At 34.1% G+C, this 57,671-nt stretch carries 48 protein-coding genes and 12 pseudogenes (2 of these 60 running past the window's edge); 46 read left to right on the top strand and 14 right to left on the bottom strand.

Annotation, left to right across the window (positions count from 1 at the left end; genetic code table 11):
- The 7 genes and pseudogenes from AAHF52_RS01285 to tnpA (AAHF52_RS01255) all read left to right on the top strand — a co-directional run.
- Positions 1-720: pseudogene (locus tag AAHF52_RS01285) on the top strand (IS630 family transposase); it begins 109 nt to the left of the window's first position.
- A gap of 41 nt (positions 721-761) precedes the next feature.
- A pseudogene (tnpC, locus tag AAHF52_RS01280) lies at positions 762-1,563 on the top strand (IS66 family transposase); the annotation flags it as partial.
- Positions 1,564-2,056: 493 nt separating this feature from the next.
- Entirely contained in the window at positions 2,057-3,487 is a 1,431-nt protein-coding gene (locus AAHF52_RS01275; protein ID WP_052264913.1) for an AAA family ATPase, read from the top strand.
- A gap of 57 nt (positions 3,488-3,544) precedes the next feature.
- Positions 3,545-4,396 carry a Bro-N domain-containing protein gene (locus AAHF52_RS01270; protein WP_007302946.1) on the top strand — a complete coding sequence of 284 codons (852 nt, stop codon included), beginning with the start codon at positions 3,545-3,547 and terminating at the stop codon, positions 4,394-4,396.
- A gap of 81 nt (positions 4,397-4,477) precedes the next feature.
- Positions 4,478-5,708 (top strand): annotated as a pseudogene (locus AAHF52_RS01265) (IS256 family transposase).
- A gap of 28 nt (positions 5,709-5,736) precedes the next feature.
- Positions 5,737-6,132 (top strand): annotated as a pseudogene (locus tag AAHF52_RS01260) (integrase core domain-containing protein); the annotation flags it as partial.
- A 464-nt stretch (positions 6,133-6,596) separates the two neighbouring features.
- Positions 6,597-7,015 (top strand): annotated as a pseudogene (gene tnpA / locus AAHF52_RS01255) (IS200/IS605 family transposase).
- A 16-nt stretch (positions 7,016-7,031) separates the two neighbouring features.
- On the opposite strand, the gene AAHF52_RS01250 reads toward tnpA (AAHF52_RS01255), so the two are convergent.
- Entirely contained in the window at positions 7,032-7,178 is a 147-nt protein-coding gene (locus AAHF52_RS01250; protein ID WP_007302910.1) for a hypothetical protein, read from the bottom strand.
- A gap of 225 nt (positions 7,179-7,403) precedes the next feature.
- On the opposite strand from AAHF52_RS01250, the gene secA reads away from it, so the two are divergent.
- The 4 genes and pseudogenes from secA to AAHF52_RS01230 all read left to right on the top strand — a co-directional run.
- Positions 7,404-10,055: a preprotein translocase subunit SecA gene (secA, locus tag AAHF52_RS01245; protein ID WP_264376958.1), complete on the top strand. Its 2,652-nt coding sequence runs from the start codon at positions 7,404-7,406 to the stop codon at positions 10,053-10,055.
- Positions 10,056-10,275: 220 nt separating this feature from the next.
- Positions 10,276-10,803 carry a transposase DNA-binding-containing protein gene (locus AAHF52_RS01240; RefSeq protein ID WP_264686237.1) on the top strand — a complete coding sequence of 176 codons (528 nt, stop codon included), beginning with the start codon at positions 10,276-10,278 and terminating at the stop codon, positions 10,801-10,803.
- 362 nt (positions 10,804-11,165) lie between these two features.
- Positions 11,166-11,732: an IS4 family transposase gene (locus tag AAHF52_RS01235; protein WP_230609092.1), complete on the top strand. Its 567-nt coding sequence runs from the start codon at positions 11,166-11,168 to the stop codon at positions 11,730-11,732.
- Between the two features lie 135 nt (positions 11,733-11,867).
- Positions 11,868-12,248: pseudogene (locus tag AAHF52_RS01230) on the top strand (transposase); the annotation flags it as partial.
- 8 nt (positions 12,249-12,256) lie between these two features.
- On the opposite strand, the pseudogene AAHF52_RS01225 reads toward AAHF52_RS01230, so the two are convergent.
- Both AAHF52_RS01225 and AAHF52_RS01220 read right to left on the bottom strand, forming a co-directional pair.
- Positions 12,257-12,877: pseudogene (locus AAHF52_RS01225) on the bottom strand (IS4 family transposase); the annotation flags it as partial.
- Positions 12,878-12,906: 29 nt separating this feature from the next.
- A pseudogene (locus AAHF52_RS01220) lies at positions 12,907-13,735 on the bottom strand (IS630 family transposase).
- Between the two features lie 62 nt (positions 13,736-13,797).
- Between AAHF52_RS01220 and AAHF52_RS01215 the strand changes: the two are divergent.
- The 25 genes and pseudogenes from AAHF52_RS01215 to AAHF52_RS01095 form a co-directional block, all read left to right on the top strand.
- Positions 13,798-14,253: pseudogene (locus AAHF52_RS01215) on the top strand (ankyrin repeat domain-containing protein); the annotation flags it as partial.
- A gap of 81 nt (positions 14,254-14,334) precedes the next feature.
- Positions 14,335-14,753: pseudogene (tnpA, locus tag AAHF52_RS01210) on the top strand (IS200/IS605 family transposase).
- Between the two features lie 84 nt (positions 14,754-14,837).
- Positions 14,838-15,149: a hypothetical protein gene (locus AAHF52_RS01205; protein WP_230609094.1), complete on the top strand. Its 312-nt coding sequence runs from the start codon at positions 14,838-14,840 to the stop codon at positions 15,147-15,149.
- Positions 15,146-16,978, top strand: a complete 1,833-nt coding sequence (locus AAHF52_RS01200) for a phage terminase large subunit family protein (protein ID WP_264376957.1) — start codon at positions 15,146-15,148, stop codon at positions 16,976-16,978. The genes AAHF52_RS01205 and AAHF52_RS01200 overlap by 4 nt, the downstream gene beginning before the upstream one ends.
- Positions 16,971-17,195 (top strand): gpW family protein, encoded by a 225-nt coding sequence (locus AAHF52_RS01195; RefSeq protein ID WP_264376401.1) that lies wholly within the window; start codon positions 16,971-16,973, stop codon positions 17,193-17,195. Before AAHF52_RS01200 ends, AAHF52_RS01195 begins: the two co-directional genes overlap by 8 nt.
- Positions 17,196-17,221: 26 nt before the next feature.
- Positions 17,222-18,253, top strand: coding sequence for a YhcG family protein (locus tag AAHF52_RS01190; protein ID WP_214303338.1), 1,032 nt, complete (start codon positions 17,222-17,224; stop codon positions 18,251-18,253).
- The gene (locus AAHF52_RS01185) at positions 18,253-19,659 is read left to right on the top strand and encodes a phage portal protein (RefSeq protein WP_342068437.1); all 1,407 of its coding nucleotides are present in this window, start codon (positions 18,253-18,255) and stop codon (positions 19,657-19,659) included. Before AAHF52_RS01190 ends, AAHF52_RS01185 begins: the two co-directional genes overlap by 1 nt.
- Positions 19,660-19,682: 23 nt before the next feature.
- Positions 19,683-20,723 carry a S49 family peptidase gene (locus AAHF52_RS01180; protein WP_264376954.1) on the top strand — a complete coding sequence of 347 codons (1,041 nt, stop codon included), beginning with the start codon at positions 19,683-19,685 and terminating at the stop codon, positions 20,721-20,723.
- Between the two features lie 76 nt (positions 20,724-20,799).
- Positions 20,800-21,171, top strand: coding sequence for a head decoration protein (locus AAHF52_RS01175; protein WP_208571546.1), 372 nt, complete (start codon positions 20,800-20,802; stop codon positions 21,169-21,171).
- A 38-nt stretch (positions 21,172-21,209) separates the two neighbouring features.
- Entirely contained in the window at positions 21,210-22,214 is a 1,005-nt protein-coding gene (locus AAHF52_RS01170; protein WP_264376953.1) for a major capsid protein, read from the top strand.
- A gap of 96 nt (positions 22,215-22,310) precedes the next feature.
- Positions 22,311-22,628, top strand: a complete 318-nt coding sequence (locus AAHF52_RS01165) for a hypothetical protein (protein WP_264336637.1) — start codon at positions 22,311-22,313, stop codon at positions 22,626-22,628.
- A gap of 19 nt (positions 22,629-22,647) precedes the next feature.
- Complete coding sequence (locus tag AAHF52_RS01160) at positions 22,648-23,139, top strand: phage tail protein (protein WP_405054864.1); 492 nt, start codon at positions 22,648-22,650, stop codon at positions 23,137-23,139.
- Positions 23,136-23,618, top strand: coding sequence for a hypothetical protein (locus AAHF52_RS01155; RefSeq protein WP_264376408.1), 483 nt, complete (start codon positions 23,136-23,138; stop codon positions 23,616-23,618). Before AAHF52_RS01160 ends, AAHF52_RS01155 begins: the two co-directional genes overlap by 4 nt.
- Entirely contained in the window at positions 23,605-24,069 is a 465-nt protein-coding gene (locus AAHF52_RS01150) for a phage baseplate assembly protein V (RefSeq protein ID WP_264376409.1), read from the top strand. The genes AAHF52_RS01155 and AAHF52_RS01150 overlap by 14 nt, the downstream gene beginning before the upstream one ends.
- Complete coding sequence (locus AAHF52_RS01145) at positions 24,066-24,320, top strand: PAAR domain-containing protein (protein WP_264376410.1); 255 nt, start codon at positions 24,066-24,068, stop codon at positions 24,318-24,320. The genes AAHF52_RS01150 and AAHF52_RS01145 overlap by 4 nt, the downstream gene beginning before the upstream one ends.
- A gap of 2 nt (positions 24,321-24,322) precedes the next feature.
- Entirely contained in the window at positions 24,323-24,658 is a 336-nt protein-coding gene (locus AAHF52_RS01140; RefSeq protein ID WP_264376951.1) for a GPW/gp25 family protein, read from the top strand.
- Positions 24,659-24,660: 2 nt separating this feature from the next.
- Entirely contained in the window at positions 24,661-25,443 is a 783-nt protein-coding gene (locus AAHF52_RS01135) for a baseplate J/gp47 family protein (RefSeq protein WP_264376412.1), read from the top strand.
- A 24-nt stretch (positions 25,444-25,467) separates the two neighbouring features.
- Positions 25,468-26,172: a DNA alkylation repair protein gene (locus tag AAHF52_RS01130; protein ID WP_264376413.1), complete on the top strand. Its 705-nt coding sequence runs from the start codon at positions 25,468-25,470 to the stop codon at positions 26,170-26,172.
- A gap of 7 nt (positions 26,173-26,179) precedes the next feature.
- On the top strand, positions 26,180-27,334 hold the full coding sequence (locus AAHF52_RS01125) for a phage tail protein (protein WP_264376967.1): 1,155 nt from the start codon (positions 26,180-26,182) through the stop codon (positions 27,332-27,334).
- 167 nt (positions 27,335-27,501) lie between these two features.
- Positions 27,502-28,215 (top strand): ankyrin repeat domain-containing protein, encoded by a 714-nt coding sequence (locus tag AAHF52_RS01120; RefSeq protein WP_264376414.1) that lies wholly within the window; start codon positions 27,502-27,504, stop codon positions 28,213-28,215.
- A 38-nt stretch (positions 28,216-28,253) separates the two neighbouring features.
- The gene (locus AAHF52_RS01115) at positions 28,254-28,706 is read left to right on the top strand and encodes an ankyrin repeat domain-containing protein (RefSeq protein WP_264376415.1); all 453 of its coding nucleotides are present in this window, start codon (positions 28,254-28,256) and stop codon (positions 28,704-28,706) included.
- Between the two features lie 4 nt (positions 28,707-28,710).
- Positions 28,711-29,142 (top strand): DUF2924 domain-containing protein, encoded by a 432-nt coding sequence (locus AAHF52_RS01110; protein ID WP_264376416.1) that lies wholly within the window; start codon positions 28,711-28,713, stop codon positions 29,140-29,142.
- A 2-nt stretch (positions 29,143-29,144) separates the two neighbouring features.
- Positions 29,145-30,296 (top strand): annotated as a pseudogene (locus AAHF52_RS01105) (recombinase family protein); the annotation flags it as partial.
- A gap of 58 nt (positions 30,297-30,354) precedes the next feature.
- Positions 30,355-31,311: an IS5 family transposase gene (locus tag AAHF52_RS01100; RefSeq protein ID WP_213863789.1), complete on the top strand. Its 957-nt coding sequence runs from the start codon at positions 30,355-30,357 to the stop codon at positions 31,309-31,311.
- Between the two features lie 41 nt (positions 31,312-31,352).
- Positions 31,353-31,733, top strand: a pseudogene (locus tag AAHF52_RS01095) (recombinase family protein); the annotation flags it as partial.
- 591 nt (positions 31,734-32,324) lie between these two features.
- On the opposite strand, the gene AAHF52_RS01090 reads toward AAHF52_RS01095, so the two are convergent.
- The 6 genes from AAHF52_RS01090 to AAHF52_RS01065 all read right to left on the bottom strand — a co-directional run bounded on the left by AAHF52_RS01090 (position 32,325) and on the right by AAHF52_RS01065 (position 39,624).
- Positions 32,325-32,750, bottom strand: coding sequence for a hypothetical protein (locus tag AAHF52_RS01090; protein ID WP_319606776.1), 426 nt, complete (start codon positions 32,748-32,750; stop codon positions 32,325-32,327).
- Between the two features lie 111 nt (positions 32,751-32,861).
- Entirely contained in the window at positions 32,862-33,149 is a 288-nt protein-coding gene (locus tag AAHF52_RS01085; RefSeq protein ID WP_319606775.1) for a hypothetical protein, read from the bottom strand.
- 321 nt (positions 33,150-33,470) lie between these two features.
- Positions 33,471-35,420 carry an ankyrin repeat domain-containing protein gene (locus tag AAHF52_RS01080; RefSeq protein ID WP_264376950.1) on the bottom strand — a complete coding sequence of 650 codons (1,950 nt, stop codon included), beginning with the start codon at positions 35,418-35,420 and terminating at the stop codon, positions 33,471-33,473.
- Positions 35,421-36,077: 657 nt separating this feature from the next.
- Entirely contained in the window at positions 36,078-36,419 is a 342-nt protein-coding gene (locus tag AAHF52_RS01075; RefSeq protein WP_264376949.1) for a hypothetical protein, read from the bottom strand.
- Positions 36,361-38,277, bottom strand: a complete 1,917-nt coding sequence (locus AAHF52_RS01070; RefSeq protein WP_264686240.1) for a hypothetical protein — start codon at positions 38,275-38,277, stop codon at positions 36,361-36,363. Before AAHF52_RS01070 ends, AAHF52_RS01075 begins: the two co-directional genes overlap by 59 nt.
- Positions 38,278-38,286: 9 nt before the next feature.
- Complete coding sequence (locus AAHF52_RS01065) at positions 38,287-39,624, bottom strand: hypothetical protein (RefSeq protein WP_264376947.1); 1,338 nt, start codon at positions 39,622-39,624, stop codon at positions 38,287-38,289.
- Between the two features lie 580 nt (positions 39,625-40,204).
- Here AAHF52_RS01065 and AAHF52_RS01060 point away from each other — a divergent pair.
- Together AAHF52_RS01060 and AAHF52_RS01055 are read left to right on the top strand one after the other, a co-directional pair.
- Positions 40,205-40,354, top strand: coding sequence for an ankyrin repeat domain-containing protein (locus AAHF52_RS01060; protein WP_214303446.1), 150 nt, complete (start codon positions 40,205-40,207; stop codon positions 40,352-40,354).
- A 99-nt stretch (positions 40,355-40,453) separates the two neighbouring features.
- Positions 40,454-41,473, top strand: a complete 1,020-nt coding sequence (locus tag AAHF52_RS01055) for an IS110 family transposase (RefSeq protein WP_342068410.1) — start codon at positions 40,454-40,456, stop codon at positions 41,471-41,473.
- Positions 41,474-42,034: 561 nt separating this feature from the next.
- Here AAHF52_RS01055 and AAHF52_RS01050 read toward each other — a convergent pair.
- The gene (locus tag AAHF52_RS01050; RefSeq protein ID WP_214303303.1) at positions 42,035-42,982 is read right to left on the bottom strand and encodes an IS110 family transposase; all 948 of its coding nucleotides are present in this window, start codon (positions 42,980-42,982) and stop codon (positions 42,035-42,037) included.
- A 210-nt stretch (positions 42,983-43,192) separates the two neighbouring features.
- On the opposite strand from AAHF52_RS01050, the gene AAHF52_RS01045 reads away from it, so the two are divergent.
- The 8 genes from AAHF52_RS01045 to AAHF52_RS01010 all read left to right on the top strand — a co-directional run bounded on the left by AAHF52_RS01045 (position 43,193) and on the right by AAHF52_RS01010 (position 49,683).
- Complete coding sequence (locus AAHF52_RS01045) at positions 43,193-44,371, top strand: phage tail sheath subtilisin-like domain-containing protein (protein ID WP_264376862.1); 1,179 nt, start codon at positions 43,193-43,195, stop codon at positions 44,369-44,371.
- 13 nt (positions 44,372-44,384) lie between these two features.
- Positions 44,385-44,891 (top strand): phage major tail tube protein, encoded by a 507-nt coding sequence (locus tag AAHF52_RS01040; protein WP_264376861.1) that lies wholly within the window; start codon positions 44,385-44,387, stop codon positions 44,889-44,891.
- Between the two features lie 45 nt (positions 44,892-44,936).
- Positions 44,937-45,194, top strand: coding sequence for a phage tail assembly protein (locus tag AAHF52_RS01035; protein WP_264376465.1), 258 nt, complete (start codon positions 44,937-44,939; stop codon positions 45,192-45,194).
- Between the two features lie 109 nt (positions 45,195-45,303).
- On the top strand, positions 45,304-47,628 hold the full coding sequence (locus tag AAHF52_RS01030; protein WP_342068436.1) for a phage tail tape measure protein: 2,325 nt from the start codon (positions 45,304-45,306) through the stop codon (positions 47,626-47,628).
- A gap of 1 nt (position 47,629) precedes the next feature.
- Complete coding sequence (locus tag AAHF52_RS01025; protein WP_264376859.1) at positions 47,630-47,977, top strand: phage tail protein; 348 nt, start codon at positions 47,630-47,632, stop codon at positions 47,975-47,977.
- The gene (locus tag AAHF52_RS01020; protein ID WP_208571687.1) at positions 47,974-48,183 is read left to right on the top strand and encodes a tail protein X; all 210 of its coding nucleotides are present in this window, start codon (positions 47,974-47,976) and stop codon (positions 48,181-48,183) included. The genes AAHF52_RS01025 and AAHF52_RS01020 overlap by 4 nt, the downstream gene beginning before the upstream one ends.
- Positions 48,184-49,134 carry a contractile injection system protein, VgrG/Pvc8 family gene (locus tag AAHF52_RS01015; protein ID WP_264376858.1) on the top strand — a complete coding sequence of 317 codons (951 nt, stop codon included), beginning with the start codon at positions 48,184-48,186 and terminating at the stop codon, positions 49,132-49,134.
- A gap of 33 nt (positions 49,135-49,167) precedes the next feature.
- Complete coding sequence (locus AAHF52_RS01010; protein ID WP_244226858.1) at positions 49,168-49,683, top strand: ankyrin repeat domain-containing protein; 516 nt, start codon at positions 49,168-49,170, stop codon at positions 49,681-49,683.
- A gap of 195 nt (positions 49,684-49,878) precedes the next feature.
- Here the strand turns inward: AAHF52_RS01010 and AAHF52_RS01005 are convergent, their stop codons facing one another.
- The 4 genes from AAHF52_RS01005 to AAHF52_RS00990 form a co-directional block, all read right to left on the bottom strand.
- Entirely contained in the window at positions 49,879-51,792 is a 1,914-nt protein-coding gene (locus AAHF52_RS01005) for a hypothetical protein (protein ID WP_342068435.1), read from the bottom strand.
- Positions 51,793-51,953: 161 nt separating this feature from the next.
- A complete protein-coding gene (locus tag AAHF52_RS01000) occupies positions 51,954-52,079 on the bottom strand; it encodes a hypothetical protein (RefSeq protein WP_342068434.1) in 126 nt (41 codons plus the stop codon).
- 82 nt (positions 52,080-52,161) lie between these two features.
- Positions 52,162-54,480, bottom strand: coding sequence for a hypothetical protein (locus AAHF52_RS00995; protein WP_342068433.1), 2,319 nt, complete (start codon positions 54,478-54,480; stop codon positions 52,162-52,164).
- 764 nt (positions 54,481-55,244) lie between these two features.
- Positions 55,245-57,671 carry the 3' portion of a hypothetical protein gene (locus AAHF52_RS00990; RefSeq protein ID WP_342068432.1) on the bottom strand. 330 nt of this gene lie beyond the right edge of the window, so 2,427 of the gene's 2,757 nt are visible here — the last part of the coding sequence; its start codon lies beyond the right edge, outside the window — the gene reads right to left on this strand; the stop codon is at positions 55,245-55,247.

Here is a 57,671-nt window from a genome sequence, read left to right as displayed (position 1 = left end):
TATATGAGTGGAAGAAAAGACGTGAGAAAACGGGAGATTTTCAATCAAAAAAGCTTGGAAGCGTGGCATAAAATTACCGACTGGAATGCATTTGCCGAATTTGCAAATGAGCAAGGTGGCAAAACTCAGTCAGAGATGCTGGGGCAATATTAGTAGACAAACAATTCATCGAGCACTTAAAAATATAGGATTCACAAGAAAAAAAAGACCTACGGATATAAAGAAAGAAATGAAGAAAAGCGAGCTCAATTTTCAAAGGTTATAGCAACAAAAGAACCTAAAGAATTAGTGTATATAGATGAGTCTGGCATTGATAACACTGAACCTATGGGTATTGCCAGAAAGGACAGCGGTTTTATGCCCTAAAATCTGGAAAGAAAACTCAACGAATTAGCATGGTTGCAGCCTTAAGTGGAAGAAAAATAATTGCTCCGTTAACCTTTAAAGGCCACTGCAATATGGATATCTTTAATAAATGGTTTGAGCAGTTTCTGACACCGATTTTGGAACCTGGACAAACTGTTATCCTTGATAATGCTACTTTTCATAAGTCTAATAAGATTTGCTAAAGGAGTTGGTGCAGAAATTTTATATCTTCCTCCATATTCTCCAGATTTCAACAAAATTGAGCATTATTGGTTTGCTATAAAAAACAGAGCCAGGAAAAACATTCCTCTATTCGAATCCTTTCGTCGTGCTGTTGATTCTGCCTTCCTATGACCTGTTCGGACTATTATGAGAAATGTTATAACCCCAGCATTAACATGAGTATAAGTGTTGGTAGTGTGTCCAACAGCGAAGCAAGGGTCTCATCAAAATGTAAAGAAGTCTATGAACAAATAGAGGAAGAAATGAAAGCAAGCGAAATTTTGCATATTGATGAAATCAGTCACTACAACAAAGGCAAGTTGGGATGGTGCTGGATGTTTGCCAACAATAACGCAAGTCTTATGAAGTTAGCAGATACAAGAGGAATGAGGTTTTTAAAGAATAGTGCATTTTGTGATTACAAAAATCGTGTAATTACCGACAGATATGCAGTTTACAACTACTTCAGTGATGAAAAACGACAAATTTGTTGGGCTCACTTGTTGAGAAATTTCGAGAGGTTATCTCATAGCTGGAATAGTGAAGTAATGAGACTTGGCAATTGTTTAAAAGATGCAGCTAATGGATTATTTGCATTAAAAAATGCTTTGTCAGAAAATGAAATTAGTATTTCAAAGTTCACTAAGCAATCTAAAGAGTTGCGAAGATTTATGCAGTACTGCATGATAAAAATATCTTATATACTTGAAGCAAAAGGAGCTTCACGAACGGTAAAGGGTATTATAAAATCCGAGCCAATGATGTGGACATTTTTGGATGACCCAAAGAATATTCCATTAACGAATAATCATGTTGAACGACAAATACGGCGTTATGTTGTCTATCGTAAGAATTCATATTTTGCACAGTCAGAGCGAGGGAATAGATTCCTTGAGCGGATAATTTCTCTGTATCTCACTTGGAGACAAAAAAAAGTTAAATCCATTTCAAAACCTTTTATCTATTGTCTCTTAAGCCGCACCTCTGAACGGATACCCGTAATTGGGTTTTAAAGCGATTCTACAACCTCAGGGTACAACTATACCACCAAGACCCAAGTTACTCACATAGGGTAGCTTAAAACTCGATTATGAGGTACTTCTAAATTATCTTTTACCTTAAACTTTCACTTACTAGAAAGAGCCCTGTTCAATTTTATTATGTTTTTTATTCCTTGTAAAATATTTTTTCAAAAAAGTGAACAGTTTTTGTAATTTCGGTGAAACAAGAGCTGGTTTTGGAGGTCTTATTGAAATATAACGACTTTTATCTAAAATTCTTAAGTTGAGTTTTTAGGTAATCTGTATAAATAATTTGTAGATGAAGCTAAAGGAAAAAAGTTTTGCCATAAACATAAGCTACAAAACCCTCTCAATAATTCAAGATGGAGACAAAGATCTAAATTTATTTATTTACGTCTCTAATTTTATCTCGTATAATGGAGACAAAGATTTATATTTTGTGTTTTATGTCTCCATTATTTATTGGTAGAAAAACTGAGTTAAAACAACTACTGGAGCTTACAGAAAAAAATACTGCATCTTTTGTAGTAGTCAAAGGAAGGCGTCGTATAGGAAAAAGTCGTTTAATTCAAGAGTTTGGTAAATACTTCGAGCAATATTACTCCTTTATAGGTTTGCCACCAGAAAAGCATACTACAATGTCCTACCAACTTAATGAATTTTCTAGACAAGTTGCTAGACAATTTAATACATCTTTTGCTAGGTATGATGACTGGAGCGATTTACTATGGGCAGTTGGTGAACGTCTACTATCAGGAAAAACATTATTGCTGTTTGATGAAATTTCTTGGATGGGCTCAAAAGATCCAACCTTTTTAGGCAAAATAAAAAATTTTTGGGATACGCAGCTAAAAAATAATAACAAGTTAATTTTCGTTGTTTGTGGATCAGCTTCATCCTGGATCGAGAAAAATATACTTAGCAGCACTGGTTTCGTAGGGAGAATATCGTTAACTTTAACACTCGGAGAATTATCACTTTCTGATTGCAATGAATTTTGGCCGAAAAATATTTCAGCATATGAAAAATTTAAGGTGCTTGCAGTAACTGGCGGAATTCCAAAGTATTTAGAGGAGGTAAATTTTAAACATAGCGCTGAAGAAAATATTAAAAGGCTTTGTTTTACAAAAGGTGGGTTTTTAGTTGAAGAATTTAATCAAATATTCTCAGATTTATTCATGCGAAAAACGGCTTTTTATAAGCAAATAGTCAGAGCTCTTTCTACTGGAGCTAAAGAACAAGAAGAAATTTGTGCTACTTTAAATATCGTAAGACATGGACGCATTTCTGAGTATCTATATGAACTTGAGCTTGCTGGTTTTATTGCAAAGGATCATACTTGGAGTATAAAAACTGGTACTGATTCACGACTCAGGAGGTACAGACTTCAAGATAATTATTTAAGGTTTTATCTAAAATATATCGAAAAAGATCTAGGAAAAATTAGTCGTGACACCTATTCTATAGGGTTCTTACCAGAGTGGTATACAATTATTGGGCTTCAATTTGAAAATTTGGTGCTGAACAATAGAAAGAGTATACATAATATCTTAGGAATTGATAGAATAATAAGCGAGAATCCATTTTTTCAGAAAAGAACACGTAATAGTGCAGGTTGTCAAATTGATTATATGATTCAAACGAAGTTTAACACTCTCTACATTTGCGAAATCAAATTTTCAAAAGATAAAATTGGTCATTCAATAATACAAGAGGTACAAAAGAAAATAGATGCACTAAATCGTCCAAAAGGCTTTTCATGTCGTCCAGTCCTTATCCACGTTAATGATGTAAGTGATGATGTTATAGATAGTGGTTACTTTTCACACATAATTGATTTTGGAAAATTATTAAATTGTAAGTCATGGTTTTTCTGACTTTAAAATAGTGTCTTTTTAGTTTTTATGTTTATTCTTAACTTATAGAGGTTGCTTATGACTGATACTTTAACTTTAAAAGAGGGAGATATTGAAACTACTGCTTTTGATAATAGCAATTTTACTAGAGTATTACACGATGGAGAATGGTGGTACGTAATAACAGAAGTAATAGCTTTTCTGACAGGTAGTAAGAACCCATCTGACTATCTAAAAAAGATAAAAAGCAGAGATATAGGGCTTTCTGAAGGATGGGGACAATTTGTCACCCCCCTTGAAATTAAAACAAAAGGTGGTAAACAGAATGTTAATTGTACAAATGTTGAGGGGTTGTTTCGTATTTTGCAGTCTATTCCTTCCAAAAGAGTTGAACAATTTAAACGTTGGCTTGCAAAAGTCGGGTATGAAAGGCTACAAGAATATGAAAATCCTGAGCTTGCACTCAAACGAATCTATGCCGATTATGCTGCAAAAGGGTACCCTCAGGAATGGATACAAAAGAGAATAGAATCGATAGCTGTCAGAAATCAACTAACAAAAGAATGGGGTAACAGAAATATATCTGACCACAATAATAAGTATATTGAAGGTAGGGAATACGCAATATTGACAGACGTAATTTCTGAGGGAACGTTTGGAGTAAAAACAAAGCATCATAAGGAAATAAAAGGCTTGAGGAAACAACCACTAAGAGACCATATGACACCAATTGAATTAATTTTTAACATGCTAGGAGAACAGGCTACCATTGATGAAATAAAAGATAAAGATGCACAGGGCTATAATAAAAATTTAGAAGCGGCAAAGGAAGGAGGTAAGAACGCAGGCACAGCAAGAGAGGCATTTGAAAAAGCTAGAGGTGTGAAAGTCGTTTCTTCAGATAACTTTTTAAAGAGGATTAAAGATTAAAGTTCTCACTGGGAATGTTCAAAAAAGTGTGTCAAATCGAAAAAAAGTAATAAATTGATATAAAAAAATGGAGGTTTGAAAATGAGTCAGAAAATAGTAAACAGAACTAACGGATTGGTAGATTATAAAGAGTTGGAAACAAATATCCTGTCGTCTATACGAGAAGGAAGACCGTTGACAGGAAAGGAGGGAGCATTAACGCCATTTATAAAAAGGCTGCTTGAAGCTAGTCTAGAGGGTGAAATAGAACATCATTTATCTGCTGGAAGTGAAGAAAACAATCGTAGAAACGGGAGGAATGGCAAGACTTTGAAGACAAGCGCAGGTTCATTTGAACTATTGACACCAAGAGACAGAGAAGGAAGTTTTGAACCACAAATAGTGAAAAAAAGGCAAACAAGCTTACATCCAGAGCTTGAAACGAAGATTTTGAGCACATTTGCCAGTGGTATGAGCTATAGAGATATAGCGTCACACGTTGAGGAAATTTATGACCACAAAATATCTGCAGCAGAAATATCCAATATCACCGACAAATTACTGCCGTTAATCAATGAATGGCGCAGTCGTCCACTGCAATCTGTATATCCAATAGTATTCATGGATGGCATGTTTTTCAAAGTCAAGGAGGACGGGCATTGCGTAAGTAAATGCATGTATAATATATTAGGCATAGATCAAAATGGCAGAAAAGAAGTACTAGGCTTTTATTTAGCCGAAAGTGAAGTTCTGGTTAGGAGTGTTAAATGACCTAAAAGAGAGAGGGGTAGAGGATATTCTGATTGCATGTGTTGATGGTCTAAAAAGTTTTCCTGCGGCTATAAATAGTGTATTTCCCAAAGCAGAAGTACAAATATGTATAGTGCATCAGATAAGAAATTCATTGAAATATGTATCCAGCAAAGATGTGAAAATTTTCATGAATGATTTGAAAAAAATATATCGTGCTTCAAGTAAAGAAATCGCTGAAAATTATTTGCTTGAGCTGGAAGAAAAATGGGGTGAAAAATATCCTTTGGTCATAAAATCGTGGCAAAACAATTGGGAAAATTTGTCTGGTTATTTTAAGTATTCTGGCCCTGTTAGAAGGCTAATTTATACCACCAATCCAATTGAGGGGTTGCATAGATGAATCAGGAAATTCATTAAAACCAAGGGCTCATTTACCAGTACAAATGCCTTGTATAAGTTGGTATATTGTGCTATAAAAAAAGTGGAGCAAAAGTGGATTATGGCTCTCCCTAATTGGGCTTTAACTATGTCTCAACTTGACATCTTCTTTCCCAACAGATTGAAAATTGAGTTGAACTAAAAATGCGGCTTGACACACTTTTTTGAACATTCCCGATCGTGGTACAGAGTATTGTGGCAAGCCAGGAAATCATGCGTACCAGTTATATTTGGGAGTAGAAAATATTGATCATTCTAGAACCAAAGCTTACTCTCCACAGACTAATGGTATATGTGAAAGGCTTCATAGAACTATGCAAGATGAATGTTATAATATTATTTTTAGGAAAAAGATTTATAGTACTTTGGAAGAACTCCAGTTAGATATCGATCATTGGTTGCATTCTTACAATAGAGCTAGACCTCATTCCGGTAAATATTGCTATGGTAAGACTCCTATGCAGACCTTTTTTGATAGTGTGCATATTGCTTACCAAAAAAATATTGATAACATTAAAACAGATTCTGATATCGGTTTTGACTTCGTCGATTCTTCTGTCAGTTAATTTATGCCTGTCAGATTAAGTCTAAACTATTACATAGTTTCACGCCACCTACCCAGTAAGCAAGTTCTTTGTAGATCTATCCCAGGAGAGATGGGAGCTCCTGGTTTTGACGTCGTTTCAGCCCTTTCGACACTTCATCAGTGGTTCATTTTCATTCGCCTCTCTATTTCGTACATGACACGTATTTGTGCCTTTATCCATAACTCTCACTACCTTGACTCTTTATCAAAGCAGCTTATGGTTGTTTAAAGCCTGCTCTTGCAAGCCGACTGTGAGGGACCTTTCCCTCATCTATTGTGCAGCTTAAGCACTTAGTTTGCTCATTTCTGATCTTTCTTTGTGTCTCTACGGCACACCCCATCCTTGGCAAACTAATTTTATTGTCCCAAATTTGGGAGAAAAACCCTGGACTTGAAGTCCATCCTTTTAAGAATATAATTTTAAGGTGAAAAATCTGAAAGAATGTGGAATATTATAGAAAAAGCAGTCACTCTGTATATATATCACATAGTGTGGATAACAAAATATCGATATCCAGTACTAGTTGGAGATATTGGAAAGAAAGCTAAAGAAGTTGTACAAGAAGTATGTGCAAATAATCAAGTAGAAATTATCAGAGGTAGAGTTGCGTCAAGTCATGTACACGTATACGTTTCTGTACCCCCATACTTAAGTATTAGTAAGTTAGTGCAGTTAATAAAAGGAAAAAGTTCCAGAAAAATCCAGCAAAACTTTCCAGAGCTAAAAAAGAGATACTGGGTTGTGGGCAGTAGGCTACTTTGTCAGGACTAGCGGAAATGTAACTGACGAAATGATAAAAAATTATATTGAAAATCACTCTAAAAAAGAAGATAAATTTGGTGACTTTCAAGTCGAAAGTTAGCATTCTATGCTCTCTCTCAATCTTTGGATTTTAATCCATAGTGGTTGAATGAAGAATCTTTAAACCCTTTTGTACCAAATTTTAATGAAGCAAAAAATTCTTCTAATTCTTCAAAAGGACAACTATTTTTCTCTAATTTTACTTTTATAATATTGCTTAACATTGTAACTCCACTAACCGTTTTATACATGTAGCTTAAGACTATTTTAATAATTTATCAAGAAAGTTTAATTATTAATTATAATATTTAATAAAATAAATAGACTCTTTTACATTTCATCTGCAAGAATCTTTTCCTTAGTTTGTAAATAAAGATTTTCTGAATCTAATTGCCGCAGGTTACGTTTAGTAATATAATCTCATATTAAATAAAACTTTACCTAAGTTTATGCCAGACTCTACGTTAGTTTTAACAACTATTCTTATATTCTTCATCTTTACGTTGTCACTTTTTTTTATAAAAAGGATATTTGGATCAACGAACAAGAAGATAATAAAATCCTTCAGAAAAATTGCTCAGCAGATTAATGCGCTAGAGCAAGAAATGCAGAGCTTATCTGATGAGGATCTTGCTAGTAAAACTGCGGAATTAAAACAAGAACTGAAAAATGGAAAAACACTAAATGACCTTCTCGTACCTGCATTTGCGGTTGTACGAGAAGCATCACGAAGATTCCTTAACATGAGGCATTTCGACGTTCAGCTAATTGGTGGCATGGTTCTCCATAATGGCATGATATCAGAAATGAAAACAGGAGAAGGAAAGACACTCGTCGCAACTTTAGCTGCATATCTAAATTCTTTAGAAGGAAAAGGTGTGCACATCGTAACTGTTAACGACTATCTTGCAAAACGAGATACAGAGTGGATGAGTAAATTATATAATTCTCTTGGAGTTTCTGTTGCATTTATTACAAATAATTTGACAGACGACGAGAGAAAAAAGGCTTATAGCGCAGATATCGTATACTCAACAAATAATGAACTTGCCTTTGATTATCTACGAGATAATATGAAATTTTCTCAAGAAGATATGGTTCAGAGAGGCTTCAATTACGCGATAGTAGACGAAGTAGACTCTATACTGATTGATGAAGCGCGTACTCCGCTCATTATTTCTGGCCCACTTGAGGAAAATAATCAGATATATAAGCATATCAATAAAATAGTAATCAAATTAGTTGATTCTGACTATGAAGTCGATGAAAAGAGTAGAGCAGTGTTCCTCACTGAAAATGGCATTTCACGAGTGGAGGAATTACTAAAATCGTATAACATCATTCCTGAAAATTCCTCGCTCTATGATACTAGCAATATTATACTGACTCATTATATAGATCAAGCACTTCGTGCACATAAGCTGTTTACTGCTGATAAAGATTATATAGTGAAAAACGGTAAGGTGGTAATTATTGATGAGTTTACTGGGCGCATGATGGAAGGTAGGAGATATTCTGATGGTCTTCACCAGGCATTGGAGGCAAAGGAGAATCTTGAAATTCAGCATGAAAGTCAAACTTTAGCATCAGTCACATTTCAGAACTACTTTCGTATGTACAACAAACTTTCTGGTATGACAGGAACAGCAGTAACAGAGGCAGAGGAGTTTCATGATATATATAGATTAAATGTAGTAAAAATTCCAACTAATGTGTCTGTTAAAAGAATAGATGTTGACGATGAAATTTATGGCACAGAAAAAGAAAAATTTAGTGCTGTATTGAAGTTCATAGAAGAATGCCACAAACGCCTACAACCAGTCCTTGTTGGTACGGTAAGTATTGAAAACTCTGAAAAACTTTCTGCGCTTTTGCAAAGCTATTCTCTTAAGCATTCAGTACTAAATGCTCGTTATCATGAACAAGAAGCGTACATAATAGCGCAAGCTGGAATACCAGGCAGCATTACTATAGCAACAAACATGGCAGGACGTGGAACTGATATTCAGCTTGGTGGAAATGTTGAAATGATTGCAAAAATAGAGCTCGAGAAAATAAAAAATGCTGATGAAAGAGAAAAAAAATATCAAGAAATAGTCGAAAGAGTAAAAAAAGATAAGGAAATTGCTATAAAAGCTGGTGGCTTATGTGTTATCGGAACCGAAAGGCATGAAAGCAGGAGAATAGATGATCAACTGCGTGGCCGTTCTGGTCGTCAGGGTGACCCTGGACTTTCTAAGTTCTTTCTATCACTTGAAGATGATTTAATGAGAATATTTGGCTCTGATAGAATGAGGAATTTTTTACAAAAAGTGGGACTAAAGAACAATGAAGCTATTCATCACCCATGGATTAATAAAGCACTTGAGAAAGCACAGAAGAAAGTTGAAGTTAGAAATTATGATGTGCGGAAGTCTTTGCTAAAGTTTGATGATGTAATTAACAATCAACGTAAGGTTATTTTTAAGCAGAGAAATCATATTTTAAACAATGAAATCAATGATTTAGTTGAAGTATATAGTGAAGTAAATGAGGATATAATAGAAGGTATAGTACAAAGTGGTTATTACGAAGATTATGTTGAAGATATTGCAAAAGAATTCCACATAAGATACGGGATAACGCTTAATCTAGCAGAGTTTTTGAATAAACAAGAAGCCTTGGATTATATAAATGACAAAATACAAGAATTTTTTACTGAGAAAGAAAAATATTTCAATAGTCAACAAACTACAGATTTGTGGAATACGATAGTGAAACAAGTGATGATCATGACACTTGATCATTTATGGAGGGAGCACCTTTCGGTCTTAGAGAGCCTAAGACAAAGCATAAATTTGCGTGCCATGGGGCAAAAAGACCCACTGAATGAATTTAAACGCGAAGCTTTCTTAATGTTTGAGTCGATGCTTGAAAAGTGGAGGGAGCTTACCATTCACCGCCTAGCGCACTTTAAGTTGCTAGACAATCAAGAAATAGGCAATAGGTCACGCTCTACTAAAAATAGCAGACTTCCAAAAGTTTCAAGAAATGACAAGTGCCCTTGTAACTCTGGAAAAAAATACAAACACTGTCACGGTGCAGTTGCCGTAGTGAATTAGTTGTTGCAAGCACATTATAGCTGCTATAGCTAACCGAAGTCAGATCTGCTCGAGCACTCTGAAAGACAAAATCAATAGCCGAATTAATATTGGGCCAAAAGGTTTGTAGAGACTTTCTTATGGCGTGCTTGATCAGAACTTCTCAATCGGATTCAAATCTCACTTTTACCCACAAATAAAAAAGTGAGTAAAATGGATACCAAATAAATTTGGGATTAAAATGAGTGAAGTAAGTACAAATGTGCAATATACTGATGGCTTAGGGGATAAATGGCTGGAAAGAGAGTTAAAACACGTTAATTTAGGAGATACAAGACTTAATAAGAGACTTATTAAAACAGGCTATTGTATAGAGGGTAAGGTGTCTGGATCAATTAATCAAAGCTGTAGTGGATGGAAAGAAGCTAAGGGTGCATACAGATTATTTAGCAATGAAAAGCTTAAGGATAAGGAAATTTATTCTTCCCATTACAAAGAAACTATGGAGAGAATGAAAGGAAATCAGTTTGTTTTGTCAGTTCAAGATACAAGTTATTTGGATTTTGACTCTCATATAAAAACCAAGAGGCTAGGTAGTATTTCTAAAGCTTATACGAAGCATAAAATGGGTTTACTGTTGCACAGTGTCTTAATAGTCAGCAAAGACGGATTACCTTTAGGTCTATCTCTCAACAATGTTGGGCACGTTCTATTAGGGAAAAAGAAACGGCACAAGAAAAAGCAAACAGGAAATACCGTACCTCCATAGAAGAAAAAGAAAGTTATAAGTGGATAACAGCTCTCAAAGAAAGCATAAACAACCTTCCTGCAAATGTATAACTTGTTACCCTTGGTGATAGAGAGGCAGATATCTTCAAATTTTTATGGATCACTGAGACATTAGGTAGTTTTTATGTAATCCGTAATCGAACTAATAGAAGATTTATCTGTACTGAAATTGGAAAAACAGATTTGCAAACACGCATCACTCAACTGCCAGTAAAGAAGAAAATTTCTCTAGAAGTTAATAAAGGTAGAAACCAAAGATCAAGGAAAACTAATATTGAAGTTAAGTATATGAAAGGCTATATACCTATCAGATCTTCTTCAATTTATGGATAAAAAGACACAGTGCATAAAATAAGTGATAAAATACCTGTATATGTGGTAAGTGCAAAAGAAACAAATCCTCCTGAAGGATTGGAAGCTATTGATTGGACTTTGCTGACTAATGTACCAGTTAATAGCACTTTAGATGCTATAGAAAGGATAAATTGGTATAAGCTAAGATGGAAAATTGAGGAGTATTTCACGGTTTTAAAATCAGGATGTAAAATAGAAAGCTCTCGTTTAACTACAAAGGAAAGGCTACAGAAATTAATTGCTATAAAGAGCATTATTGCATTTAAAATTTTATATTTAACAAAAGTCGCTTTATCAAATCCCATGGAAACCTGTACTAAAATTTTAAGCAATGAAGAGTGGAAGGCCCTTTTCATACGTGAGCATAAAGTAGCTATATTGCCAGAAGAACCTCCAAACATAAAACAAGCTATTATTTGGTTAGGAAAATTAGGTGGATTTATGAATAGAAAAAGTGATAATTTACCAGGGGCTATGACTCTATGGCGGGGCTATGAAAATCTTAAGGAGAGCATAGTTATGCTTCACATCATGACCTCTCAAAATTGTGGGTAAAAGTGAGGATTTAAATCTGGCGAGTATGGAGGTAAGAACAAAATTTTACACCCAATATTTTCAAGGTAATGTTCAAAAAAGTGTGTCAAATCGAAAAAAAGTAATAAATTGATATAAAAAAATGGAGGTTTGAAAATGAGTCAGAAAATAGTAAACAGAACTAACGGATTGGTAGATTATAAAGAGTTGGAAACAAATATCCTGTCGTCTATACGAGAAGGAAGACCGTTGACAGGAAAGGAGGGAGCATTAACGCCATTTATAAAAAGGCTGCTTGAAGCTAGTCTAGAGGGTGAAATAGAACATCATTTATCTGCTGGAAGTGAAGAAAACAATCGTAGAAACGGGAGGAATGGCAAGACTTTGAAGACAAGCGCAGGTTCATTTGAACTATTGACACCAAAAGACAGAGAAGGAAGTTTTGAACCACAAATAGTGAAAAAAAGGCAAACAAGCTTACATCCGGAACTTGAAGCAAAGGTTTTAAGCACATACGCTAGTGGCATGGGGTATAGGGCTTACTATTACCCACAAATATAAAGTTCAGTAGCAAGTCTCCATCCTTCTGCTAAATCAAAAAGACGTCTCCACCCTTTCCAAAGAGTAATGGGACCTGGTTCTGGATCATTTTTCCTGGCTAAATGACCTCCAAGTTGGGCGATCCATGAAACAGCTTCTTTTATAGTAGGGGTTATATTTGGGTATGACTTTACTTTATGTATTTTGACGTATAAAACTTTCCATTCTTCTTCAGCTAATAATGTAGTACATGGTAGTGTTGAATCAGTTCTTGCAATTGTTGTAATAAAGAAAATTCTCCAAGCAATAATACTCATGACTGTTAGATATCGCATTAATCTTTCTGCTGTTACCAGTCTACATTCTTCAACTTTAAGGCCAGATTTTAAAATTTTATGTAAGACTTCTATTTTCCACCTAAGACAATACCAATTAACTTTTTCAATAGCTTCATCAAAAGTATTAACTGAAAGATTCGTTAAAAGCATCCACTCTAGTGGTGTTGATTCAGGAGGAGGATTTTTCTCAATAACTTGAACTACATAGAGCGGTAGGTCAGGTAGCTCTTCTTTATGTCTTAATCTTATATTGCCTCTATCTGGGTTCATAGTAAATTTTCCAAATCTATAGCATTTCTCATAATAGTCCGAACAGGTCATAGGAAGGCAGAATCAACAGCACGACGAAAGGATTCGAATAGAGGAATGTTTTTCCTGGCTCTGTTTTTTATAGCAAACCAATAATGCTCAATTTTGTTGAAATCTGGAGAATATGGAGGAAGATATAAAATTTCTGCACCAACTCCTTTAGCAAATCTTATTAGACTTATGAAAAGTAGCATTATCAAGGATAACAGTTTGTCCAGGTTCCAAAATCGGTGTCAGAAACTGCTCAAACCATTTATTAAAGATATCCATATTGCAGTGGCCTTTAAAGGTTAACGGAGCAATTATTTTTCTTCCACTTAAGGCTGCAACCATGCTAATTCGTTGAGTTTTCTTTCCAGATTTTAGGGCATAAAACCGCTGTCCTTTCTGGCAATACCCATAGGTTCAGTGTTATCAATGCCAGACTCATCTATATACACTAATTCTTTAGGTTCTTTTGTTGCTATAACCTTTGAAAATTGAGCTCGCTTTTCTTCATTTCTTTCTTTATATCCGTAGGTCTTTTTTTTCTTGTGAATCCTATATTTTTAAGTGCTCGATGAATTGTTTGTCTACTAATATTGCCCCAGCATCTCTGACTGAGTTTTGCCACCTTGCTCATTTGCAAATTCGGCAAATGCATTCCAGTCGGTAATTTTATGCCACGCTTCCAAGCTTTTTTGATTGAAAATCTCCCGTTTTCTCACGTCTTTTCTTCCACTCATATAAAGTTGTTTTTCCAATCTTAAATCTCTTGGCAACAGTTTCTCCACTCTCTCCTTCATCCAATGCTTCCATTACCTTTTTCCTTAAGTCATAACTATATGCTGCTGGCATGCTTACCATCACTACTATAAATCCATATCTTACCTTTTTTGGACTATTATGAGAAGTGCTATAACTTACAAGATTATGAAAATAAAACACCATTACATTATGCTGAAAGACTTAAAACAATAGAGGTTTTACTAACGCGAGAAGATATAGATCCTTTGATTAGAGATGATAAAGGCAAAACACCATTTTGTTATGCAAGAGAAAGGAATAAACAAGATATAGTGGAAATTTTAATGAGTAGTAAATATGGAGAAGATAAAAACAGTTTACTTCATTTAGCTGCAAAAAAAGGATATGAGGAGTTCCTAGAAGAGATTTTAGAAGAGGGAGTTGAAGTAGATATTTTAAACAATAAAGGAGAATCAGCGATATATCTTGCAGCAATAAATAGACATTTTAATATAGTAAAATTACTGCTAAAGAAAAGAGCAGATGCTACAGATGTTTTTCAGTACGCAATAACAACAAATAACGTAAAACTGATAAAGTTATTAAGCAAAGAAAATATAGTTTTATTGTCCCAAATTTGGGAGAAAAACCCTGGACTTGAAGTCCATCCTTTTAAGAATATAATTTTAAGGTGAAAAATCTGAAAGAATGTGGAATATTATAGAAAAAGCAGTCACTCTGTATATATATCACATAGTGTGGATAACAAAATATCGATATCCAGTACTAGTTGGAGATATTGGAAAGAAAGCTAAAGAAGTTGTACAAGAAGTATGTGCAAATAATCAAGTAGAAATTATCAGAGGTAGAGTTGCGTCAAGTCATGTACACGTATACGTTTCTGTACCCCCATACTTAAGTATTAGTAAGTTAGTGCAGTTAATAAAAGGAAAAAGTTCCAGAAAAATCCAGCAAAACTTTCCAGAGCTAAAAAAGAGATACTGGGTTGTGGGCAGTAGGCTACTTTGTCAGGACTAGCGGAAATGTAACTGACGAAATGATAAAAAATTATATTGAAAATCACTCTAAAAAAGAAGATAAATTTGGTGACTTTCAAGTCGAAAGTTAGCATTCTATGCTCTCTCTCAATCTTTGGATTTTAATCCATAGTGGTTGAATTGGAAAAAATGACAACTTTCCAACGTTTCATTTATTGAGCAATAAATATTTTGAAGAAAGGAAAATAGCAGACAAAAAAATAAAGAAATATATCAATATCATCTGTTTTTCTATAACAGTATGTGCAATAGCGATAGTGGGAATTTACCCTAACATTATAGCTGCAGTAATGGTGGGAATAGTTGCACTCATAGCTGCAATAGTAATGAGTAATTTAATTCAGAAGTATATAGAAGAAGCGCTTGAAAAGAAAATGTTTATTGAACTCGAAAGTGAGAAAACAAGTAGTCCTAATTTAAGTGATGTTGAAGTATCATCTAATGATGGTGAAGAGCTAGCAATATGATATACGCCACATCATTTTCTGAAGGTTTAAAACCAGATCCAGAGCTTAAAGTATCAGAGTGGGCGAATGAGTATCGAGTTCTAGCACCAACTGCAGCATCAGAGCCAGGAAAATGGAGAACAGAGAGAACGCCATACCTTAAAGAAATCATGGATTCACTATCTCCTTCTTCACCAACTGAAAAAATAGTATTCATGAAAGGAGCGCAGATTGGAGGAACAGAAGCTGGTAACAATTGGATAGGCTATATCATAGATCAGACACCAGGTCCAATGCTGGTAGTACAGCCAACAGTTGAAATGGGAAAACGTTGGTCAAAGGGAAGATTTGCGCCGTTAATAGAGAGTACGCCATGTTTAAAGAGTAAAGTAAAAGACCCAAGATCAAGAGATTCAGGCAATACTGTACAAAGTAAGGAATTTCCAGGTGGAATAGTAGTAATAACTGGAGCAAACAGCAGTGTAGGCCTCCGATCTATGCCAGTAAAATACCTCTTTCTTGATGAGATAGATGCCTATCCAGGAGATTCGGGAGGTGAAGGAGATCCAGTTTTACTCAGCATAGCCCGTACTAATACATTTGCACGACGAAAGATTTTTTTAGTATCAACGCCAACGATTCATGGAATAAGCAGAATTGAGAAAGAATTTGAAGCAACAGATAAGAGATATTTTTTTGTTCCCTGTCCGTATTGTAATTACTATCAAGTTCTAAAATGGTCACAAATAAAATGGGAAAACAACGACTCAAGAACAGCACATTATGTCTGCACTGAATGTAGCGGCAAAATAGAAAATCATCAAAAGACAGAGATGCTAGAACGTGGAGAATGGAGAGCTACAGAGGCAAAAGAAGGGGAGAAAAAAGGATTTCATCTTTCAAGTCTTTATAGTCCAGTTGGGTGGTATAGTTGGCAACAAGCAGTAGAGGATTTTCTTCATGCAAAAGAAAGTGAACAATTACTGAAAGTTTGGATAAATACTACGCTTGGAGAAACCTGGGTAGATAAAGGAGAAGTACCAGACTGGAAGCAATTATTTAACAGGAGAGAATTTTTTCAGATTGGCACAGTACCAAGGAGAGAAGTGGTAATTACTGCAGGAGTAGATGTCCAAAAAGATCGTTTAGAAGTAGAAGTTGTAGCATGGGGAAAAAGCCGTGAAAGTTGGTCTATAGATTATCGAGTATTTGAAGGTGATACAGGAGGTGGGGAAGTATGGGGAAAACTCTCTGAGCTCTTAAATCATCATTTTATTGGTGAAAATGGGCTTGAATATATGATAAGCATGATGGCGGTTGATGCTGGGTATGCAACGCAGGAAGTATACAACTGGGTAAGAGGTCATCAAGGATCTGGAAGAGTAATGGCAGTGAAAGGTGTAAATAAAGCACTAGTGCCACTTAGTAGCCCAAGTAGAGTTGATATAACAGTTGGTGGTCAAAAGCTAAAAAGAGGAATAAAGCTCTGGCCAGTAGGAGTATCGATATTAAAATCAGAGCTTTTTCAACTACTTAATGTTTTAAAAAACGGGGAAAAAGAAAAAGTGCCAGCAGGATATTGTCATTTTCCGGAGTATGCACCTGAATATTTTAAGCAGCTAACGGCAGAGCAATTAGTCAGCAAAGTAGTAAAAGGTTATACCAAACAAGAGTGGCAAAAGGTAAGAGAAAGAAATGAAGTACTAGATTGCCGAATTTACGCAAGAGCAGCATCAATAGCACTTGGGATTGATCGTTGGCCAGAGAGTAAATGGAATAGTTTAAGTGGAAAAATAGAAAGTAAAAAACCTAAGAAAGTAAGACAGAGTAAGTGGCTGGAAAATGTATAACGAAGAGTATTTAGTTCAAGTCGAAGAAGCGATAAAGAAGCTGCAAAACGGAGAGCGAGTGGTATCAATTGCATATGGTGACCATGTGGTGAGATATGCAGAAGTAGATATAAATGATTTACTAAGCTTAAGACAACGTATTAAGGCTGAACTAAAGATTGTTGGAATGAAGCCGAAGAGAAAGATTGTTTTTTCAACGAGTAAAGGGATCATATAATGATAAAAATCGTTAAAAGGAACCGTATGACAAAAATTATAGCAAAAGAATATACAGAATTTTTAGAGCAGCTCAAAGAACAGATTGCTACTAGTCGTTATAAAGCAGCACTAGCAGTAAATAGCAAACTCATTGTGCTTTATCACTATATTGGTACAGAGATCTTAAGGCGCCAAAAAGAACATGGTTGGGGTGCTAAAATCATAGATCAGCTAAGTAAGGATTTGAGAAGCGCATTTCCAGAAATGAAGGGATTTAGTGCTAGGAATCTTACTTATATGCGTCAATTTGCTGCAGAATATCAAGATACTGAATTTACGCAGCAGGTTGCTGCACAATTGCCTTGGTTTCATATTGTAGTTATTTTAGATAAAGTAAAAGATCCAAAAGAAAGACTATTTTATTTTCAAAAAGCTATAGAGCACGGTTGGTCACGTAGTATAATGGTGATGCAAATCGAACGTGAATTGCACAAACGTCAAGGAAAAGCTGTTACTAACTTCAAAGATAAGTTACCTTCTCCCCAGTCAGATTTAGCACATTATACATTAAAAGATCCATATATTTTTGATTTTTTGAGTATAGGAGATGACGCTCATGAAAGAGAAGTAGAAAAAGGTCTTGTAGGCCATGTAGAGAAGTTTTTGCTTGAGCTAGGGGAAGGATTTGCATTTGTAGGTAGGCAATTTCATTTAGATGTTGGTGATGAAGACTTCTTTGTCGATCTATTATTCTACCATCTAAAATTACGTTGTTTTATAGTAATTGAATTGAAAGATAATAAGTTTAAACCAGAATACGCCGGTAAAATGAATTTCTACCTTTCAGCAGTAGATGACTTGCTAAAACACGAGACAGATCAACCATCTGTAGGGTTGATTTTATGTAAATCTAAAAATGATGTACTAGCAAAATACACTCTAAAAGATATGACAAAACCAATAGGACTAGCAGAATACCGAATAACTGAAAGTCTACCAGAGAATATAAAGACAGCTTTACCAACAGTAGAAGAGCTAGAGGCTGAGTTATCAAAAATTTCAGATAAGGAGAAGTAATGCTACTCAAATCATTCAAACAACTATTTAGTAAGCCAAAAATCAAAAGTTCAGCGTGGGATGCATCAGGTTCAGGAAGAAGATTTTTTCACTTTCAACCAGAGTTAGGAAGTATAAACAATTTGCTGTCTCAAAACCTTGAAACTTTACGTAGTAGATCACGTGATATGGTGAGAAAAAATCCTTACGCTGCAAATATAATTGATACGATAGTAAGTAACTCTATTGGAACAGGAATAAAACCACAATCAAAAGCAAGAGATGGAGAATTTCGAAAGAAGGTGCAAGAATTATGGCTAAGATGGACAGATGAAGCAGACAGTAACGGAGTAAGTGATTTTTATGGATTACAAGCTCTAGTATGCAGAAGTATGATAGAGGGAGGAGAATGTTTTGTACGTTTAAGAACGAGAAAGCTGGAAGATAGATTTTCTGTACCATTACAACTGCAAGTACTTGAGTCTGAACATTTAGATAATAAAACAAATCAAACTTTAGGAAATGGTAATGTAATAAGAAACGGGATTGAGTTTAACAAGCTTGGGCAAAGAGAAGCATATTACTTATTTAGAGAACATCCAGGCGAAGGCTCATTTGGAGAATCAGTAAGAGTACCAGCAAATGATGTTTTACATATTTATAGACCACTAAGACCTGGGCAAATCAGAGGTGAGCCTTGGCTTTCGAGTATACTGCTAAAGCTTTATGAGCTTAATCAATATGATGATGCAGAGCTGGTGAGAAAGAAAACTGCAGCAATGTTTGCAGGGTTTATTACAAGACTTGATCCTGAAGCAAATATTTTAGGAGAAAGTGAAAGTAATGAGCAAGGAGTAGCATTATCAGGTTTAGAGCCAGGAACAATGCAGCTTTTAGACCCAGGAGAAGACATAAAATTTTCAGAGCCATCAGATGTTGGAGGAAGTTATGAAGCATTCATGAGACAGCAACTGAGGGCAATAGCAATAGGTACAGGAATAACATATGAGCAGCTAACAGGAGATTTAACAGGTGTTAATTATTCATCCATTCGAGCAGGATTAATAGAGTTTCGTCGTCGATGTGCTATGCTGCAACATAACATTATGGTATTTCAATTTTGCAGACCAGTATGGAGTAAATGGCTAGAGTTAGCAGTACTTTGTGGAGAACTGAGTATAGATGAAAAAGTAGTAAAAGCAGCGAAAGAAGAAGTAAAATGGATACCACAGGGATTTGATTGGGTAGATCCACTGAAAGACCAGCAAGCACAGCAAATGGCGGTAAGAAATGGCTTCAAGAGTCGATCGGAAGTAGTATCAGAAATGGGTTACGATGTTGAAGAAATTGACCAAGAAATAGCAGAAGATCAAAAGCGAGCTAATTCTTTTGGACTTTGTTTCGATTGTGACGTTAATGTGCCATAAAATACAATAAGGGGAGGAAGGTGATGTGGATAAATAAACCAATAATGGTAGAGAGAAGAAGTTTTGAACTACTATCATTATATAACAGCAAACAACCTATCTTTAAGAATTTAAAGCATTTTCATATAAATCCAAAAGGAATAGCAATAATACGTATTTATGGAGTTTTGACAAAAAAAACAGAAGCTTTTGATCATATTTTAGACATGACTTCGTATGAAAATATTCATGAAGAGATAGAGAGTGCTTTAGAAGATAAAAGCATAGAGACGATTCTACTTGACATAGACAGTCCAGGAGGGGAAGTAAACGGTGTCTTTGACCTAGCTGATTTTATTTATGAATCAAGAGCAAAAAAGAGAATTATTGCAATAGCAAATGATGATGCATATTCTGCTGCGTACGCTATAGCCTCTAGCGCTGAAAAGATTTTTCTCACCCGCACTTCAGGAATTGGGAGTATAGGAGTAATAGCAAGTCATATAGATCAAAGTGGATTTGACGAAAAACAGGGAATAAAATATACCACAATATTTGCTGGTAGTCGGAAGAATGATTTAAATCCGCATGAGCCAATGACGTCTGAAAGTTTAGAAAGCTTACAAAAAGAAGTAGGAAGACTATATGAAATGTTTTTGCAGCTAATAGCAAGAAACAGAGGTCTTTCAATTGAAAAGATTCGATCAACAGAAGCAGGGCTATATTTTGGGGAGAAAGCAGTAGAAATAGGCCTTGCAGACGGAATGACAATTCTTTCATCTATTAATAAAAACAGGAGTATTACTATGAATGAACAAACTACAAACGACCTAGAAACTGATAATTTAACCAAGTATCGTACTGAAGTTCTTGAATTAATACGTTTATGTAATTTATCGAAGGTGCCAGAAAAGATAGAAGAATTTATTGAGCAAGGCGTAAGTGTTGAGCAAGCCAGGGAAGTTTTAATGGAATTACTTGCAGAGAGAACGAAGAAGACAGAGATACTGAGTGCAATACCACAGAATTCAGGAGAGGAGTTGATGATGCAAGTAGCTAAAGCTAGAGCACAATCAAGTATTTAAGTTTTTTTATAACCGTCGGGTACAACAACTACAAACATGGCGGTAAACTAAAGGGAAAAAAAGGAGAAAAGAAAATATGACATGTATAACTGAACAAAATAATCTAGGTGACTTATTAAAGTATGAGGCATCAAGTCTATATTCAAGAGATCAAATAACAGTAGCTAAAGGTCAAAATCTTAAGCTTGGTGCAGTAGTTGCCAAAAAGACGGAAGATGGTTTTATTAGAGTCCTTAATCCCACTGGAACAGACGGCACACAAACAGCAATAGGTGCAATAGTAAGTGATGTAAATGCGACAGAAAATGCCAAAGCAGTAATTATTACTCGTGGTGCAATACTAGCAGATCATGCAGTTGTGTGGCCAGCAAATATCACTGAAGAACAGAAAGCTGAAGCAATAAAGCAACTTGAAGGACGAGGGATCATTATCCGCAAGGGAGCTTAAAAAAAACTATTAAAAACACAAAAGGGGGGAAATAAAAAATGCAAAATCCATTTACAAATACAGCATTTAGCATGACGGCACTAACAAATGCGATAAATATATTGCCGATAAATTATGGACGAGTTGAAAATTTAAATTTGTTTCCAAATAGGTCAGTAAGATTTAGACATATTACCATAGAAGAACATAATGGAGTTTTAAGTTTACTACCAACGCAAGTTCCAGGAGCACCAGCAACAGTAGGAAAAAGAGGAAAAAGAAAGGTAAGAACGTTTACGATTCCGCATATTCCACATGATGATGTAGTGTTACCAGAGGAAGTACAAGGAATAAGGGCATTTGGATCAGAGAGTGAACTTAAAGCGCTGGCAGATGTAATAACTGACCATTTACAGCTAATGAGGAACAAACACGCAATAACATTAGAGCATTTACGAATGGGAGCGCTGAAGGGAATTATTCTTGATGCTGACGGGTCAGAATTATTAAATCTGTACAACGAATTTGAAATAACACCAAAAGTAGTAAATTTTACCCTTGGAACAGCAACAACAGATGTCAAGCGTAAGTGTATGGAAGTACTCCGGCATATAGAAGATAATCTAAGTGGTGAATATATGACAGGAGTACATGCCTTGGTAAGCCCTGAATTTTTTGATGCATTAACTTCGCATAGTAAAGTGAAAGAAGCATATGAAAGATGGCAAGAAGGAGCAGCGCTAAGAAACGATATGAGATCAGGATTTACGTTCTGTGGCATAACATTTGAGGAGTATAGAGGGCAAGCAACTGGCCCTGAAGGAACTGTGAGAAGATTTATTGAGAAAGATACAGGGCACTGTTTTCCAGTAGGAACAGCAAGCACATTTACGACATATTTTGCACCAGCAGATTTTAATGAAACGGTAAACACACTAGGACAACCACTTTATGCAAAACAAGAGCCAAGAAGATTTGATAGAGGAACAGATTTACATACGCAGTCAAATCCTCTGCCAATGTGCCATAGACCTGGCGTATTAGTAAAAGTCGCTATAGCATAACATACTGGTAGAGTAATTACAAGTTGGTGAGGCACAGAACGACTCTACCGGTATGCGCTTTCTTAGCATGTAAAGGTTAGTATATCAAAAAGAAATATGCAAGAGAATATTAAGCGATTATTGGAGGATTGTTTTAAGCATCTAGGAGTGGAAGCCATATATTGTAATCGAAATAAGGAGGGTATTCGTAGAATAAAAGTGCTAATAAAACGTCCTGAGACTACGTACTCTCTAGGTACAGATGGAGCATTAACTCAGCAAATTGCTTCTGTAGAAATACGTGATCAGGACGTTACTTCCTTTAGCATAGGCGATTATATCAAGATTGAAAAAAGGTTCTACAAGATTTTTGAACCACCGTTAAAAGATTCTTCGAGTGAAATATGGAAAATTGAAGCAATAGAAAGTGTTTGATATTAAAATTAGTAACAATATTAATGAAATAATCTCCAATATTGAAAGAAAAGAGCAGAAAATAAAACTGACAGCTATAAAAGCGCTGAACAAAACAGCAATATGGTTAAAGGGACAAGCAGCTAAGGAAATCAGTGAGGAAAAGAAGATAAAATTAAGTTTGATAAGAAAGAGATTAAGAATTTTTAAGGCGAAAACTAGCAGATTAGACGTGTTGATTAGAGCAAATCTCTATGACATTAGAGCATCGACAATTGGCAAAATACAAAAAACAAGAAGAGGATCGAAAGTAGGAAAGCATGAGTTTATAGGAGGATTTGCAGCAGTTATGCCAAAAGGAAATAGCGGTATGTTTAAACGTGAAGGAAGAGCAGCATTGCCAATACAAGAAGTAAAGCTACCACTGGAACCTGAAGGCTCAAGAATAATAAAAGACCTTGTTAATTATGAGAGTGAGAGAGAGTTTGAGAAATACTTTAAGCATGAGCTAAATTATATTTTAAAGGTATGACAAAGTTCTGGATAGATTTACATCAAGCAATTTGTACTACACTGAAGAAAGAAATCCTAACTATACAAACATGCGAAGTATACCCGACGATAAGAAAAGAACTGTTAGCACCAGCGGTATTAGTAGAACTTAGTAGTCTTGAAAAAGGAAGTGATCCAGGAACAGGTGAACTAGCTCTGAGGGTAAGATTTGAGGCAAGAATAGTAGTTGATAGTACTATAGAAAATGCCCCTATTATTGTCAGAACATTAGCTGCTGAGGTTGTGAAAATAGTAAATAAAAACACTTGGAACGTGAAAAATGTTTCACCAGGAGAATTTATATCAGGAGGAGGAGATGACTTTAGACCAGAGCTCGATGCATATTTAGTGTGGATGGTTGAATGGGTTCATGAGATACATATTGGTAAATCAGTGTGGTCAGAAACTGGAATTAAACCGCATATTATAGAGATAGGTAACGTACATGTTGGATCATAGTTTTGCGATTTCAGAGCTAAGTAGAAAAGTAGCGAATATCATTCGTATAGGAGTTGTAAAAGAAGTAGATTATGAAAAAGCAAAAGTAAGAGTGAAAATAGGAGAATTTTTAACAGATTATTTACCGTGGATAACAAGTAAAGCAGGAAAAGATAGAAATTGGTCTTCACCAGGTATCGATGAACAAGTTGTGGTATTTTCTCCTTTTGGTGAACTATCATTAGGAGTGGTATTAGGAGGAATATATCAGAAAAAATACCCTGCACCAGAGAATAAAAAAGAAATAAATAGTATGAAGTTTCAAGATGGAACAAGATTGTTATATGATAAGGGAAAACATCATTTAGAGATTGAAGTAGTAGACAAAATAACACTGAAAGCTGGGGGATCAAGTATAGAAATGACAAAAAGTGGAATAAAACTGAAAGCAGAAAGGATCGACTTAAATTGAACAAAGGAATAGTGAGGTTAGGAGACTACTGTGGAGAAGCTATACCACATTTCTGCATTAGCGGAAGTAATAATGTTTTTGTAAACGGTAAGTCAATATGTAGACAAGGAGAAAGTTTTAGTGAAGGAAAAGTAATGATTCAAGGATCAAAAACAGTGTTTGCAAATGGTCTTAGTGTAGGAAGAGTAGGAGATATAGTTTCATGTGGTTTTAAAGTAATAAAATGCAGTGAAAGCGTTTTTGCAAAATAGAAATGAAGGGTATGGATGCTAAAACAGGAAAAGCGTTAGAAGGAATAGAGCAATTAAAGCAATCGATAATTGATATACTGACCACTCCTATTAACAGTAGAATAATGAGGAGAGATTATGGGTCAAGATTATTTGAATTGGTGGATAAGCCAATAAATAGAGATTTAACACTTGAGATATATGCAGCAACTGCAGAAGCTTTGGAAAAATGGGAAAAAAGGTTTAAATTAGAAAAAGTAAAAATTACAGAAGTAAAAGAGGGAAAAGTAACGCTTGACCTGGAAGGATTATACGTGCCAAGTGGGAAAAACATTCGCTTTGATGGGGTTGTGGTATAAAGATGCAGCAGCCAAATATTATCGAGCCACTGAACTTTGAGGAAATCTTTTCGAGAATGAAGGAAGAGTTAGTGCGTAGAGATGAAAGTTTTACAGCATTAGTAGAAAGTGACCCAGCGATGAAGGTATTAGAAGTAACAGCATGGAGGGAATTGTTACTAAGACAAAGAATAAATGAGGCAGTAAAAAGTAATGTACTGAAGTTTGCAATGGGAGAAGATCTTGATAATTTAGCTGAGTTTTATGGAGTAGAGAGGCAGAAAGAAGAAGAGGATGAAAGATTTAGAAAGAGGGTAAAAATAAAAATAGTAGGTTGGTCACCTGGTGGGAAAGAATATTACCGCTATCATGCACTATCAGCTGACATTCGTGTTAAAGATACATTAGTTGAATCTCTTGTTCCTGGGAGCGTACAGGTCTCAATATTGTCCGTAGATGGAGTGCCTTCAGAAGAATTACTTAATATCGTAAGGAAAAAAGTTACTCAAGATGATGTTCGAATGCTAACTGATGCAGTTACGGTTATCGGCTGCAATATTATTTCGATGGGTATTCATGCTAAAATTATAGCACTATCAGAAGACACTATTGAGATAGCAAAAAAGCAATTCGTTGAAAAATTTGAATTAGCAAAAGGTTTGGGCTGGAATGTAACAAGGTCTTGGATAATTGCTAATCTTTTCATTGAAGGAATAAGTAATATTGAGCTGACAGAACCAAAGGAAGATATTGTTGTTAGAGGAAATGAGTGTGTTACCTTGAGAAATTTAAGCTTAAATGTATAGTGTTAGAAAAGATATAAATAAGTAATGGGCTCAGAATTAGAAGATATAAAATTGCTGTTACAGAAATTTGCTAGTTTATCACAGAAAAAACATACTTTATGTTATAAGGTTAATGTTGGTGATTATGCAGAGCACGACAAATTTATAGGTGTGAGTGTACCTATTTTACGAAAGATTGCTAAAGATTTTATAAACTTACCCCTTGAAGGTATAACAAACCTTGTTAAATCTCCTATTAATGAAGAAAGACTACTTGCTTTACTAATGCTAATCAATCAATACGAACGAGGAGATAAACAGTTAAAAAATGAGATCTACAAGTTTTATATGTATAACTTGAAATATGTGAACAATTGGAATTTAGTTGATTCTTCAGCTCATTTGATTGCTGGTGCTCATCTATATAACAAAGATAAAGAAGTTCTGGTGAGTTTGGCAAAATCAGAGATAGTGTGGGAGCGGCGTATTGCAATTGTGTCAACTCTAGACTTTATCCGTAAAGGTAAATTTAAATGGACGCTTAAGATTGCTGAGATTTTGTTAAAGGATACACATGACTTAATCCATAAAGCGGTTGGTTGGATGCTAAGAGAAGTTGGTAAAAGAAATAAGGAAGTGCTTGTGGTATTTCTTGATCGATATGCTGCCTGTATGCCAAGAACGATGTTGAGGTATGCAATTGAAAAGTTGCCTAAAAATGAAAGGGAAAGTTATCTTAACACTAGGTAAAAAAAGAATGCTGCTGCCACCAAATTCCACTAAACAAGAAAGAGATATAGTAGATAGCCTCGATTACAAAGTTGATCCGAGCTGCATTAGGGGATTTAAGTTCAGTTTTAAAGAGGAAGTATTACCATGGTTAATTGGAGAATATGGCTTAGAAGAAATACTACGCTGGGTAAAAGACAAAAGAAAAGCTGTAGTAGAAGGAGTGAAATTTCAAAGACTGAGAGGAACACCTGCATCACTTAAAATAGCGCTCAAATGGGCAAATATAGAAGATATTAAAATTATCGAAGAACCACCTGGAAAACATTTTTTCGAGTTGCAAATAGGAATAAAGGATGTTCCAAATGACTTTTTTGTGGATGCAGTAGTAGAACTTGCAAAACTATCATTACCAGCAAGATCAAGGCTAATGAGGATTTTCAATGATCACTACAATGTTGACAGGTTTATTTTAGATGAAAGCTTTTTTGGAAGTTTGTTATCGGATTACTCAGGGATAAAAATTGAAAAAGATGGACCAGTATTATCGTTTGGAAGAGTAAATTTTTTCAGGTCTAGTGGTCCAGTTATTAGGATTATAGAAAACTATCTACGCGATCATTATGAACGAGCTTTAAGCAATGATATATATCGCCTAGATGTAGCAATCCTTGGAGAAACCGAGCCTCACACAAAGAATTATAACGGTATTTATGAAAGAAGTCATCAGTGGTATAACTTAAAAGCCCTGTATCCTCTAACTCAAAGCTTATTACCATCGATTAAATTTGCAAAAGCGCAGATTGTACTGTCAGATAGCTGGAAATTAGGAGAAATAAATAGCTGTTTTCCGGTTGGTAGAATAGAAGAAGAAGGAAATAAATTTGTATTGGGAAACGATAAACTTTCAGGGCAACGTTGGAATTTAAAACACAAGCCAATTTTAGAAAGGTTTAGCATTACTCACAATTACAAAGTAGAAAACTATACTGATCAGAAGATTACAAAATATGGTTTAGCAGAACACAATATTAAGTATGAAAACGATTTAGAGCAAAAAGATTCGATACACGAATTAGAAAATTACATTTTAGTATTTTACCTGGGAGTACTGAAGTGGCATGAACATCGACATTTGCACAGAAGTTGGAAAGATAGTCGAATAATATCTCTAATAAGTTAAGTACTTATATTTAGATACTCATATATTATATTAATAATAGGTAAAAGTGTATGAAATAAAAAGAAAAAGACTTGCTTTCTCATGCTAAAAAGGACATGACTTGAATAGCGGCAGGTAAATATAAGAAATTTGTCTGGCGCTAGAAAAGCTAATTTTGTGAGGTATGTATGAAGTTTAGCAAAGAATCTTTTAGTAAGTTTTTTAAAGAAGTATCAAGTAACGGGTTTAAAAACATTAATAAAAGAAATAAAGAAGAAGAGACAATATTACACCAAGCAGCGGAAATCTCCGATTACAAAACAGTGAGATTATTAATAAAAAAAGGGGCAGAGGTAAATGCAAGAGATAAAAATGGTTATACACCACTACACTGTGCAGTATTCGCAAAAAGTTTAGAAAATGTAAAAGTGCTACTAAGGGAAGGAGCAGAAGTAAATGCCACTCAATATGTCACTGGATGTACGCCACTCCACTCTGCGTGCAAAATAGGAGGAGTTGAAATAATAAAAGAGCTAGTAAAAGCAGGAGCTGAAGTTAATCAACTGAATAAGTATGGTGCAACACCAATGTATTACATCTGGGAAAGTGAAAAGTATCGTCTATGTGATAGCAAAGAGAGTGAAAAGGCGAGTAAATTTTTGAGAGAAAAAGGAGGAATAACAAAAAGTAGAGAACTGACGTGCTATGGAATAGAGGGGCTAGTGGGAGAAATAGCAGACATGTTGAATGGAAGCTACATGCCGGAGCTAAAAATAATAGAGATAGGAGAAATAAGGAAGAGAGACAAATCGCTAATAAAGGAAGAATGTAAAAATTTAGCAAGCAAAATAATGAGCCAAGTGAACGAAATGATAGATGAGGTAGCGAAAAGGAAGGTTTAAAAGAGGGATTTAAATTTAAAGAAAAGGTGAGGTGGATTATGAGTAAAAAAGAAAAAGAGGAGTTACTATTAGAGAACTCGTTTAAAAATATTTATGAAAGAGACAGAATAGCTCTGCATTATGCAATAGACGCAAAAACAGTGAGGGTATTAGTTGAAAAAGGAGTGAATGTAAATGCAGCAGATGTAGGAGGATATACAGCACTGCACCTAGCGGTAACGGAGAAACGTCTAGAAATCGTGAGAGAATTGATAAAATCAGGAGCAGACGTAAATGCTGAGGAATATGGAAATAAATGCATACCTCTACACCTTGCGTGCATGGTAGGAGAAAAAGAAATAGTGGAGGAGCTAGTGAAAGCTGGAGGAGAAATAGAGCAAGCGGATAAATTTGGAATGACAGCGATGGATTATGCTAAAAATAGCAAAAAGATAACCGAGGTATTAAAGAAAGAAACAGACAGAATTGAAAAGCTATTTATGAAGGGCTAAAAATATGGAGAAAGAAATAGAAAAGAAAGTAATGAATTTGGAGAAAAAAGCGTTGGTAGAGTTGAGGAGAATGTGGAAGAAGGTATATGGGGAAGAAGCTCCTAGATACTCAAAGAAATATCTGATACCAAGATTAGCTTATAGAATGCAGGAAAAAGTATATGGAGAAATGTCAAGAAAAGGATTAAAAAGACTAGAGTATCTGGCAGATCGGCTAGAGAAGGGAAAAAGAATAAGTAGCGATAAATTACCAGTAGAAGGGACAGAATTAATACTAGAGAGAGGTGAAGAGACACATGCGGTAATGGTAACAGACAAGGGTTTAATCTACCGAGAAGAATTTTTCACATCATTATCAGCAGTAGCCGGGAAAATAATGGGAATGAGCTACAACGGACCTTTATTATTCGGTATGCGTGATAAAAATGAAAATTGAAAATGCTAAAAGAAGTAAGGTGTGCGATATATACAAGAAAATCAAATGAGGATGGGCTAGAACAAAAGTTTAACAGTCTTGATGCGCAGCGAGTAGCATGTGAAAAGTACATAAAGAGCAGAGAAGGCTGGGTAGCATTGGCCAAAAGGTATGATGATGGCGGATATTCAGGAAAGAATTTAGAAAGAACAGCAATAAAGGAATTATTTGAAGATGTAAAAAAAGGAGAAGTAGATTGTGTAGTAGTATATACATTAGACAGGCTATCAAGGGAAACAAAAGATAGTATAGAAGTTACATCATTTTTCAGAAGGCATCGAGTAAATTTTGTAGCAGTAACGCAGATATTTGACAATAATACGCCAATGGGAAAGTTCGTACAAACGGTATTATCAGGAGCAGCACAACTAGAAAGAGAGATGATTGTAGAGAGAGTAAAAAACAAAATAGCAACATCAAAAGAACAAGGTTTATGGATGGGTGGAACTGTGCCGCTAGGGTATGATGTAAAAGATAAAGAATTAATAATAAATGAGAAAGAAGCGAAAACAGTAAAGCATATATTTGAAAGATATGTGGAGCTGAAGTCAATGGCAGAGTTGGCAAGGGAGTTAAATAGTCAAGGGTACCGGATAAAATCAGATATCTTTAAAAAAGCGACGGTGAGAAGAATAATAACAAACCCAATATATATGGGAAAAATACGGCATTATGAGAAAGAGTATGAAGGAAAACATGAAGCAATAATAGAAGAGGAAAAGTGGAAAAAAGCACAAGAATTAATAAAGAATCAGCCATATAGAAAAGCAAAATATGAGGAAGCACTGCTTAGGGGAATAATTAAGTGCAAGAGCTGTGATGTGAATATGACACTGACATATGCAAAAAAGGAGAATAAGAGATATCGATATTACGTATGCAACAATCACTTAAGGGGAAAGAATTGTGAATCAGTAAATCGAACAATAGTTGCTGGAGAAGTGGAAAAAGAAGTGATGAAGAAAGCGGAAGATTTATATGAAAAATGGGGAGAAAATGCGGAAGAATGGAAAAATTTAAGTTTTGGAAAGCAGAAAGAAGTAGTGAAAAAGTTAATAAAAGGAGTAATGGTGAGAGAGGATGGAATGGCTTTGTTGCACCACTCAAGGAAAGAACAGGCAGTTACTGATGGAATTTGTTATAAAATAGATATTTAGCCGACAAAGGAAAAATATGCCAATAAGAATGAAAGTCAGTAACTGCAATGAATATAACAAATTTCTTCAAGAAAGGGGAAATGTTTTTCATTATATCAACGATGCCATTGAAAATTGGTACGAAAATAGTCCAAAAGTAGCAGGTGGCAACAATGTCTACAGCGACAAAGTAGTGATTCTAATTCACATAATAACCTATCTATTCAGGATTGGTCTTAGGCAAACAGTGGGATTTATAGAGAAATATCTTGAGCAAATAGGGAAAATTTTGCAAATTATCAGCTATTCGCAGGCTTCAAGAAGGTTTAAAAAGCTTAATATCAAAATCAACGACTGCAGAGTTGATAAGAACGATATGGAAGATATTGAAATTGCTATAGATAGTACAGGTATCAGCATCTACAATAATATTCCAGGCCATAGTAAGGCAAATGGTACAGATAGAAAGTATCGCCGCTATGAGCAAACAAGAAAGCTACATGTAATGCTAGAGATAGGTAGTAAAAAAGTTATAGCTGCAAAATACAGTAGTGGAGTTTATTCCGACCACTATGGAGCCTGTGATCTTATTGAAAGAGTGGATACCAAGTATAACATAAGCACGATATATGCAGATAGGGCATATAATCGAAAGAAGTTATACAAACTGTGCGATGAGCTTGACATAAAGACAAGGATTCCTCCGCAAAATAATGCAGTAGAGCATCCAAAGTTGGATTATATGAATGAGAGAAATTCTACAATCAAGCTCATAAAGTCATATGATGAAGATGGTATGAAGAGGTGGAAAAAAGAGATAAATTATTGGAAGAGATCTTATATAGAAAGTTTTTTCTCGCGACTGAAGCAAATATTTGGATTTAGTTTTAGGAATAAATCTGAGATTAATCGTGAGAAGGAACTGCTACTCAAGTGTTATTTGCTTAACAAATTTACTGAAATAGGCATGGCTAAGTTTGATATAGCTTCATGAATTTATTATACATTACCCACTATCCGAAGAGCTGTGCAACAAAGCCGGATGGAATAGAGGTGAGTTCTGAATCAGAGGAAAAATTTATACCAATAAAGAAGAAAGGAAATAAATGCACGGTAGTAGAACCAGAAGGTAAAACAAACAATGCATTACTGAAAGCAGTGGTAAGAGCCCATCTGTGGAAACGGCAACTAGAAGAGGGAAAATACGAAAGTGTGAAGGAGCTGAGTGCCAAAATTAATATAGGTACAAGAAGTATACAGCAAATTTTAAGATTGAATTATTTAGCACCAAAGATTAAAGAAGACATAGTAAATGGGAGACAGCCAAGAGATTTGAAATTAGTTGATTTGAGAGAAATACCGATGCTGTGGAGTGAGCAATTGGAGAAATTTTATGGTCTTGATTGCATTGTTTAACAAGAGGAGATGAAAACATCGAAGAGAATAGGAAAAGCTGTTGCAAAAAAACTCAAGGATTTATAAGGAAACCACTATTGCAAAATATGAAGGACTTCTAATGCACCAACAGATGTTGAAGAGGTTAAAAATAGTCTTGACGTAAACCAGTGTGACAAAAACTGACATTAAATTATATGAGTATATTAATATAAATAGTAAAGATTTTCAATTTACATATGAAACCAGAGCAAACTATTGAGCAAGAGTCAAACTCACATAACAACCCTTTTCTGCTGAAATAGAACCATGTTTTTATAGTGAAGGAAATCCCTATATACGAAAAATCATCAAACCAACCAATTGCGGCTGGTGTTGTTGGTGCGTTATTATTGGTGAGCTGTGTTGCGTTTTATGTTTTATTTCGCAGTGGCAGTAGATGTGGTGTATGGGTTTTGCGTTGTATAATGCTACAAAGCCGAATACTAAACTTGAGTAGGTCTATTATCCAGCCTTCTTTGAATCCTGCGCAGTTGAGAAAATCCATAATTATCAAGTAAAACTTTTAAATTAGGTAATTTCTTCTCATTTGAGCTTATAGAGCATACTTTTTTAACCATGAGCATGATTATTGCTCCGGACAGGAGGTTCCACATTTTCCAGATAGCCATGACTGTCTACTTTCAATTCATTTCCTAAGTTGTGCTCTATTTTTGTTGCAAACGTAAATCCTAATATTTTGCAAAATTTTTCGAAATATTCTCTTATAATATCAAATAAACTCTTATCGCCATCTTGATAGTTTTTTAACTCCTCAGGAACATCAAGTAATAACTTACCGTCTCTATATATTAGACCCTCTTTACCATTCTGAGATTCAAGTGTAAATTCCATTGAAAATGATATATCACATATTTTTTTCTCAGAAAAATCTAGAAGCTTTACAGGTGCTTTGGGGATTTTACACTCAACTTTTACAGAATTTGGATTTTTGCAGTCAATGTACACTTTTCTATCAACACCACTATTGACACTCATAAATAATTTATGTTTCTCGTAAAGTTCCATCATAAATGGTCCATATATATGTTCATATCCTGCTTGATTGCAATTAGTAGCTAACTCTTCTAGAATATGATCATTTGGAGCTTATGCTCTAGAATGTTGAAACATCTCCTTAAAAACCTCTTTTGCAAATGAACGATAATTCTTTTCTCCATCTTTATTATTTTTAACCAAGCTAATATGTTTTTTATATAATCGGTCAACAAAATCCCTATCTATATTCTCTCCGTTAATGATGAAATCCATTCTATTAATGTCTTTATATGCTTGCTCACCAGAATTTGCGCTTTTATTATCTTTAGCTCTTAATTTATTAAAACCAAATTCTTTAATTTTAGCCTTTAATGTAACTATTGGATTTGCTTCTGTCATACTTCCCCCTTACTAAAGCCTTCAAAATTAATTATACATAGGAATTGTTAATAGATTATTGACGATATATAAGTGTAACGATGGCTTTGTACTACCTGTATAATAAATACGCTAAGGCAAAAATTTAGCTGTAGAAAGAATAATGCAACTTTATCGCATTTCATTTTACTATAACTTGACTATAAGAAAAAATCTTATTTTGATTACTACGAGTAGTTCTATAAACCAAATTAATTGTAAAAAAGAGCGAGTGATTTGTGTAGAGCTTAAGATAATTCGTTTCTTAGATTGCTAATTATCTTAGTTAATATTTAATACCTTCTACCTAGCAATTTCTTCCCTCGAATTAGAAACCCTTCTTAATTCTTCACGTTCTGCCCATGAAACCTTTTTGTTGTTAGACTCGCTTATTACTTCAGGACGCATTAATCCACCAGATCTAGCAAAAACACCTTGATCTATAGCTTCAATAACCGATAAACCTCCCAATAAGCAATTTTGCCCTATTTCTTCATGACTTGCTATTTCTTCAAATAGATCTTCATCGCTCACTTCTACTCTTATCAATTTTTTATTGTTCTCATCAGGATATAATCTAACTTCCAATTCTCCCAAACTAGTATAGAAAGTTAATACTATACTGCTGCCTTCTGTAAGATCTGTATAATTCCTTATGCCATCTTCAGTTTTAATTTCTACTTCACTATTACCAATCCTTACTATATTTCTTCCACACTTTACATCCCCATCTGTTAGACCTAAATCCCTTACCCCATCTGTTATCTTTATAATGTCTATTTTACTATCTTTAGAATATTCTAAGTAAAAAACGGAGTTGTCTACTCTTACATCTTTTAGCTCGCTATTGGTTGCATTTTTTGCGATTTCAATAAACTTATGAGAATTGCTAATATAATCTCTATAAGCTTTTTTTAGGTTAGTTTTATGCTCTTTAAATTCTGATGTCAGTGTGTTAGCATCAACTGTATTACCAAACACTGCCCCTTTTGATACTAATTGACATATTATATTACTAGCAACTTTAGGATTCTTTTCTAATTCACTGATTTTTTTCATCACATAATCGGTAAAAGTGTACTCATTACCTGAAAAGAAATCTTGTGAAAGAGAATAGTTTAATCGTACACCAGACTTTATAGCATCGTTTACAATCTCTTCAAGTTCAGCCATGTTTTGAGCCTGAAACACCTTATCAGAAAACTCATTTAACTTTTCCTTTTGATTTGAGGTTAAATTAACGAGTAATTTACTGACCTGTCCTTTCTTTTGCTGACGATAAATATTTATACCATAATCTAATGCTCCTGCTTCTAGAAATATTTTTCTTAACTCTTGAGCAAGATCTTCATTATCCCAAGCAAAACGATCAACATACGAAAACACTTTTGATTCACCCATTCCTTGCCTAATATTTAGCACTACTTTTAGGTCTGAATCTCTTTTATGCTTACTTAAAAACTCCTTTAAATTTTTAGTGCAGTCTGAATCGAGTACAAGTAAGTCATACAATTCTGCATTTAACTTTTTCTGTTTATCAGTTAGAAATAATTCTTCTATATTATAGCAGAGTTTATTAGTTGCTATTTGTTGTGGAGTTTTACCCTTTCTACTTGTTATATTAGGGTTAGCTCCTTTTGAGAGGAGAGAGTTTGTATTATCGTAATGACCTTTGGCAGCAGCAAGGCATAATGGTGTTTTTCCTTTATTATCTTGTATGTTAGGATCTGCGCCTGCTTCTAAGAGTAAATCTATAGCCTGATTTCCTATGCGACGAAATCCACCAATATTTGCTCCTGCAATTGCATGCAATACTGTTGATTGAGATTCTCCTCTTCTTAGGTTAAGAATTACTTTTAAATCTTTATTGTTTCTATTATCATATAAAAATTCTTCAAGGGGCTCAGTATTATCAAATGAACCACAGTTAGAAGCTAAACATTTTAGAGCACTAAGTAACTTTTTGTTTAAATTTTTTTGACTTGGTGTAAGGTCATGATCTAGAGCAAACCAAACACAAATTTGTTCACTTAATCCAAGTTTGCTATCTATCAAAGATAATGGTTCATTATAGTTTCTGACTGATGGTAAGTCTCCTGAGTACCACATATCATTCATCAGCTCATTTAATAAATGCTCTTTAGATAATAGATGTTCTATAATTGATTCATATTCAAAATCAGATGGTTCTGGTTTGGATTTTGGTTTTAGTAGATTGATAATAGATTTTACTATCCCAGTAGACTCACCCATACTTATCCCTCTAAGCTAAGATATATGATATATTGTATGCGATATGTAACATTAAGTCAATAACCATAATCTTTTTACTACTTATGTCGTTAAGCTTTTGTTAAGTTTTTATGGTGAGTAACAATGGAGTATATAGAGAGGTTAAAAGTTGCTTATGACTGCAAATTTGGGCTAATTTTACTATAAATCAACATGGTTAAGACCTATACTTGATATCACTACTATAAGAGCATGATGAATTATACTTTAAAGGAGTACGGAAACTGCTGAAGCTTATACAGTAACCTGCGGAGCCACTTCAGCAGAATAAACAAACATATGCCAGTATTAGTAGAGAATTATTTATAAGTCAACTAACTTTTTCAAAAATATTTTAGCAAGAACATCAGTGTTGTGAAAAAAAGTTCAAAACCTTCCAGCCTTGGTAACTATTTACACAATACATACTTTTAGCTCTTAGCTATCTAAGGAATTCACTGGAGATTGATTACTATAAATGTAATTCATATTATGCTTAGTAATAAATGTATCAGAAAACGAACTTTTAACAGCACTCCATGTACTCGTATCAGGATCATTTTGTTTTCCTTCTATAACTTTGTCACAAAACTTCTCGACAGCATAACCTACTTAAGATGACTATTTCTTAAGACTAGATCACTGATTAACTGCTCGAGATAGACCTGCTTGTTGAACATAAGGTTGTTGGAGACTACCTGGCTGTTGACCAAAAGCAACCACAGAGCTATGTCTTACATCTACCTCTACAAACTCATTACCAATTTTTATAAGGGAACCTTCATCTGTTGCACCTTTATTAAAAACAGCATATATCAGTTTCACTTTGCCAGCATCAGTAATTACCTTATACGCTTCACCTTCTTTATATCTTTTCAACTGGTCCTTAGCATCTTTTTCTTTTTTATCCAATTCTCCTTTCTTAGCAAATTTTAGCTCTATTCCAACTGGGGGGTATTCTTTTTTTTTGATCAGTAGCATTTATAACCAACATAACATCCAACTTCTCTCCACCACCTATTTGAAATTCAGTAATAACTTTTATATTATCTTCTCCGTAGCTACTAAATAAACCATGCAATACAGCTTGAAATGTAGCCTCATTGCTTATTAATGATTTGAAAGGATGTAGTATATGAGAAATTTCTTCAAATAGTTTTTTGTAATCATCATATTTACCAGATTCTATAGCTTTGCTCAAAGCTGCTTTAAATTTTTTATTTTCCACAATTCGAGTAAAATTACCTTGTAAAATTTCTTTACCTCTTTTGTATTTGTCCAATGAGTCATACGTATTTACTGTAATTCCCTTATTCTTATTACAGTACTGATCAAATGGATTCTTATTACTAGGTGTACTGTATAAGTTACAGGTTATTTCTTGTATCTTTATGTCATTGACGTTTTGAATTCCCCTAATATTTTCAATAGGAATTCCTTTATTATCTGGCACTCTCAATGCAAATTCATTTTTTTCATTTATGTTGAGTATAAGCACCTTCTTACCTAAAGTTAGCACTATAGTTGTAACACAATCCTCAATACTTTCTTTTGCTGCTTCTGGGCGTTTCTGTGATCCAGTAACCATTTTATCATTTTGATCATAAATAAAAATATGTTTACCTAACTTTTCACGCTTAATAATATTAGAAATAAGTACTAGCTGACCTAAGATCATTCTGCTGACATAATTAATATTATCACTTCCACCATTGCTCCAAACAATTCCATAGTAAAGATACTCTAGCTGTGTTCTTATCACCTCAGCATTCGCTGCTTCAGTGCCAAGTAACTTTTCTATTACAGAATTACCTTCTCGACTAAGAAAATTTTCTACATCAATTTTAACATTTTCGTGATGAACCATGTCAAAATTTAATCCTACACAAATAGCTTCATTAGCTATAGTAATCATTCTTATAGAGTTAGAAAAAGAGCCCTTAACATAATCTTGTGCTTGCTTCAATGCTTTTATCACTGTACTTATCTCACCAGTACCTGCTTTAAGCTCAATAATAATAGGAATAGAGCTTAGCGACTTATCAGAACCGCGCACAAGTAAAATAATGTCTGCGTAACCTTTTCCAGCAAATAATTCGAGATAAAGTTTTAGGTGAAAACGATACTTAAAATTTATCAAAAACCCAGCTAAAAACCCATGATGACTTGATTCTTTACCGCTAAATAGAGTTTCTTTTTCATATTTCTTATAGACATTTGTAATATAATTAAACATTCTTCTAGCGTTCTTTTTTACTTCTTCAAAATTTTGATTACTCAATTTTGAAATTAAGCTCTCTAGGTCTTGTTGGTCACGATCTTTTTCTATTTCTGTAAAACCTTTTTGTGAATAATCAGTCTTTTTACTAAAAGCTGGATCAACCTTTCCGTACTTTACTTCTTTTCCTGTAATTGTTATTTCATGCTCTTCTTTTTCTAGTTTATCAAACTCTGCTCCCATTTTCCATTTCTGTGCTATTTTTTCTAACTCTCCTTGAGAGAACTTTAGATGCATGTTACCATCAACTTGATCAGACACCGTTATACACTTAAGTCCCTCATTAGTTAATATAGCTATTTTTAAAGTTCTATTATCATCAAAACGAAAATGAAGTTTTTTGATACCAATTTTAGTAGCAAGTTCTGTGTCTAATACAGTAGCAAACATACCAAAAAAGAAACTAGGGAAAAAGCCTGGCTTTCCAACTGAATGCAAAAAAGAAGGAGATTGATTGATAAACGATTGGAACCTTTTTTGAAAATCTAGGAACTCGTCTTTTGATTTATTTCTCATTAACAGAAGCTGTACCAACTCAAGCGGCTTGACATTACTTGGCATATTACTCTCCTATTTGCTATGGCCTAAAGATTTTATATTATATGGGGTATCAGTCGTACTGAGACTTGACTGTGGCAAAGTATCACCAGCTTCACGCAAAATTGATTCTTTAGAAGCTTCTTGAGCTAATTTAGAAAATACTTGTTCTCCTAATTGCAATTTTTTACCCCCATGAAATAACTGAATTTTACTTAATACAGAATCTTTAACCTTTATCATCTCTTCACCACTCATTTCTTTTACGTGCTTTAATATCTTCCCTAATATTTCTTCTTTACTTACCCCTTGTCTACTTGGATCCACAATTAAATTTGCTATTGTATATGTAACTGAATAGTCTACAAAAATAGAGGAAATAGATTGCTCCCCGCGGTCTTGAGTTTTTAATTTTATTATACGTTCCCAAACATTCATCATACATTTTTTTGTTTCTTCAGACAGATCTGGATTCTTCAGTACTTGATCTGATAATGAAGATAAAAAAGTTGTGTAACGTTCACATTCAATCTGACTACACAATCGGCTTAATTCCATAAAAGAATCAAAGTAATACTGACCTACTAGCACATTCAACACTGCATAATAAGTATTTTCCTTATAATCTCTATTTAGTAATTTTTTCTTTTGTTCATCATCCATTTTAGACAGGCAAAACTCTATGGTGTCTACTTCTTTGTAACCCTTTACTGCAGATAAAGCTGCTTCAATTAACAAATTATTTTTATCTTGACTAGAAATACTGGAATCATTGTGCAATTTATTATAGAAGAACTCTATACCTTCTTCCCAGTTTTTATTAGAATTTATCTGTATGGATTTTTGCAAACCTTCAACTGATTTATATTCGTTTAGTTTTCCAATCTGCTTATCAATAAGAAAAGACCAGAAAGCTTCTATAGGGCTAGTTTCTTCGATATTTTCCAATAATTCTCTTCTCAGATCATCATCAGATCCATCCTCTTCAAAGGCACTTCTCTTAAATCTCATAAATACTTGTTCAAACAATCCAGGAATCTTATCTTCTAGACAATATTTACATGCCAAGTAATATCTATCTGCAAGATCAAGCGGATTTTCTTTTCCATTTTTATTTTTTTCTTCAGTTAACCTTTCACCAACAGCTTTATTTTTTAATTTTATTCCATCCCAACAAGAATTATCAGAGAATATATCAGAGAAAAATTTTAATTTTCCCTCATCAAAATCTTCAATTAATTGAATATAAACCCTCAACCATCTTTCTACTCTAAGATGTTTTCTTGCTTTAACTTGATTATCGTCGCCTTTAATAGCACCTTTTAATATATCAAGTATTTTATTGTAATTGTGATCCAAACCAGATTCCATACCCGCAACCCCATTTTGTATTTTAATATAAACTTTAGTCTAGTAAATTATCGTTGCCAAGCCAATCTTTTTCTCCAAACCTTACCACTGCACAACAGGAAATTTCTTGAGAGCCAAGTATGATATTTTCATTCTAATAATTAATTATTATAAAACATTTTTATTTACGAAAAAATAGACCTTGTTGTAACTAAAGAAACGTCTATTTTAGTGCTGCAAAAATTTGAATTATTGACTCTTTCTAAAATTGCAAAAAAGGTCGTATATTTGCGAGAACAAGCCGCATAGAAATAAGGTTATAAAAATAGAAGGTTTAAATTATTTTCATAAGCTTAGGCAAAACAGTTCGTACGTAGGTTTAGTAAAAGTGAGCCAATATAGCTGATTTCAGCGTATAATGAAATTATTATCTAGAAAAGTTCGTATGTATCGTTTGGTAGACCAAACCATCCCAAAACAAACACTTCTCACAACAGTTGGTTTTGAGTTCTAAAAATGATTATATTATTAAAGATAGTAGAAATAGAGTATTATCTTATTATTGAATTTAAGATTGAAGAGCCTCTTAAGGGAGTGGGTAATGTTAATGCTAAAAGACGGTAAAGGCTACACTTTCCTGCATATAGCTGCAAGGTATGGTGATTTAGATATGGTAGAAAAGCTTCTAGATATGGGAGCTGATATTAATGCTAAGGATAATGATGGTTGTACATACTGTAATTGCTATTGAATGATGGAGAGACATACTCCATTATTTTAGCACGAAGTAACAAATTCAATGAATTAGTTCTTCAAGAATAATTTAAACTTTTACAGTAGGAGTAGTCTCATGAAACATTATAGCGGGTTAGATGTCTCACTCAAAGAAACTTTTATTAGTATCATTGATGAGAAAGGAAAAATTGTTAAAGAAGGGGTTGTTGCAAGTGAAAGCAGTGCAATAGCTGAGTTTCTGCTTGGTCAAAACAAAAAATACGAGTCCATAGGAATAGAAAGCGGGCAATTATCAATATCGATGTGCAAAGAGTTGAGGAATCTTGGATTACCAGTAACTTGTGTAGATGCAAGGCATATGGCAGCAGCATTATCTGCGAGAATCAATAAGAATGATAAAAATGATGCAAGAGGCATAGCACAAATGATGAGAGTTGGGCTATTTAAGGAGGTATTAGTAAAATCAGACGAAGCTTGTCAGGTTAAAATAATACTTGGAAGCAGAAGACAATTAATACGTTGCAGAGAGCAAATTGCGGGAACAATAAGGGGATTACTGAAAATATACGGGATAAAAGTTAATCAACGTCTTAGTTCTGCAAACTTTGCTTTAAAAGTGCAAGAAATGGTTAATAATCTAGATGAAATTAGCCAAACCTCAATTGAATCATTAGTACATAGTTTAGAAATAATAGAAGAATCAATAAGAAAACTTGATAAAATGCTCTCAGAACAAAGCAAAAAAGATGAGGATTGTAAATTATTAACTACTGTTCCAGGAGTTGGTATTATAGTAGCAATGACATATAAAGCTGCAATAGATGATCTGCATAGGTTTGAAACATCTTATACAGTTGGAGCCTATATGGGATTAAGTCCAAGACAGTACGCTTCTGGTGAGATTGATCGACACGGAAGTATATCAAAAATGGGACCAGTGGACTGTAGGAATATGTTATATGAAGCCGCGCAGGTCTTACTGGTAAAATGTAAAAGGATATTTAAATTAAGAAGCTGGGGATTGAAGCTTAAAAAGAAAAAGGGCATGAAAAAAGCAATTGTTGCAGTAGCAAGAAAATTAGCCGTGATTATGCATAAGATGCTAATCGATAGAAAAGAGTTTTGCTATCAATAAACACTAAAGAAGTATAAAACAATAATTTTACTGAAAGTAAAGATAGCAATGCCGATGGAAGGGATAAGCAAGAGGATAAGTTGAAGCATAGACTTCGTGGCGTACATGTTGCCGTCCACTTCCGCCTAACAAGTATAGTGCGGCTTGGCTACAATATGAATTAGCCATATTAGACCGCGGAGAGAACAATGGAAGCATGCTACTTTTAACTTATGTAAAATCATTAAGACTATAGAGGAAAAGAATGATACCTTAGTTTTTATAAGCTTAATGAATATGTGGATAAATACTTTAAGTTTGTGTGGACGTATTTATCCACATATTCATTGGCTACATAGTTTAAAAGAGATTAATTGGAAATTAGTGTTGATGTTTTTATTGCCAATAAAACCTCTTTTGATTGAATAAGATAATACAATAATAAATAAAAGGTTGTATTAGAGCTGAATTTTACATCAAAAAATATTTTTCATGATACAAAAAATTATTGTTGACTTTTATGCAATTAGAGAACTTATTCACAATATTCATTAACCCATTTCAGTTACTGCTGTGTAAATTTTAAATATGCAAATTAATTGCTTCTTTAAGCCTGGCATTGGCAATAACTATAATTTTACGCATTAGAGCTGTTATAGCTACCATCTTCTTCTTGCCACTTTCAACAAGCTTAGAATAAAAGGCACCAAGTGCAGATTTGGACTTTGCAGCAGCCATTGCAGCCGTAAAAAGCTTTCTACGGACATTACTTCTACCACCCGTTATTCTTCTGTAGCCAATAGTTTTTCCACTTTCTTTTGGATGCGGTGCAACTCCAGCGAGACTTGCAACTTCTTTTTTGTTTAAATGGCCAAGCTCTGGCATCAGACACACAAAGTCTTGAGATAATTTTATACCTATTCCTGGTACTGTTCTTATGATTTTTTGGCGCTTTTGTAACTCTGGATTTCCATCAATAATTTTTTGTATAGAATCGTTGAGTTCATTTATCTGATTGTTAAAAAAGTCAACAGCCTTTTGGCAACTTTCTTTTATATAGTCGTTTTCAGGTGCTGCTAATCTACATTTCTCTTGAACTCTCATTTGCGTAATGTCATCACGACGTTGGCAAAGTGCGACTAAGGTTGTTTGTTCCTTTGACATAGGCACAAATAGAGATAGAGTACTATAGCGTTCAAATCCATATTGGGCAAGGGTTCTTGCATCTGATTGATCAGACTTTGCTAAAGTTCCATGAGATAAGGTAAAACTTTTTACTTTGCGAGTATTAGCTCGATGTATAGCAACATTCTTACCAACAAGAAAATGTGCTAAGCCAAGCTCATATTTTCCTGTATTTTCCAAAGTTACAAAAGCATTAGGTAGAATATTTGAAAATTCTTGGAACAATTGTTGCCAACCAGCAGAATTATTATCAAACTTGATAGTGTTCTTTTGGTTGTGCACTGCAGCAACATTTTTAAATTTTCCGATATCAATGCCAATAAAATTTTGATAAGATGTAATCATAATAATCTCCGATAGTTTAATTAATTTAAGGTTGTAAACGGGTGCATACATATGTCCCATGCAACTATTCAAACGTATCGAGAGATAGGGCTAGTGTACCTTGATAAAAACGGTTGTAAAACACCAACACGGAGACGGTAGCACATGCCCATAATAGCCCTATTCCTATAGTGAGTAGGGTTATCTTTCTCTCTTATTTATTTATATCATATGTTTAACTTACAACACGGAGTAAATGTTATAGAGGTAACCTCAGGGGCAAAAACAGTACGTACAGCTAAATCATCAGTGATAGGTGTAATTGGTACCGCACCTGAAGCAGATGGGCAAAAATTTCCACTGAATAAACCAGTGTTAATTGCAGGAAGCTTGAAGGAAGCAGCAAAGCTTGGAAAGAGTGGCAGTTTACCTTCTGCAATAAACGGAATATTTTCCCAAATTGGTGCAACAATAGTAGTAATTAGAGTTGAAGAAAGTGAAAACAGCGATCCAAAATTAAAAGAAGAAGAGACGCTGAAAAATATAATTGGCGGTGTTGATAAAGAGACTGGAGAGTATCAAGGGATAGAGGCATTCCTCAGTAGTGAAAGCATAGTTCATGTTGCGCCAAGAATACTAATTGCACCTCAGTTTACTCATCAATTATCTGGAGATGCTGGAAATCCAGTGGTTAGCGCTTTAATTCCTATAGCAGAAAAGCTAAGAGCAATAATAGTAGCAGATGGATCAAATACCAATGATGAAGAAGTAATAAAATGGAGAAAAAGTGTAGGCAGCTCAAGAGTGTACGTAGTTGATCCTTGGGTTAAGGTATTTATTGAAGGAAAAGAAGAAATTTTGCCAGTAAGCCCATTTGTAGCTGGTTTAATAGCGAAAGTAGATAGTGAGCAAGGATTTTGGCATTCACCTTCAAACAAAGAGATAAATGGTATTGTTGGAACAAGCAGGCCTATTGATTTTACGCTCGGTAATACAAATTGTAGAGCAAACCACTTGAATGAAAATGAAGTAACAACGATAATTCATCAAAATGGCTATAGGCTTTGGGGAAATAGAACATGTTCAAATGACTCAAAATGGGCTTTTCTGTCAGTGAGAAGGACTGCAGATTTAATCAATGATAGTTTACTTCGAGCTCATTTATGGGCAGTTGATCGCAATATCACCAAAACTTATATAGATGATGTAATTGAGGGGGTGAATTCTTATCTGGCAAGTTTAAAAGCACAAGGGGCGATTATTAGCGGAAAATGTTATGCAACCCCAGAACTCAATACACCAACAAACATTGCAAGTGGAAAAGTATACTTTGACTTTGAGTTTACACCACCATATCCAGCAGAACAGATTACTTTCAGGTCACATCTTGTGGGTGGTACAATATTATAAAAAAGAGGAAAAAATGTTACCGAAGATTTTAAAGAATTTTAACGTATTCGTAGATGGTCGGGGTTACGCAGGAAAAATAGATGAAATTACCCTACCAAAGCTTACCATAAAAACTGAAGAATATAGAGCTGGTGGTATGGATATCCCAATAAATATTGACATGGGCATGGAAAAGCTTGAAGCAGATTTCACTTTTTCTGAATACGATACAGAGCTCTTTCGGCTATTTGGGTTGATAAATGGAAATTCAGTAGCTTTGACACTCAGAGGTGGAATGCAAGGTAGTGGTAGTAATGATATTGAAGCTGTAATAATCAATTTAAGAGGCATTTTTAAAGAATTTGATTTTGGCAGTTGGAAGCCAGCAGAAAAAGCCACTCTCAAATGCACTGTAGCTGCCCATTATTATAAACTTACGATGGGTGGCAATGAGCTGATAGAAATCGATGCTGAAAATATGATTAGAAAGATAAATGGTGTTGATCAAATGGCCTTGCTGCAAACGGTTTTAGGTATTTAGGTTTAGTTTTAAAAGATTTTAGAATTTTATTTTTTAGGAGAAAGTATGACAACAGTAAAACTTGATAATCCAATAACAGTTGATGGTATTTCTATCTCAGAGCTTACCATTAGACGTCCAAAAGTTAGAGATTATCTAGCTATTGAGAGACTTAATGGTAGTGATCTAAGTAAGGAAGTAACTTTGACTGCCAACCTGACATCAGTTGCAAAAGAAGCAATTGAAGAGTTAGATATTGCTGATTATGTAAAAGTGCAAGAGGTATTAAAGGATTTTTTTTCACCGATTATCCAAAAAACTTGAGATTAGAAGTATTAATGTTCAGCTCTGTTGTAGGAGGCGGGGTTGAACAAATACTTGATATGGAGATTAATGAATTTATCTTATGGCATAAAGCAGCGAGGAAGGTACAATGTCAACGTTATCTATAAAAATTGGAGCAGTCCTAGATGGCAGTTTCAGTACTGTAATAAAAGGAAGTAGCAGTCAACTTACTCATCTTGGTGAGAATATAAGAAAGCTTGACTCATCTTTAAAATCAGTATCAAAGTTTAAGCAGTTAGGTCATGATGTTTTGACTAGCAAGAGGTCATGGAAAGGCTTTGAAGATCAAGTAAAATCTTTAGCTAAACAAATGAAGGCAATAGAGAAACCGAGCAAAACTTTAAAAGCAGAATTTGACAAGGCCAAAACCTCCGCAATAAAAGCAAAAGAAGCATATTTGAAAAAGAGAGATGTTTTGCATTCATTTAGTGAAGAAGTAAGAAAAAGTGGAAGAAATATTAAGTACTTAGTAAGTGACCAACATAAACTTGGCTCTTCTATTGAAGTATTAAAAGGTAAGTATGGTAAGCTTGGATCTGCAATACGTAGTCACCAAAGTTTTTTAGCAAGCAAAGCACATTTTAAGTCACAAATTATAGAGACTATTGGGCTAGGGCTAACGCTTGCAGCTCCAGTTAAAGTTGCAATTGACTTTGAAAGTGCTATGGCTGATGTTACAAAAGTAGTTGATTTTGATGAAAAGACAAAGGAAGCTGATAAATTTGCAAAAAAGTTAAAAGAGATGTCACGTACTATACCATTATCAGCCGCAGAACTGGCACAAATAGCTGCAAGTGGTGGTCAACTTGGTATCAAAAAAGAAGATCTTTTCAAATTTACAGAAACGGTGGCAAAAATGTCTACAGCATTTGATATGTCTGCAGAGCAAGCAGGTGATTCCATAGCTAAACTCTCTAACGTTTATGGAATTGATGTTAGTGAAATGGAGCACGTTGGTAATGTAATCAACCACTTATCAGATAACACTGCTGCTAAAGCAAAAGATATGGTTGAAGCTCTAGCAATAGTTGGTGGTACTGCAAAGCAGTTTGGATTAAAGTTTGAACAAACAAGCAGTTTAGTAAATGCTTTCATTAGTTTAGGCAAACAACCAGCAAAAGCTGCAACTGCTATAAATGCTTTACTTTCTAAGCTTCAAACTGCTGAAGGACAAGGAAAAGAATTTAAGGCAGCGCTAGAAGAAATGGGTATAGCCACAGAAGAAATGGTGCAAAGAATAAGTGAAAATGGGGAAGAAGCATTACTCTACTTTTTTCAAACTCTAAAGAAAATGGATAATCAGGAACGTTCTACAATCCTGATGAAACTTTTCGGTCAGGAATATCAAGATGATATTGCATTATTAGCTGGAAGTTTTAATAAGTATGAGGATGCAATAAAGTTATTGGCTAACACAGAAAAGTACGGAAGCTCTCTGCAAAAAGAATTCAAAAATCGTGCAGACACTACAGCCAATAAATTAAGACTCCTTCGAAATGCAATAGCTGAAGTTGGTATGAACCTGGGCTCGGTGATGCTGCCTACTTTAAAATTTATAGCTGAATTTTTACAAGAAAAAACTAGGAGCATAGCCTTATTTGCAGAAAAATATCCAACCTTAACTACAGCAATCATGGGAACTATAGCAGCTTTAATAAGTTTGAAAATCTTAGTAGTAGGCTTAGGTTATGGGTTTACTTTTTTAGCAAGTACAGTTCTCGGTTTAAGGGCAAAAATACTTGCAACATTTTCATCTTTATCAAGTATAGTTTTTCCTGCAGTAATAACAGGGCTAAGAGCAATAACGCTTGCTGTAATGAGTAATCCTATAGGGCTTTTAATTGCTGGACTTGTCACTGGTGCAGCACTTGTTATCACTCACTGGCAAAAAGTGAAGGAATTCTTTGCTAGTTTTTGGAAATCAATCATAAAACCGATAGGAGAGGCTTTTTCATGGATGGGAGATACAGTTAGTAGCGTATTTTGGAAAGTATCAGAAAATAGTCCAATAAAAGAATTTGAGAAGAGAAAAACTGTTATTTCGTTAGTTGATGGAGAAGCTAGCAATTTACTTTCTAAAAATAGTGTTTTTAATAATGGGAATCCTTTATCAAATAATAGTGTGATGAAAGGAATTTCTAAAAATAGCTGGAATAATGTTGAAGGATTCAAAATTAAACATGCTATTGCAGAAAAGAAATCTATAGCAGATGAGAAAGATCTCAATCTAAAAGAGTACGTAAAAAGCAAATATGAAAATAAAACTTTTAACCAAACTCAACATAGTTATTTCAACATAAGTGTACAAGCAGCACCAAATCAAGATGTTCGTAGCCTTGCTGATGAAGTAATAAAAAGGATAAGAGAAAAATCACGTGATGTTCTGTTTGATACCATAGACCCTGTTTATTAAAATGTTGTCTCTTGGCCCGTATAAATTTGTTCCAAGAAGTTTAAAGTATAATAGAGAGAATCGTTGGAGCACAATTGAGTGTATTGAAAATATGCCACTATTACAAAATATCGGTCAAGGTATAGAAGATATAGATTTAGAAGGAACGATTTATCTACATAATCTCAATGGGCTAAATCAATTAAAGAATATGAGAGAAGCTGAAAAACCACATATTTTAGTAGATAGTTTAGGTAATATTTTAGGACAGTTCGTAATTACCAGGTTAGAAGAAAAGCAGATGTATTTTTTACCTAGTGGACTACCAAGAAAAGTTGAATTTAGTTTGAGTTTGAAGAGCTATAGATGATTATATATTACTTAGCCAAAGAAGGAGAAATGCTAGATCTGATTTGCTGGAAACATTACGGATTTACGGATGGAGTAGTGGAATTAGTACTAGCAGAGAACTTAGGTTTGGCAGAATACGGAAGCTTTTTGCCTGCAGGATTAAAGATAAAGCTTCCTACTATTCAGAAACCAGTACAAAAGTCAAAATTAAAGGTCTGGGAATAAATGCAGCCAGATTTTATAATAGATAAATGTGAATCAGTTAAAGATAGAGTCATATCATTGCGCCTTACCGATGAATCTGGGACAATAGACAATGTAGTTGAAGTACATGTTGATTATAGGGACAAAGACATAGATATTCCTAATGAATTGAATATTTCTTTAGGGTACAGGGAAATCGGAGTAATGCCAATGGGTGTATATACAGTTAATGAAATTACGGTGCAGAGTCCACCTAAAACCTTACTAATAAAAGCCCATGCAACAAATTTAAGACTGTCATTAAAAGAGAAAGTATCTAAGGAATGGCATCAAATTACTTTAGGTAACTTGGTTAAGGAAATAGCAGAAAAGCACGGATATGGGTACGGAGTTGCAGAAGAGTTTGAAAATGTGTTGATTCCACATATTAACCAAATAGAAGAAAGTGATATAAGTTTATTAACAAAAATAGCAATAGAATACGGAGCAATGGCAAAGCTAGCTGGCGGATACATACTCTTTATTCCCAAAGGCAAAGCAAAGTCGGCAACTGGAAAAGCTTTAGGAACAACAGCTATTAGACCTCAAGACACAATCAATTGGAAAGTGCATTTTACCGTGAGTAGGTACAACTCAGTGGTTGCAAAATGGCATAGCTATGAAAAGGGTGAAACTATATCAGAAACAGTTGGCTCTGGTAGTCCAAGTTATACCATACAAACGCTTTACTCTAATGTAGAATCAGCACTAAGTGCAGCAAATGCTAAGTTAAAACAACTAAAGCGAAATAATGCAGTATTGGATATCACTATGCCTGGTAATCCAGAACTATTTGCAGAGGCGAAACTTAGCTTGTTAGGGTTTCATCAAGATATAGACGGTGAATGGATAATTGACAGAGCAGAACATGTGTTAGATAGTTCAGGTTATCGCACTGTGTTATCAGCATCAACGTTAAGAAAAAATCAGTAAACCAAATGTTTAATGTTGAAAAAAGTATTGAATATGAACAGAGACTCAAGAAATAAGCTACATTTTTGGTGGTTTATAGTAACAGTAGTATGTGTTATTATTACCTATTGCTATACGAAAGCAAAAGCTACAGATAATTATAAAACAATATTGCGGATTGCATCTGAAAATTGTAACTTAGAAATTGCGAAGTTTTCAGTAAAAAATTTATTAGATATAGATACGCAAATTTTTAAACTTACTACACTACATTATGCTGCAGGAGAAGGATGCTTAGAAGTTGTCAAATTTCTGATAGACGAAGGAATTAATGTAAATATTATCAACGGGTATGGAAGTACAGCACTTCACAATGCTGCGTATCGAGGGGATTTAGAAATCATAAGGTTTTTATTGGAGAAAGGTGCAAATCCTACAATCAGAAATAAAGATGGAAAAAACCCAAGAGATGTAGCTGTGCTAAGATCACGGCACAATAAAGATAAACCATACGATGAAATTATACACTTGCTCTATAATGCTGAAAAGGAACACAAATCTGAGCAGTAATATTTCGTAACTGGGAAACAATAGGAAATATTTATACATGTCAAGTTTAAGATAATTTTTTTAGATTGATCCATAAATTACTAACCTTATTACTCAATTTCTAAAATAGTTTTTTCCATTTTCCTTCTTATGCCGCTTGCACTTAACTTGACGCTTATGAACACTACCAAACAAGAAATAATTGAAAGTCTTTTATTATACAATCAGAAAAAGCATGCAAAAACAAAAAATCCCAATCACAGTAATAATTATATTACTACTTTCAGTCCATCCATAGATGTGCTTTGCAATATCCGAGATAGTGTAATTTTTAAGACAAAGTTGGTAATCATTACCTGTCAAGTTCTTTTCAAAATCTTCATCTAGAAGACGACTACCTGAAGCATGACTCCTCTTATTCTGACTCTTTGTACTAGTTCTTTCTTCTAATCTTGATGACTTCCTTTGTATCTCATTTATAGAACCACTTCTATGTTCCCCATTTCTTCGATCTGGTAAACGATTTTCCTTATTTTGCAAGGATTCCTGCTCTATAATATTAGCCTCTTGTAAGTTCATTATATTACGCAAAGGTACTGCAGATAGCTTCTTTCCTTGCCAAGTGTTTAAAAACTCTACTCCTCCAGTATAAACAGTCATCAACGCATAATAAACTGCCCACCAACCACAGTCACTTCCATTCATTTGCTGACCAGTTAGTTGATTATTATCATTAAAAACTATTTCGTTCTCTTTACAAAAAGGGAGCAATGCTAAGGTAGTCTGATCCTCCACAAAGGTTGTACCCTTAGTCAAACCTTCCTTTAATCTTTCAGGAACCTTTTTTTCAGCAAGAGAATCAAAAAAGAAAAGTTGATACTGATCATTATTTATTTCTTCACCCAATAAATTTCTATATTTTTTAGGCAGCAATACCCAGCTAATCCAGTGAGAACCTCCTTCTTTTTTATCAATACCAGTAGAATCATTAGTCAAAACTGTTTCAGTGTTAGCTATAAAAATAAAAGGCTTATCTAACTCAGTACCATAATGATCATTTATTGCAGAACCATCTCCAACTCTTTGACAAATATGTTTCAGTGAATCTCTAACAGCTTCCTCTTTATTAAACCCGAAGTTAATAGGACCAATATAATAGGCAAGCTGATTATCATTATTTGCAATCGCCTTATTCATAAAATTGTTTATATGATCAATATCTGACCATTTTCCAGAATTACCTGAATCATCACTACCGAATGTTACTTGATTTAGTCGATGGTAAATATCAATTGCAGTAAGATGAATTTTGTCTTGTAAAGAATGGTGATTAGATTGAGCCTGCACTTGTAACTGTTGTTCTGCTCTTTCCTCAAAATCATAAATCAAAGAAGGACTGTTTCTATCACCTACTACACCATAAATCTCTTCCCTAGAAACTTCTATAGCTTCTTCAATATCTTTTTCAATGCTACTAAGAAGTGGTACAAAATGGTTCCTGTAATTCACTATATAAATAATATTATCACCTGTACCTACATCATCTTCAGTGACATGTAATCCATCTATCTCTTCACCTCTCAATTCTATAACCTTAATTTTCACGCCATACTCTTCACATATCATTTTTCCTTCAATTTTAAGTCTTCCCCATATAGCATCTTTCAACTTTAGAATTTTTACCTCTGAATCAGAACTAGGATTTTTAATATCTTCTGCAGTGAATTCAATACGTGGTATATATTCAAGAAGTTTCTCACTCTCTCTATTTAGAGACTTATTCAACCATGAATCATTTTGCAGAGCACTCAATTCTTTCTGTGCATATTCCTTGCAGCTTCTCCGTAAAGACTTTGCGTTAAACCCTTTATCACTTGTAATCAGACCATTACTTTTTAGTTCATTCAACCCTTGAGCAGCTGAATCAAAAAAACAATCCCCTTTACCTACAGCAGCTCCTATTTTAAAGCCGTTAGGTAATTCTTCTCTTAATTTCTTTAACAGTTTTTCACGTTCTTCTTTCTTTCCGCTATTTTCTTCTTTTATGAGTTTAAAAATTGAAATAGGATCCCTAGTAACTTGTCTAGGAGCTCCTATCACGTCATAGCTTTGATCTTGTTGAACTTGCATAAGTTTTACCTATCAATATCTATCTTAATAACTATTTGAATTGTACAACCTTCATCATAATATTACTAAAATATTGTTACAATTCAATATATTTCGTTAATAAAAATTTAATCATCCATAGATGTTAGCGATATAGTTGATAGTGGTGTTCTAAAGAGAACTTAATTAAAGCCAACCAAAACGAAAGAAAAGAGATGTTTTTTATTTCGATTTCTCTTTGCTATTCTTAAATCAATCTCTATTAATTTAGCATTATATATCTTTAAAAACTTAAACAATATAACCATTTCTACCACTCAAACCCAAGAGCGGTGAGAACAATTTTTCTTGGAATCAGTTGGTCTACCGCGCAAGATCATTGACATCTTCTTATTTGCTTTTCCCTATTCCACTAATATTCTGTTGTTGAAGCGATATATCATCCAAGGGAGTAAAAGGAACTCTTCTAACTTTTTCATATAGTATACTAAATACCTCACGCCGATTATCTTTGATAAGATTGTTTAAATATTCTGTTTTATTTCCTGCCTTATCAAAACAAAGATCATGTAACTTCTCAAAAATGTGACAAACATTAATCCCTACTCCATATAATATCTTATTTGATAAATTTTTCGGCGTAAAAAGTTTTTCCTCGGTGAGGAAGTGATTTAAATAATTTTCTTTAAAACATGATGTGTGAAAATTTCTTAAAATAGAAGAGGCATTATTTCCTGCCATGGATAATACATTTGATAGATAATTCGGCCTAAAACCTTCCTTATAAAAATCATCTAAAAGCTGTGTTACGTTTCCCGTCTCATCAAAACAAACATCATGAAAATTTTTTAAAGCAGAACAAATATTAGCTTTTGCTCCGTGTAATATCCCAGATAAATTACTTGCTGTAAAACCCCCTTCTTTATTTAAAAAATGGTATAAATACTTTTTTGTCTCTCCTATAAAACAAAAATTATGAAATTTTTTTAAACTATCAGCTGATCCACTCAGTATACTACATAAATCACATGGCCTAAAACCTCCCTTATATAAATCATCTAAAAGCTTTGTTTTTTCCCTTTTCTCATTAAAACAAACACTATGCAACTTTTTTAAATTAGAAGAAGTATGAACCCCTGATCCACATAACATACAGGATAAGTTGCTTGGCTTAAAACCTTCCCTATAGAAATCATCTAAAAGTTCTGTTCTTTCCCCTTTTTCATTAAAACACAGATCATGCAATTTTTTAAAAGCACCCTTAGCATTAACTCCTGCTCTACTTAACATACCAGATAAGTTATGTAACGTAAAACCTTCTTTCCCATCTTTGTTCTTAATAAAGTGCTCTAAATATTGAGTTTTATTTCCTTCTGCATCAAACCAAAGGTCATATAATTCTTTAAAAGCTTTTGCAGCATTAGCTCCCGCTCCACCTAAAACACTCGATATATTAGATAGATTTATTCCTTCTTTTTCTAGAGTTTTTAAATATCGTGTCTTTTTTCCGTTCTGATCAAACCAAAGATCATATAATTCTTTAAAAGCTTTTGCAGCATTAGCTCCTGCTTTACCTAAAATACTTGATACATTAGATAGATTTACTCTTTCTTTTTCTAGAGTTTTTAAATATTGAGTTTTATTTCCTTCTGCATCAAACCAAAGGTCATATAATTCTTTAAAAGCTTTTGTAGCATTAGCTCCTACTCCACTTAAGATACTAGACATACGAACTAGATCTACTCCACTTTCTTCTAGTTTTATTAAGTATCGTGTTTTTTTTCCTTCTGTATCAAACCAAAGATCGTATAATTCTTTAAAAGCTTTTGCAGCATTAGCTCCTGCTTTACCTAAAATACTTGATACATTAGATAGATTTACTCTTTCTTTTTCTAGAGTTTTTAAATATTGAGTTTTATTTCCTTCTGCATCAAACCAAAGGTCATATAATTCTTTAAAAGCTTTTGTAGCATTAGCTCCTACTCCACTTAAGATACTAGACATACGAACTAGATCTACTCCACTTTCTTCTAGTTTTATTAAGTATCGTGTTTTTTTTCCTTCTGTATCAAACCAAAGATCGTATAATTCTTTAAAAGCTCTAGGAGCATTAGCTCCTGCTCCATGCAAAATACTAGACATACGAACTAGATCTACTCCACTTTCTTCTAGTTTTATTAAGTATCGTGTTTTTTTTCCTTCTGTATCAAACCAAAGATCGTATAATTCTTTAAAAGCTTTTACAGCATTAGCTCCTGCCTTACTTAAAATACTGGAGACACTAGATAGATTTACTCTTTCTTTTTCTAGAGTTTTTAAGTATTGAGTTTTATTTCCTTCTACATCAAACCAAAGGTCATATAATTCTTTAAAAGCTTTTGCAGCATTAGCTCGTGCTCTATGTAAAATACTGGACATATTAGCTGGGTTTATTCCATTTCTTTTCAGAATTTCTAGTCTTTTTTCTCTAATTAAACAATCTAAGAACTGATCAAATTCAGGTATTCCATCTCTACCAATCACACTTTTAGCAAATTTAGTTTCCTCATTGTGCAGCCTCTTCGATACTACGTCAACACAACGCCTCCGTTTTCCAGAGCTAGAACCAGCTTCAGGACTTTCCTTGGCTGAACTCCTTGAACCACTACTTTGTTCTGATGGGGTAGTTCTAGCATCTCGTAATCGTTTCGAACGCTCTTTGCCTAACATAAAAAACACTCCTTGCTTCCATTATCACTTTCTTAATTATTGATGGTATTCAAAAATAAGCAAGTTAAATTTTATGACTCAATGTATGAGTCCAGAGTATTAGATATAATATTCAAGAGATCGCAATAATAGCTACAAATTAGCAGTCAGTATAATCCGATAATTTTATTCTATTAACAGCCTATTAGCATCACATTAATAATCCATAAATTTGTTTTACGTTTTTTGAAATGCAAGCTTTAATTGAGTCACTAGGCTTATGTTTTTAAAGTTGAAACTAGCGCTGACAAGCAAGATTATGTTTATTTTATTATATCTTTGCTATAAATTTACCTTAATTCTTCTTCATTCTTAGATAAATCTGTTATTAATCTAGGAATAAATATTGCTAAAAACTTAAAAAACACAACTACTTCCAGCAACCAAAACCAAGGGCCGTGAGAAGAGTTTGTTTTGGGATCTCATGGTCTACCGCTAGATCCGTGCGAACTTTTCTTTATATCAATTTATTATATAGTAAAAGCAGCTATATTAGCCTACTTCAGCCATATTTACATGCGAACCAATTTACTTGGCTTTGTTGCAAAAATTTCAAGCTTCTATTTTCATAACGCAGCTTTTGCTTAAATTGTTCTCACAAATATACGATCTTTTTATGTTTTTTGGAGAAAGTAAATAATTCAATTTATCATGGCACTCATAGGCTGATATTTTTATAAAATCTTTTCTATATTAGTTCAAGCCTTTCAAAAATTTTAAGTCTTTCATATCCACCAAGAAGGTCCTGCAACCGGTTCATGACTTACACTACTAAATGTAGTATCTGGTACTTGCATTTGCAGTTGTTTTACTATCTCTTCTGCCTCTGTTTTTTCTTTTTCTACTTTCCTCTTTTCTTTCTCTGCTACATCCCTTGCTTGTACTACTCTCGTTACTATGCTCAGCTTTAATCTGTCAATATCACCATCTCTGCTTTCTGGTACATTTTCCCCTACCTTCTCGCCTTCAATAAAACTTCTGCTTAATTTATCAAACTCATTTGCAAGTTTTGATAACCTTTCAAAGTCAGGCTCTTTTATTTCTCTCTTCAACTCTCTATACTCTCTACATAGGTTCTTAAATTTTGTTATATAACCTTCGTTTAAAACCAGAAAAGTATATTGGCACTCTAAAAACTTTTGTACTTCCTTATTTTGTTTTATTCTTTTTCTTGATATATCTTTATCATCTGCTTCATCGTATAGTAGATTAAGAGCTTTTTTCTCTGCCCTTTCCATTTCAACTTTCGCTTCTGCTTCTTCTCTAGCTCTTCTTTCTTCCTCTTTAGCTCTTCTTTCTTCTTCAGCCCTCGCTTCTGCTTCTTCTCTAGCTCTTCTTTCTTCTTCTGCTCTTCTTTCTGAGATTTCATTCTTACTTCTTAACTTCTCAATCTCTTTTCTTGTTTCTACTGATTTTTTCTTCAGATCCTTAGTCGTTAACAAGTTCTCTTTCGCTTCTCTCTCCAATTCTTGCTGTGTCTTAAATTTCTTACTTGACTCATTATTTTCTGAATTTTCTGATCTTAAATCCTCCAACTTAGCTTTACAATCTACTACCTCAAATTTACGACTTAGTGAATCAGTTCCTTGCCTTTTTAATACTTCTTCATAAAAAACGAGCTTGCCACCTTTTTCCTTCTTTACTTTATAACACTCCACCTCCTTTATTGCATTTTTATACTTCCCATGTAGCTCATCATAATATTTTATATAGTCGTATTCTGTCTCTAAAGAAAGTATTGAAGGTAATTCCCTTGCTGTTTTCAAACCACTTTTCAACGTATCTAAAGGGTTCATTACTCCTTTCTTTGCCACATTAAACAATCCTCTAGCATCTTTATTACTTAACATGCTGAAAAAATTCTTGCCTTTTAACCTTATTAAAAAAGTTCCCATCTCTTTTTCTTCCTCCTCTAGCTCGTCTAACATCTTTTTGAAGCTCTCTATTTTCTTCTTACTATAGTACTCATTAAAAGCATCTTTATTAGCACCAACCACACTCTGTTTTCCTATTTCATCATTGCACCTCTCTTTTATTACAGAACATACGTCTAATATCTCTTCTACTGCTACTCTTAACTTTTTACTTAAGCCTTCTATCTTTTCCTCTATTTCTTCTTTTAGTTTAGAGATCTTCTGTATTCCTTCTTCCTGATTTTTGTACTCTCTTTTCAATTGTGATTCTTTACCTTCAGCTCCTATGTATTGTTTTGGATTAGGGTACGTTATTCTCTTCTCTAAAACTATATCGTCTAATTTTATCAACTCTCTGTATTGTTCTAGCATTTGATCTCTTATTTCTGCAATTATTTCCTTCTTTTCGAAATATTGTTTCATTTCTAACGTCTTATGCGTCGAAATAATTTCCTCATACACACTATTCTCATCAATATCTTTTAACTTCTTTCCCAAAAACATTTTAAATTTACAGAATATAGTGTCACCAAAATGCCTTTCATGAACTTTTAATATTGCACTCACTGCCTTATATATCAGCTCAACTTTTTCGTATATTTCTCTTGCCTTTTCGTGCTTGTTTTTATCCGGATGATATACAACTAATAAACCCTTGAGTTCCCTTAGTACTTGATCAGGATCATCATGTAAAATGTATACTATATTTAAAGCCTGCTCTAGTGATAAATCCCCACTCAAGCGTTCTGCTCTCTCATAGAATCCACCTAGTTCCACATCTTGTGATTTATATGGCTTTACATGCCATAACAACGTTTTTGTATACCTAAATAACTTTTCGTATATTTCTTTAATACTTCTCTCATCTTTTCTCTCATCACAATAACGCAATCTATTTATATCCTCTTCAACACCTTTTCTATTCTCCCTTTTTTGCTCTACATAACTTAAAAACTTCTTTACTACACCTTTTTCAAGTTCAGTCTTAAATTTATTACTATTTCTTAATTGTGATGCATAGTCGTTAAACCCTGCTTGGTATATTCCATCTTCGTCTTTATACCCTTCATCTTTTATTTTTAATAAATAGTGCACATGCATACTAAACTCTGCACTGCTTACTATTCCCTTTATTGATTCTATGTAATCCTCTTCAACACACTCTTCTGCCTCCTCATAAAAAGAAAATGGCATAATCCCCCCTTTATAAATATTCACATAACCCCTAATATATTTTGT

The sequence above is a fragment of the Wolbachia endosymbiont (group B) of Melanargia galathea genome (assembly GCF_964030625.1).
GTDB lineage: Bacteria > Pseudomonadota > Alphaproteobacteria > Rickettsiales > Anaplasmataceae > Wolbachia.
The sequence above is the reverse complement of the archived record's forward strand: the minus strand, read 5'-3'. Positions and strand labels throughout refer to the sequence as shown.

Coding starts and splice junctions, on each gene's coding strand:
- AAHF52_RS01055 (WP_342068410.1), top strand. CDS start 40,454: ATGAAACATTATAGCGGGTTAGATGTCTCACTCAAAGAAACTTTTATT.
- AAHF52_RS01050 (WP_214303303.1), bottom strand. CDS start 42,982: ATGATTACATCTTATCAAAATTTTATTGGCATTGATATCGGAAAATTT.
- AAHF52_RS01015 (WP_264376858.1), top strand. CDS start 48,184: ATGCAGCCAGATTTTATAATAGATAAATGTGAATCAGTTAAAGATAGA.
- AAHF52_RS01185 (WP_342068437.1), top strand. CDS start 18,253: ATGCTACTCAAATCATTCAAACAACTATTTAGTAAGCCAAAAATCAAA.
- AAHF52_RS01040 (WP_264376861.1), top strand. CDS start 44,385: ATGTTACCGAAGATTTTAAAGAATTTTAACGTATTCGTAGATGGTCGG.
- AAHF52_RS01000 (WP_342068434.1), bottom strand. CDS start 52,079: ATGGTTATATTGTTTAAGTTTTTAAAGATATATAATGCTAAATTAATA.
- AAHF52_RS01080 (WP_264376950.1), bottom strand. CDS start 35,420: ATGGGTGAGTCTACTGGGATAGTAAAATCTATTATCAATCTACTAAAA.
- AAHF52_RS01155 (WP_264376408.1), top strand. CDS start 23,136: ATGACAAAGTTCTGGATAGATTTACATCAAGCAATTTGTACTACACTG.
- AAHF52_RS01030 (WP_342068436.1), top strand. CDS start 45,304: ATGTCAACGTTATCTATAAAAATTGGAGCAGTCCTAGATGGCAGTTTC.
- AAHF52_RS01250 (WP_007302910.1), bottom strand. CDS start 7,178: ATGTTAAGCAATATTATAAAAGTAAAATTAGAGAAAAATAGTTGTCCT.
- AAHF52_RS01175 (WP_208571546.1), top strand. CDS start 20,800: ATGACATGTATAACTGAACAAAATAATCTAGGTGACTTATTAAAGTAT.
- AAHF52_RS00995 (WP_342068433.1), bottom strand. CDS start 54,480: ATGTTAGGCAAAGAGCGTTCGAAACGATTACGAGATGCTAGAACTACC.
- AAHF52_RS01135 (WP_264376412.1), top strand. CDS start 24,661: ATGCAGCAGCCAAATATTATCGAGCCACTGAACTTTGAGGAAATCTTT.
- AAHF52_RS01150 (WP_264376409.1), top strand. CDS start 23,605: ATGTTGGATCATAGTTTTGCGATTTCAGAGCTAAGTAGAAAAGTAGCG.
- AAHF52_RS01125 (WP_264376967.1), top strand. CDS start 26,180: ATGCTGCTGCCACCAAATTCCACTAAACAAGAAAGAGATATAGTAGAT.
- AAHF52_RS01130 (WP_264376413.1), top strand. CDS start 25,468: ATGGGCTCAGAATTAGAAGATATAAAATTGCTGTTACAGAAATTTGCT.
- AAHF52_RS01240 (WP_264686237.1), top strand. CDS start 10,276: ATGAGTGAAGTAAGTACAAATGTGCAATATACTGATGGCTTAGGGGAT.
- AAHF52_RS01075 (WP_264376949.1), bottom strand. CDS start 36,419: ATGCTACTGATCAAAAAAAAAGAATACCCCCCAGTTGGAATAGAGCTA.
- AAHF52_RS01005 (WP_342068435.1), bottom strand. CDS start 51,792: ATGCAAGTTCAACAAGATCAAAGCTATGACGTGATAGGAGCTCCTAGA.
- AAHF52_RS01060 (WP_214303446.1), top strand. CDS start 40,205: ATGTTAATGCTAAAAGACGGTAAAGGCTACACTTTCCTGCATATAGCT.
- AAHF52_RS01180 (WP_264376954.1), top strand. CDS start 19,683: ATGTGGATAAATAAACCAATAATGGTAGAGAGAAGAAGTTTTGAACTA.
- AAHF52_RS01165 (WP_264336637.1), top strand. CDS start 22,311: ATGCAAGAGAATATTAAGCGATTATTGGAGGATTGTTTTAAGCATCTA.
- AAHF52_RS01190 (WP_214303338.1), top strand. CDS start 17,222: ATGACAAAAATTATAGCAAAAGAATATACAGAATTTTTAGAGCAGCTC.
- AAHF52_RS01065 (WP_264376947.1), bottom strand. CDS start 39,624: ATGGAATCTGGTTTGGATCACAATTACAATAAAATACTTGATATATTA.
- AAHF52_RS01110 (WP_264376416.1), top strand. CDS start 28,711: ATGGAGAAAGAAATAGAAAAGAAAGTAATGAATTTGGAGAAAAAAGCG.
- AAHF52_RS01195 (WP_264376401.1), top strand. CDS start 16,971: ATGTATAACGAAGAGTATTTAGTTCAAGTCGAAGAAGCGATAAAGAAG.
- AAHF52_RS01270 (WP_007302946.1), top strand. CDS start 3,545: ATGACTGATACTTTAACTTTAAAAGAGGGAGATATTGAAACTACTGCT.
- AAHF52_RS01115 (WP_264376415.1), top strand. CDS start 28,254: ATGAGTAAAAAAGAAAAAGAGGAGTTACTATTAGAGAACTCGTTTAAA.
- AAHF52_RS01200 (WP_264376957.1), top strand. CDS start 15,146: ATGATATACGCCACATCATTTTCTGAAGGTTTAAAACCAGATCCAGAG.
- AAHF52_RS01025 (WP_264376859.1), top strand. CDS start 47,630: ATGTTGTCTCTTGGCCCGTATAAATTTGTTCCAAGAAGTTTAAAGTAT.
- AAHF52_RS01100 (WP_213863789.1), top strand. CDS start 30,355: ATGCCAATAAGAATGAAAGTCAGTAACTGCAATGAATATAACAAATTT.
- AAHF52_RS01085 (WP_319606775.1), bottom strand. CDS start 33,149: ATGACAGAAGCAAATCCAATAGTTACATTAAAGGCTAAAATTAAAGAA.
- AAHF52_RS01120 (WP_264376414.1), top strand. CDS start 27,502: ATGAAGTTTAGCAAAGAATCTTTTAGTAAGTTTTTTAAAGAAGTATCA.
- AAHF52_RS01170 (WP_264376953.1), top strand. CDS start 21,210: ATGCAAAATCCATTTACAAATACAGCATTTAGCATGACGGCACTAACA.
- AAHF52_RS01020 (WP_208571687.1), top strand. CDS start 47,974: ATGATTATATATTACTTAGCCAAAGAAGGAGAAATGCTAGATCTGATT.
- secA (WP_264376958.1), top strand. CDS start 7,404: ATGCCAGACTCTACGTTAGTTTTAACAACTATTCTTATATTCTTCATC.
- AAHF52_RS01070 (WP_264686240.1), bottom strand. CDS start 38,277: ATGCCAAGTAATGTCAAGCCGCTTGAGTTGGTACAGCTTCTGTTAATG.
- AAHF52_RS01045 (WP_264376862.1), top strand. CDS start 43,193: ATGTTTAACTTACAACACGGAGTAAATGTTATAGAGGTAACCTCAGGG.
- AAHF52_RS01275 (WP_052264913.1), top strand. CDS start 2,057: ATGTCTCCATTATTTATTGGTAGAAAAACTGAGTTAAAACAACTACTG.
- AAHF52_RS01010 (WP_244226858.1), top strand. CDS start 49,168: ATGAACAGAGACTCAAGAAATAAGCTACATTTTTGGTGGTTTATAGTA.
- AAHF52_RS01035 (WP_264376465.1), top strand. CDS start 44,937: ATGACAACAGTAAAACTTGATAATCCAATAACAGTTGATGGTATTTCT.
- AAHF52_RS01140 (WP_264376951.1), top strand. CDS start 24,323: ATGAAGGGTATGGATGCTAAAACAGGAAAAGCGTTAGAAGGAATAGAG.
- AAHF52_RS01090 (WP_319606776.1), bottom strand. CDS start 32,750: ATGAGTGTCAATAGTGGTGTTGATAGAAAAGTGTACATTGACTGCAAA.